We start from the raw sequence: 46,298 nt of genomic DNA, 5'->3' as shown, positions 1-46,298 counted from the left end.
CAACTTCGCGGTAAGAATAACGACCGGATAAATAGAGCAGAACAGCTTGATATTTTTCTTCTAAGCTAAATCGTTTTCTCATATTATGACATCCCATTCATGTGTCTAATAAATGGGGTGCAGTGCATAGCGGTGAAGGCTCATCGCTCACCCCACGGAAAGCGTCCACCCAGCAGCGGAAATCCCAGCGGACACTCATTTTCAACGCACTACCACGCAGTATCTCTATATTGCGCAAACTATTATTTACCGGAAGCCGCTGATAATAATATACACTTAATTGGCTTTCTATTTTTCATTGAAAATATTAAACTTAATATTTGTAATTGTTTCTTTAATCAGACATTATAGTATTGAGACTATTTTTTTATTTTAATAGTTTTGAAAGCGCATACGCGAATAGATGTCTGCATATATATTTGTGATGTGCAAAATGATACTTAGGGGAGGAATTACAAAATGGTTTACGCATTTCCGAATACAGAAGGTTCAAAGGTTTCGTTTAAGGACAAGTATGAAAACTATATTAACGGCGAATGGACACCCCCAGTAAAAGGACAATATTTTGATAACGTTACACCAGTAACAGGTCAAGTGTTTACACAAGTTGCCCGATCAACGGCAGAAGATATCGAACTTGCATTAGATGCGGCACATGCTGCAAAAGACGCATGGGGTAAAACTTCTGTTGCTGAAAGGTCTAATATATTAAATCAAATTGCAAATCGTATCGAAGAAAACTTAGAAACGCTCGCGGTAGCGGAAACATGGGATAACGGAAAGGCAGTTCGAGAAACATTAAATGCTGATTTACCACTTGCTATTGATCATTTCCGTTACTTTGCAGGGGCAATACGAGCACAAGAAGGCGGGTTAAGTCAAATTGATAATGATACAGTAGCGTATCATTTCCATGAACCGCTTGGCGTTGTGGGACAAATTATTCCTTGGAATTTCCCACTTTTAATGGCGGTTTGGAAGTTAGCACCGGCACTTGCAGCGGGTAACTGTGTCGTGTTAAAGCCGGCTGAACAAACACCGGCGTCCATTTTAGTACTAGCAGAGTTAATTGGAGATTTATTACCTCCTGGTGTTTTGAATATTGTAAATGGTTTTGGCTTAGAAGCTGGAAAACCACTAGCATCCAGTCCAAGAATTAGTAAAATTGCATTTACTGGGGAAACAACTACTGGTCGATTAATCATGCAGTATGCTTCTCAAAACTTAATCCCAGTAACGTTAGAGCTTGGAGGAAAATCACCAAATATTTTCTTCGAAGATATTATGGATGAAGACGATGCATTTTTAGATAAAGCGGTAGAAGGATTTGTTTTGTTTGCTCTAAACCAAGGGGAAGTATGTACATGTCCTTCACGTGCACTTATCCAAGAGTCTATTTATGATAAATTTATGGAACGTGTACTACAAAGAGTGGAAGCAATTAAAACGGGAAATCCGCTAGATCCAACTGTCATGATGGGGGCTCAAGCTTCTACAGAACAATTGGAAAAAATCTTGTCCTACTTGGACATTGGGAAACAAGAAGGCGCGGAATGCTTAATCGGTGGAGAGCGTAATACACTAGAAGGCGAACTTGCAGAAGGGTATTACATTAAGCCAACTGTGTTTAAAGGGAATAATAAAATGCGTATTTTCCAAGAGGAAATATTTGGACCAGTAGTATCTGTTACAACGTTCAAAACGAAAGAAGAAGCACTAGAGATTGCAAATGATACATTATACGGATTAGGATCTGGTATTTGGACACGTGATATGAATACAGCCTATCGTTTTGGACGTGATATTCAAGCAGGTCGTGTATGGACAAACTGTTATCACCAATATCCTGCACATGCTGCATTTGGTGGATACAAAATGTCCGGCGTAGGTCGTGAAAATCATTTAATGATGTTAAGCCACTATCAACAAACAAAGAATCTACTTGTAAGCTACAGCGAGAACAAATTAGGATTCTTTTGATTGAAGAAAGGGAGAGTGTAGATGGTTGAACGCGTAGTTGCAACAGACGCTGCACTGGAACTCATTGAATTATTGAGAAGTAAACATGGTCCTTTAATGTTTCACCAGTCAGGTGGTTGCTGTGATGGTTCTTCACCTATGTGTTATCCAGATGGCGACCTTATTATAGGCGATCAGGATGTATTATTAGGCTCCATTGGAAAAGTGCCGTTTTATATGCATAAAAACCAGTTCGATTACTGGAAGCATACGCAGTTAATCATTGATGTAGTGAGTGGTCGAGGCGGAATGTTTTCCCTTGAAGGAGTAGAAGGGAAACGTTTCCTCACAAGATCCCGTGCATTTACAGAGGAAGAAAATAAACAACTACAAGCATAGCTAAAGAGCGAATGGGAGGGGCCGTAAAAGACTTCCTCATTCGCTCTTTTGCATGAAAAAGGAATAAATCATTGTTCAATGAAAAAACATAAGTTTGAATATGTTTAGTTGGAAGGGAAGGTTATATATTAATCCCGTTCGTTCTTTTCTTTCGGTATACTATAGATAACTATTAAAATGAAAGAGGTTTTGCAAATGGTAGAAAAATTATTACGTTCCCATGCATCGGTTCGAAAGTATAAAGACTACACGCTTACGAAAGAAGAGGTCTCAGCGTTAGTTGAAACTGCTCAAAGTGCTGCAAGTTCTCACTTTGTGCAAGCGTATAGCGTCATTTGGGTAACAGACACAGCTAAAAAAGAGGAGCTAGGTAGGCTTTCACAAAACCCTAAACAATTTGAAACAGCGGGTGCAGCATTATTACTATGTGCTGATTTTCATCGACTTCAAGTTGCAGGTAGACTGCATGACACGGAGATTAAAATAGATACGATAGAAAATGCGTTAGTTGGGGCAGTAGATGTTGCTTTGTTTGCACAAAATTTAGTTATTGCTGCAGAATCGAAAGGATTTGGAATTTGCTTCATAGGAGGAGTGCGTAATGCACCAGCAGAGATTAGTCAATTAGTTGACTTGCCGGAAGGAGTATTTCCGTTGTTTGCGATAACGTTAGGGGTACCGGATCAGCAAAATGAAGTAAAACCTCGTCTTCCTGTTGCAGCAATATTACATGAAAATGGATATGATAGCGCAAAATACGAATCGCTATTAAAGGAATACGATCAAACGATGGAAGAATATTATGCAAGCCGTGGTTCCAACCAAAAAGTAGCGAATTGGACGGAACAAATGGCAGAATACCTGGAAAAACCACGTCGTCTACATATGGCAGAATTCCTTGCAAGTAAAGGATTCCACTTGAAATGATATGGTCAATAGAACTTGTAAAAAGCTATATGGAACCTCATCGAAAAGAGGAAAATGCATTGCCAATGGCTGCGTATATGAAAAATCATTTTCCGTTTTTAGGTATTAAAACACCAGAACGAAGAATGCTATTTCGTGCACTTATAAAGGAAAACGAACTTCCGAAAGTAGAATCTATACAAGAGGAAGTTTGGGCACTTTTTCAATTAGAAGAGCGAGAATATCATTACGTAGCAATTGAATTGCTTGCCAAATATCAAAAGCAATTAACAGTAGAAGATTTACCTTTTTGCTTAAAACTTATTGAAACTAACTCCTGGTGGGATAGTGTCGATGCAATTGCTCCCAAAATAGTTGGGGATATTGTAAAAAGGAATAGAGTAGAAGGGGAGGCAGTGATGATCGAATGGGCGAGGTCTTCTAATATGTGGACAAATCGTGCTTCCATTTTGCATCAGTTGAAGTATAAGGAAGAAACAAACGAAGAATTATTATTCGCAACTATTAAACGACATGCTGGTTCGAAAGAATTCTTTATCCAAAAAGCAATCGGTTGGGTACTTAGGGAATATGCAAAAACGAATTCAGAAGTCGTTCGTGCATTTGTCGAAAGTACACAGTTAGCACCATTAAGTAAAAGAGAAGCATTAAAACATATGAAATAATGAAAGGGGCTATCTTAAAAGGATAGCCCCAATTTGTTACTCTTAATCGATTTTTTCACTGTATTATTTCGAGAAAAAATTTTCGGTATAGTAAGGGGTAGCATCTTCGTTAAAAGCGGTTCCTACACCTAGATTTCGGTAATCAGTATTTAAAATATTTTTCCGGTGGCCCATAGAATTCATCAATCCTTCATGGGCAAAAATGCTACTAGTTTGTCCGTAAGCTAAGTTTTCTCCAGCGTGCGAAAAGGTTAAACCGTCATCTTCTAGTCGGTCAAAAGGGGATTTTCCTTTTAAATTTTCATGACTAAAGTAATTGTGAATCGCCATATCCTCGCTATGTTTACGAGCTGTGTTACTTACAGCTTCATCATAGGTAAGAATAGACAAACCTCTACTAACTCGGGCAGAATTTGTTAAGTCAAAAAGCTGAAATTCAAATCCGGTCTTTAGTTCTTCAGATGGTTCACCAAATGTCGTAGTATGATTTTTTTCCACGGATTCCTTCATAATTTGTATGGCGGTAATCGTGTTATTTTCATGTAAATCGTAAAAGAATGTCACATAGTTATGATCGATTAGGAAGAGATCATACTCCCCTGCATCGGGTAAGATGTAGATAATATTTCCCTTTTTTAATTTCTTAATAGGTTCACCTAACTTAGCAAGAACTTCTTCTCGTGTACTATCCATACTCAACCCTAAAAAAGACGAATCAGAAGGCTGATTTGTGAACATGGCATTTACTGTGTTTTTATTATCGTACGAAATCATCATAAAGTTTTGATAGTTTTCATGGTACGTATGCCACACTAAATTGTATTCATTTAAGCTTACCCGTTTTGCATTACCGTGAATTTTCTCAATATCACTTTTCTTCATCCCTATGGTGATTTGATCTAATTCAATTCCTTCTCCGGGAATTGTTTGTTGATTGGAAGAAATATCGGTGGCTGGTTCCTCTTTTATTTCTTTCCAGTATGCTTTTGCTTCATTTAAATAGTGCATGACCTCTATGGAATCGATCCATTCATCTACAGGTTCTAAAAAAGTAAGGTCTACATATTCTGTGGCATGTTCTTCCCATAAAGGTCTAGAGAAGAAAATGGCTAAAACTAAAAGTAGCAACCAGCCTATTGTTTTCATCCGATTCACCTTCCAACCTATTTCTTAATTTCCCCACAAACTATTCTATTTCCAGAATTGCCGGAAGGATCCGTTTTATAATCATCTGCATTTTCATGAATAATAATAGCGCTGCCGTCTGCGTCTAGTAAAGAGTTACTTTTTTCAGCGGTTAATACAACGGCTTGAGAAACAGTTTCCAATTCAACTGTGCCGTCTTTGTCTACTTCTATGTTTGGTAAATCTCCTGCATGATAGCCTTTTGGATTTTGAAAACCATGCTCTTTATGTGTAGGGTTAAAATGCGCTCCTGCAGTAGTGAACTCCGGTTTCTCACATATAGCTGTTTCATGGAAATGGATAGCTTTCACGCCCGGTGTTAGGTCCTTTGCTTGTAAAAGAATATGAACTCCTTTTGCGTGTTCTGTGAGAGTTGCTTGTCCTATTTCTTTCCCTTCTGTGTTTATCAATGAAACTTGTACTTGTTCATTTAAATCTGCGTCTGCTAACGGAAAACTACATCCGCTAAGCATGCTTATTATTAAAACGAATAAACCAATATATTGTTTCTTCATCGATTTCCCTCCTAAATATATGCTCCTTCAAGTCTCGCCAAATCGGGGGATAATATACATATATATACGAAAAAATGGAAAAGAAAAACCGTTCAGCGATTTACGCTAAACGGTCTTTTTTCTTTTGTAGTCCCATAAACAATATAAGGGCTACGATAACGAATACGCTAGAAAACAAGTATAAGTTTTGATAGCCAAAATGAGTAGCGATGATTCCTAGTATGAAAGATCCTACTGCTAATCCCGTATCAAATAGTGTAAAGAATGTAGCGGTTGCATACCCACTTCTTTCATGCGTAGTGGATTGAATGGCAATTGTTTGAAAGCTCGGTACAACTGCTCCGTAACCAAGACCGATAAATGCACCTGATAGTAAAAATAGGAAGGGTGAATGCATGAAAGCAAGGAAAATAAGACCGATAACGAAAGAAAGTAGACCAGGAATAATAATATATTTTGATCCCTTTTCATCAAAAATTCGTCCTGTAAATGGTCGAGTTACTAGCATTACTATAGCAAATACGGCAAAAAAGCTACTTGTTAAATGTAATACCCCTTTTTGTTGTGAATAAATAGACAAATAGGAGAGAACACTGGCATAGGAAAAAGCGAGTATACTAGCATTGAGTGCAATAGGCAGAGCCTTTTTCTCAAAAAGGTCATTCCAAGTCAATCTGTTTTTTGTAGGGGGAGTGGCTGGTTTCTTATCTGCTGGTATCATTAAGGCTGAAAGAGCACCAACAATTAGTAAGGAAGTCAATGTAAGAAACATTACATCATATGAGAAAGACTGAATAATGGTCAATGTAACGAAAGGACCTACAACAACTGCTAAGTTAGTGGACATAACGAAATATCCTAATCCTGCACCGCGTCTAGATACCGGAATATTATCGGCAGCCAAAGATCCACTTGCGGTCGTTGCAATACTAAAGAAAATTCCTTGCATAAGTCGTAAAACTAATAGTAGCTCATAAGGTTCAACAAAATAATAGAGTGCAGTACATATCAGATAGAGCACTAAAGCAGACCAAAGCACTTTCCGCTTCCCTATTAACTCTAATATCTTTCCAGAGAATGGTCGTACAATAATAGCAGAGATTAAAAAGATAGTCATTAATAAACCCGCATCTTCATCTGATCGAGACAAAATGTCCGTTGCATACAGGGGAAGTGCGGATACTAAACCATAAAATACAATAAATATAGAAAAGTTTGTTGCAAACAAACTGATAAATGATTTTGTCCATATAGGCTCTTTTTTTTCCAACGTATTACTCCTTACTTAATTTTGCGTAAAAGCTCGATGAATATAGCTTCTTCCTCTTTTGTAAGACCTGCTACCATTCTATTTTCAAATTCAAAGATAGAATCTTTAATGGTTTGGAAGTCTTGTGAAGCCTTTTCTGATAAATGTACGATTTTTTCGCGACGATCTTTTCCAGGACGGATGTCGACCCATCCAAGCTCCACTAAGCGATAAACTGTGCGAGTAATTGTTGGAGCTTCCACGTTTAAATACTTCCATATTTGTGTTAAAGACATCTCACCATGCTTTTGAATACAGTATAGTACTGTCCATTGCGAAGCGTATAGATTATGTTTTTTTAAAGTGAGATTTATTTCATTTGTTAAATAGCGGGATTTCTGAAAAAGTTCATGAAAAAGTGGGTTCATTGATCAAACGGCTCCTTTTTAAATACAGAAGAAATATATTTACTTAGCTAAATATATTTTACTATTGAAATTGCAATTTGTAAAGAAAAATAGAGGGAACTAGGTATTGACAAAAATTCTTGAATCGAATAATGAGGACTTGTCCAAACTAATTGGAAATGTGGTAGTGAGGAGGAAGGATGATATGACCAAGTTTCCTATAATACAAACAAATATTTGGGATTCTTTATGGGCGGCACCGATTATTATTGTTTTGACTGAAATTTTGAAAGTAATGTTACCTATTCGTTCGCAATACATATCGACTATTGCCACGGCAATTGGATTAATCATTTCTATTTTTATAAGCCATCCACATGATTTATCGGCAGGTATTTCTATGGGTTTTTTCTATAGTGGAGCTGCCATTGGATCCTATTCATCTATAAAAACGTCTCTTACGTCTTACCGTAATCGTGCATAAAAAAACCGAGCATCGTCGCCCGGTTTTACTTTAGAAGCATTGGAAAGATGAGATTCTATTTAAATCGGTTCCGTAATACGTCCACATACGTCCAGTCCATCTAAATCCAGCTACTGATCTTCTACCAACAAACGTTGGATAAAACCAGAAGGAATTTCCGTTTACAAGCCAGATGTACGTATTTCGGAATAAACACCCTCTTATAGCACCCGGATCAACCGCAAAAGTCCCTACAGACTGTTGCTGACGTTGGGGGGTGAATGACGGCGGTGGGCTTGTTGGTGGATTTCCTTCAGGATTTTGTTGTTGCCCTGGCGGTGGAAAACTAGGGGGTCCTGGCTGCCCCGGAAATTGACCAGGAAATTGACCAGGAAATTGCCCAGGGAAACGACCAGGGAACTGATCAATAGGTGGCATCATCGGCATCGTATTCCCCGGGAAATTTTGCCCGCCGGGTTGAAACTGATTTTGATCTTGGGAAAATGGAAATTGAAATTGATTGTTCAAAGTAAAAATCCTCCTTCCTTACATTGTCAAATTAGTATATGGAGGTAGGATTTTTATGGAACGGTGATTAACCTTATTGAATATAAAAAAGTGCTTTTTTTATTAATAGCTCACTAGATATCGTATTTTCCCCTCCGCCTTGAGCCATTTTTTCATTGCCTCCTCCTTTTCCATTTATGTAAGGAAGGACATTTGCGATTAATTCTTTCATGCTTCGTTCCACAGTTTCCCCTTTTGCAGCTACTATTTGAAGCTTGTTTTCATTTTCAGAAACGAGTAAACAAATTGTTTCAGACGATTCTGCTACTACCGCTTTTGCTAATTGTTGCAACTCCTGGATCGAACGGTTTTGAAAGGTGACGGTAATGACAGCTGTTTCTGTTTTCGATAATAATTCTTTCGCCTCATAGTGTATTAGCTTGTCTTTTAAATCGGTTATTTGTTTTTCAACTGATTTTCCATTGTCTAACAATGTCTTTGCTGCATCTATTAGCTTTTCTTCAGGCGCGTTTAGTGTGCTGATTAAATGTAAAAGGACTTGTTGTTTGCGATGTAAATGGGTAATGACTCTTTCTCCACATACAAATTCTAGTCGGGTATGTCTTTTTTGTTTTTCTGTCTGTAGTATTTTGATGAGTCCAACTTGTCCCGTTGCTTTCGGATGTGTGCCGCCACATGCGTTGTAGTCAAAATCGGGGATGATAACGAGTCGAATATTTTCTTTTAGAGTTGTTGCTTTTCGTAAGTTGTACTGGGCAAGCTCTTCTAATGTGACCCATTTCGTGTCGATTGGTCGATTTTCCAATATGATTTGATTGGCAAGTGCTTCTGCTTCTTTTAATTGCTCCTCGGAAATAGTAGTCGTGTCTAAATCGATGGTGGCGCTTTCCTTTCCTAAGTGAAAACTAATCGTTTGGAATTCAAATAAGCTTTCAAAAGCAGCAGATAAAATATGTTGTCCGGCGTGTTGCTGCATATGGTCAAACCGTCTATCCCAGTCAATCGAGCCTTCCACTACTTTTGTATTTATGGGTAGTGACTCTGCGAGGAAATGTCTTATTTCTCCGTCAATTGTTTCCACATTCGCAACAGGAATGCCGTTTAATGTACCGGTATCATGTGGTTGCCCACCGCCAGTAGGGTAGAATGCAGTTTCTGAAAGAACGACAAAGTCTTGTTCTTGTTTTAAAATATTTGCGGAAAACGTTTGTATGTAGGGGTTTTCATAATAAAGCTTTTTAGTCATTTGCAATCACTCCTTTACAAAAATATAGCATGATAAAGAAAAGACCGCATTATTAAGCGATCTCCTCTGGGCTAGATGATTTCTCGCATTCTTTAGTGGCAGAATGCTGACATCCAATACAATCTGGATGGTTAATCGTTTGTAAAGCATATTGGATTGCATCGTCTTTACTCGTGAAGAAATGATCCGAACCAATCAGGTCATAGGTACTTCCCCGTTTTAATCCATTTATAATCTTTTGGGGCGCTTCAGCAACGAATAGAATCCCATTATTTTTTTGCACGTATTTTATTACATTCAGTAAATTATCTTCTGCAGTAATATCGATGAAAGGAACGCTTTTCATATGAAGTATAAGTACGATTGCCTCTGAATGCATCGTTTCGATTACTCGTTGTTCAAATAGCGCGGCCGTTCCAAAAAACAAAGGACCATTAATCGTGAATATATCGATTTGTGGGCCACTATGGTCAGGTAATACTTTCGTAACGATTTGGATAGTGGTCATTTTTCGAATAAAAAGCACAACAGATAATAGTAATCCAACTAATACAGCAGTTGTAATACTAGTGAAAACGGTAAAGAAAAAAGTTGTCAATAAAACAAGAGACTCGCCATTTTTAAGTGTCAAAACTCGACTAAATGCTCTCCGTTCACTCATATTCCATGCTACCATCATAAGCACTGGTGCAATGCTTGCAAGCGGAATTTTGGATGCGAATGGAGCAAAAAGTAATAAAGTCATTAAAACGATTAATCCATGAATAACTCCCGACATTCTAGAAACAGCACCGGATTTAATATTGGTAGCAGTTCTAGCAATCGCTCCAGTAGCAGGGATACCACCGAAAAGGGGAGTGACGATATTAGCAATTCCTTGCCCGATTAATTCTTTATTACTATTATGTTTTGTACCAGATATTGTATCGGCAACAACTGCAGATAGGAGTGATTCTATCCCTCCAAGCACAGCAATTGCAAAGGCAGGAACGATTAATCGTTGTATCCTCTCCCAACTTAGCTCGGGAAGATGAAATGCTGGAAGTGAATTAGGAATACCTCCATATGCAGAACCAATTGTCGCTATTTGGTCCGTAAAAAAGAAGTAACCAATTAATGTAGATATGAAAAGACCAATAATGGGGCTAGGAACTTTAGGAAAGATTTTTGGTGTAACAAGTATGAAAAAGAAACAAATAGCGCTGATGGCAATACTATAAGCATTGAATGCAGGAAAATGAATGACAATTTCCTGCATATTTGCAATAAAGCTTTCATGTTTTTCAATGCCTTCCAGACCAAAAAAGTTTGCGATCTGTCCAGTAAAAATAATAATAGCGATACCTGCAGTAAAGCCAATCGTAACGGGTCGTGGGATAAACTTGATAAGCGAGCCAATTTTGAATATCCCCATGATGACTAAAATTATTCCTGCTAACAATCCAGCAAGAAGAAGGTCTTCGTAACCATATGCTATAACAATACCAAGCAGAATAGGTACGAAGGCACCCGTCGGACCGCCAATTTGAAACTTAGAGCCACCGAATATCGCAATAATGATCCCTGCAATAATTGTTGTGTAAATTCCATATTCCGGTTTAACTCCAGACGCAATAGCAAAAGCCATTGCTAGTGGAATAGCAATGACACCAACGATCAATCCAGAAAGTAAATCTTTCTGAAGATGATGTAAGGAATAATTTCCTTTATTTAACTGAAATGGCCCTTTCACATATACCCCTTCTTTTTCTCCCTATTTTTACTGCTCTTCTAATTCTTCATACATCGATAAAGTATCGATTAAATGATTGTTAAAAAGTTCTTTTGCTACGTTTAGCAAATCTACAATTGCTGGGTCGCGCAATGAATAGACAACCCGTTTTCCGTCTTTGATACCAAGGACGATGTTTTTTGCTCGAAGTACGCTTAATTGTTGAGAAACGGTAGAGCCCGAGCTTCCTATAATTTCTTGTATTTCATTGACACTTTTTTCTCCAGTCGAAAGAATTTCTAAAATTCGAATTCGCAATGGATGAGAAAGTGCTTTGAAGAAATCAGCTTTAAATTGTTGTAAATCACTCCACATAAAAACGCTCCTAAATTATACATATTTAAATATTTGAATATGTTGATATTATTATCATAAGATGAACTCAAGGAATTTGCAATAGTATTTAGACAATTGTTTTAATATACTAATAGTAAAGCAAGGAAGAATCGAGGAAAGCATCATGAATGAAAGAGCGCAAGAGTATTGGAAGACATTTTGGGCTGGAAAAGACGAACCCAAATCAGTTAGTGCATGGCAATTCGGAGCAAGTCCAGATGAATTAGCGCAGCTTGTAGTAGATGGAGTGAAATCTGCAACATGCTCGGGGCATCTATTTTATGAGATAGAAAAAGAACCACTGCCAAAGGTTGATGACTACAGTATTGTATTAAATAGTAAAGATGAACCTGTTTGCATCATTCGAACTTCTGAAGTGAACATCATGCCTATGAATGAAGTACCGGAAGAATTTGCGTATGCAGAAGGAGAGGGAGATCGTTCCTACAAGTATTGGAAAGATGTGCATATTGAATTTTTTACAAGTGCATTAAATGAAGTAGGATTAGAGTTTTCTGAGGATATGCTTTTAGTTTGTGAGCGTTTTGAATTGATAGACGTCAAATAATGGGGTGAGAAAATGTTTCAAGCAGTAAAGCTATATACAGATAAACTAAAGCAACTGAAGGGCTTCTACGGAAATGTATTAGGGCTTACTATTGTCGAGTCCGGCAATGAGTATTTCAAATTATCTATCGGTATGTCCACATTAACTTTTCAGCAATCGACTAAAAAGGCTTTATATCATTTCGCTATTAATATTCCTGGAAATCAATTTACACTTGCAAAACATTGGGCAAAAGAAAGAGTTACGCTAAATAGGGAAGACGCAGTAGATGAAACTTATTATTCTCGTTTTAATGCAGATGCATTTTACTTTGAAGATCCAGCGGGTAATGTTATTGAACTAATTGCAAGGAGGAATGTAGATAAGTGGAGTGGTTTCAGTATAGACTCACTATTAAATTTAAGTGAAGTTAGTATAACGACTCCTTTTGTCCAAGAAGTAGGAGAGCAAATACAAAATATTGGCGTGCATGTTTCAGGTCATGTGGATATAGAGCGGGATGAGCTTAACTTTCTAGGAAGTAAGGATACATTTATTTTATTAGTCCCACCTAACAGGAGATGGTACTTTTCAAAAAGAATGAGTGTAACATCACCTATTGAAATAGAACTTAATGATGGGCAAACGATTATAGTGTCGGAAGATGGAAAAATAGTAACAACATAATGAAAAGTGACTAAGCAACCTTTTAGAGAGGTTACATAGTCACTTTTTCTTATTAAGAGTTCTCCTTCAATGCTTGCATTAAGCTCGAATACGTTTTAATGCTCGTAAAATCGATATCGAGGGAAATAACCGATTGCGCTAGTTCGGGGCGAATACCTGAATAAATCGCTTCCACACCGATAAGATTAAGCGCTACTAGTAGTTGATATAAATGATTTACAACCATTGAATCTAATACATTAACTGCGGAGAAATCAATAAAAATAGTAGTAAGATTTTTGGTTGAGCATTGCGCTAAAGTAGATTCAAAAATTACTTTTGCTCGCTCTGGATCAATACTTCCAACAAGAGGTAGCACACCGATACCTTCTTTAATAGGAATGACAGGGCTACTAAGTTCTGTAATTAATGCTTGTTTAGCAATTAGAATTTTTTGTGAGTATTCGTGATGGTGTTTAGCAAAAATCTCAAGGATATAATCAATCGCTGTATTCATCAGATCGGACCAAATAGCCACTTCAATACCTGTAACTTTTTCATCTGTCTGTTCGATAAATTTTTCGACAAAATTCCAAAATATTTTCCGGACTTTGTTGAAGCCATGAATACTTTCGTAAAGAGGAAAAGACTCTTCCACTCGCATCTCTGCCACTTGGAATGCCCGATTTTCGATATATAATCGGTAGTCTTTTTTATCTTGGATGTAGACGGAGGAAATCGCCTCTAATAGCGAACTGTTTTCATTTCTCAGGAATCCTTCCGTGTCGGGTGTAGCATAGGATGGATTGTCCAAAAGTTTAGCTGCTAGCCACTCATCGGTTATATTGGATTTGTTTTCCATGAGAAAGTTATATAACTCCTTGTTCAAATCACTCATTCTTTATTCTCCTTCACCGTTCGTTCTAGTAAGTATATTGTAGAATACTACTGACTTATATTCTAGTCATGACTATGCGAAGACTATGAATAATAGTGTACAATGGAAGAAACAATAGACTTTGCAAAATGATAAAGCGGGTGATACGAATGAGAAATGGGTTAAGGGAGCATATTGAATATATTCAAACAGAAATTGGTTTTTCAGGATCTATCCTTGTAAATCAAAGAGGGCAAGTAATTGCTAATGGCAGTTATGGTTATGCCAACCGAGCAGATAAAATAGAAAATGAAACAAGAACCCGTTTTGGTATAGCTTCCGGATGCAAAATATTTACGGCAGTTGCTATTTGCCAACTTGTTGAGGAAGGTAAGCTTTCTTTCGATGCCAAGTTAAAGGAATGCTTAGATACCCCTTTCCCTAAATTTGATGAAAATATTACGGTCCATCATCTCTTAACTCATACTTCAGGCATTCCTGATTATTTCGATGAAGAGATAATGGATGATTTTGAGGAACTATGGATACAAAAGCCAATGTACCATATGAGACGACTTCAAGACTTTTTACCATTATTTCACCAGGCCGAAATGAAATTTAGCCCTGGTGAGAAGTTCCATTACAATAATGCTGGTTTTATCGTGCTTGGTTTAATCATTGAGAAAGTAAGTGGTCTCGAATTTAAGGATTATGTACAAAAACATATATTTGAAAAAGCAGAGATGACAGACTCGGGTTATTTCGCATTAGACTCTCTCCCTGAAAGAACAGCAATTGGCTATATAGAGCAGGAAGGTGGTACTTGGAAAACCAATATGTACTCTCTCCCTATTCAAGGTGGTTCAGATGGAGGAGCTTTTGTCACAGTGGAAGATATGCTAAAATTTTGGGATGCTCTTGTGAATCATGTTTTATTGAGTAAATCATTGACGAAAGAGTTATTGACACCCCATGTACAGGAAGAAGCGGATGATTTTTATGGGTACGGCGTCTGGATAAAGAAAAAAGGGGATACTATTTATAAGTACCATCTGATGGGTTATGATCCAGGGGTAAGCTTTCATTCGGCCTATTATCCAGAAATGGACGCTCAACTTGCAGTATGTGCAAATATTTCTAGTGGTGCATATAAAATAATGAATGAAATTGAGAAAAAATTTAGTTGATTTTTTCGGTCCTTGTTTTGTTTTCTGAAAAGTAGGATGTCTAAAAAGAACGTCGTAATACTAAGTACGATAGAAAGTATGGAGATATAATCTGTATTATTTTCTTTTCAAAACATGATAAACTGTATAGACGGAGGTGGACTTTGTGAAAATAACATCCTATGAGGTTGAAAAAATTAAAGATCCTACAGGTATCATTGCGGGCGATCGCTATGAGTTTTTATTGGGAATAGAAGTGCCGGAAGATGACGAACTATTTGATGAAGATAATTCTTTAGATTTACGCGTCATTTTAGCGGTAGTAGAAACAGAAGAACGTATCGTACAATACCATTTCTTAAATCGAAGTAATGGGAACGTGCTAGACTTCGCTTTGGAAGAGGAAGAAGAAGCAGAAGTTCTTGCTTTTTGTAAAGAACATTATAAAGAAGCAATTTAAAACCGAGAAGGGACTTCCTTCTCGGTTTTCTTCTTTTGTAATTTCGGGTAAACTGTAATATACAATGATTTCACAAAAAGGTGGCCACATTAATGGAAATAACTAAATTAATGGAATATGTCAACGTAATAGAAGTTAAAAATGCAAAACAAATAGATATAACTGGGCTTGCTTATAACTCACGAAAAATGGAACAAGGACAAGTCTTCGTTTGTGTAAAAGGATTTAAAGTAGATGGACATCAGTTCGCTGGACAAGCAGTCGAAAACGGAGCAGTAGCACTTGTTGTAGAGGACTTTATAGAAGATTTAGAAGTTCCTCAGTACAAAGTAGAAAACGGACGTATTGCACTTGCCACACTTGCAGATGCTTTCTATGATCACCCAACCCGAAAATTAAAAACGATTGGCATTACTGCGACGAATGGGAAAACATCTACATCGTTTATGACGAATGCTATATTAGAAAATCATGGGTTGAAAACTGGATTAATGGGCACGGTTGTCGTGAAAATTGGTGATTATGCAGAACCATCTGAACTGACGACGCCAGAATCACTGGATTTACAACGTTTTTATGCACAAATGGTGGATGAAGATGTGACACATGCAACGATGGAAGTCTCTTCGTCTGCGCTTGAATTGAACCGAGTAGGCTGCGTGGATTTTGACATTGTTACGTTGAATAATATTAGCCGAGAACATATTGACCTACATTCGTCGTTTGAAAACTATTTTGAACATAAGTCTAGTCTTATTCGTAATGCTGGAGAAGATAAAGTAGCAATCTTAAATTTAGATGATTCGTATTCGGCTTCACTTGTAGAACAAACAAAAGCAAAAGTCATTACTTACGGCGTAGAAGAGCAGTCCGCAGATGTTACTTGTAAAAACCTAGACTTATCAACAGGTCGTGCAAAATTTACAGTAGTAATTTCTAAAGATATAGTTACGAAAGATATCGTTATTCCGAAGCAGCAATTCCAAATTGAACTTTCTACACCAGGTTTCCATTCTGTTTATAATTCGATGGTTAGTATCGTTATTGGATTATTATGCGAAGTACCTGTTACAACGATTCAAAAAAGCTTGCGAGAATTTGTTGGCGTAGAACGTCGTTTTGAAATTATTTTTGAAGAAGACTTTAAAATTATCGATGATCACTTTGCAAATAGCGGAAACATTGATATTACGTTAGGTACATTAGAAAAAATGGATTTTAATCGTATTTCCCTAGTGTATGCTATACGAGGGGACAGAGGGGTAACGGTGAATAGAGAAAATGCCGAAACAATTGCTAAATGGGCGCCAAGATTAGGTATTCATGAAGTTATTGCTACATTAAGCCGCTCCCATGTAACGCAAAAGGACGTTGTTTCAGATAGCGAGCTTGCCGTATTTGAAGAAGTAATGGAAGAAGCGGGCATTAGCGTTCGTTTATACGAAGAACTACCAAGTGCAATTGAACAAGGCTTACATGACGTAGAAGAAGGCGATCTTGTATTACTTGCTGGTTGCCAAGGGATGGACTACGGTGCAAAAATAGCATTAGAGCGACTAGAAACAATTCGACCGAACGTAGATAAAAAGAAGTTATTCCAAGCACTTGAAAAGCGTGTAGCTGGAAATTCATGATATTGAAAAAAGACCGATGATATTTAATCGGTCTTTTTGTTATTTAAACTATCTTCGTCTTCATTTTCGACTACATGCTTCAATATAGACAATTTGTTATTCCAAAATTGTTCGTAGTAAGAAAGCCAATCTTTTAACTCTTGAAATGTTTCTGGTTGTAGACGGTATCTTTTTTCTCTACCGACTTTTTGTCCGCTCACTAAATTGGCTTCTGAAAGTATATGAAGATGCTTTGCGATTGCAGTTCGACTCATTGGAAAATGAGCAGTAATTTCGGCTATTGGCAGTTCCTGATGGGCAAGCAATTTTAAAACCTCTCTACGAGTTGGGTCAGCTATTGCTTGAAACACATCATACTTTTGTGCAGAAGAGGACAATTAGTTTTCAACAGCCTTTCGCAAGCCTTTTTGTACAATGCCCACCCAACCTTGAGACATTTTTTCATGAATATCAGCGCTTTTTTGATTTGCTTTTGAGATGATTGCATCTGGTTGTTTCCAGCCACCATGAATAAGTGTGAATTCTGTTTGATCCCCTAATTCTTTTAAAATAAAAGAAACGACCCAACCATCTGTATCCCATATAAATGAAAGCTTATTGGGAGGGTTTACTTCTGTTACTTTGCAAGGAGAAGGTCCAAAAGGTGATTGAATATGAAATTCATAACCTACTTCCAGTTTAAAGTCATTTGGCATAAACCATGATGCAATACCCTCGGATGTAGCAACAGTATCCCATACTTTTTGAATTGGAGCGTTTAAAATGACTGTTTGTGTAATATCTTGTAATGTATTTTCCATCGGATTCCCTACTTTCATTCATAAATACGAAACCTTTTAGTTTCACTTTATTTATTATATGAAACCATTTGGTGTTATGTCAAATGGATATAAAACAGTATGCTATGTTTGCACAATTATCGTTTTGGGGAATAGTTAAGTGTCGTGAATAGTTCTTTTTTCTCGATTTCTGTCAACTCTCTCCATTCTCCGATAGGGAGGCCTTCAATTGTAATATTCATGATTCGAATGCGTTGCAATCGTTTAACAGTAAAGCCAAGTGCAGAGCACATTCTTCTAATTTGTCTATTTAATCCTTGTGTTAATGTAATGTTGAACATATTTGGACCTAACTTTTTTACTTTACAAGGAAGTGTAGTTGTACCGAGTATGTTAACTCCGGCAGCCATTTTCGTTAAAAATGTATCCGTAATTTTTTCATTGACTGTGACGATATATTCTTTCTCATGCCCTTTTTCAGCACGGAGAATTTCATTGACGATATCGCCATCATTCGTTAATAGAATGAGACCATCTGAGTCTTTATCTAATCGACCGATATGGAAAATGCGAAGTGGATGATTCACATAGTCGACAATGTTTCCTTTAATGTGGCGTTCCGTGGTACTTGTGATGCCAACAGGCTTATTTAAGACGAGGTATACTAGCGGTTGTTCCACAACAATTGGTTTTCCGTCTACTTGTACATCATCGCCAGCTTCTACTTGGCTACCTAACTCCGCTTGCTTTCCATTTATCATAACTCTTCCATCTGTAATCCACTTGTCTGCACCTCGGCGAGAAACAATACCGGCTTCACTTAAAAATTTATTTATACGTATGATTGCCACCTACTTTTATTAGTTAAAATAATTATATCAAAGCGTGAAACCATTATAGTGCAAATTCCGTAAAAAAGAAAAGGAGTGAGCGAAGATGACGGTAAATGAAAAAATCGAACGAACGTATAATGCACTTAAAAAGGTTTTAGGGTGGACAGTAGATAAAAGAGTAGCATTATCACTTGCAGGGTATTATGTAACGTTAGAGAGAGAATTTAATGAAAAAAGATATAATGAAATTTCAACGCATATTAAAAACAGTGCTGGCATGTTTAGTCCATTGCGTTCTCACTTACATCCACTTTTCGTATCCACATTAGATGTAAGTGATTTGGGAGCGGAAGAAGCGGTAGAATTGCTTATAGAAAAAGCAGAAGCGTTAAAGGCAGCTTCTTTTAAGATGAATAGCTACACGTATTTAGCTGCGTTAATGATGGCTGATGACAAAGAGACATGGCCAGGGGAAATGAAGCGTGCAGAGCAATTGATGGCAGATATGAAAAAACATCACCGTTTTTTAACATCTACAGATGACTATCCTTATGCAATGTTTTTAGGAAAACTAGACGGTGACAGTGCTCTCCGTGCGGAAACGATGAACAAGTATTACAAAGAATTGAAGGATTATAAGTTTTACGGGGGAAATGAGTTACAATGGATGTCCCAAGTATTAACGTATACGAGTCCCAACTACGAAGATAGCTTAGTACAAAGAGCAGTTATTATTCGGGACGGGTTAAAAACCGTCAAAATAAAAACGACGGCGCCGCAATATCCGATTATTGGATTTATGGCTGCACTAAAATTAGGGGAAGATCAGTTAAGTGAAATCGTGACTACTTACGAATCAATCGCAAGTATGAAGTTGTTTTCTTGGTATAAAGAATCAGCATTGCCAATAGCGTTCGGACTTTCTTTAAGATCATCAAAAGACATATATGCAACTGCAGCAATTTCGATGGCAACTTCCCTGGAACTTATTTTGCAAGCGCAACAAGCGATGATGATTTCTACCATTGCAGCAACGAGCGTAGCAGCATCTTCCGGAACCAATTAAACATCATGGTATACTAACAAAGTATAGAAACAGACGATTAAAAGGAGCAATTAAATATGAAAACAAACCCGATGAGCCAATCTAGAACGATCCAGTCCCATTTAGTCCTCCCACCAGACACAAATCACCATCAAACGATTTTTGGTGGAAAAGTACTTGCTTATATCGACGAGATTGCAGCAATTACTGCAATGAAGCATGCAAAAGGTGCGGTTGTGACAGCATCAATCGATTCGGTGGATTTTGTTTCTTCTGCAAGGGTCGGGGATGTCATTGAACTAGATGCAATTGTTTCTTCAACTGGTCGTTCTTCGATGGAAGTATATGTACGCGTAACATCGATGAATGTTCTGACTGGAGAAGAAAAGCTAACAACCGAGTCTTTTGTAACAATGGTTGCAGTGGACGAAAATAATAAACCGATTCCTGTAAAAGGTATTCATCCGGAAACGAAAGATGAAATTCGCTTATTTGAAACGGGACCTGCAAGACGGTTACATCGTAAACAACGCATGGAGATGAGATACTAGAAGAGTAGGGAGTGATCGTATGCTCAAGCAAATCGACGAACTTTACAAATATGTCATGATTGTATTGCTCGTCGTTTATTTGATCAACTCAATTTATTTAAAGGAACTGTCGCTCACATTTACTATAATAGGACTTGTACTTGTATTGGAAGTTGTAAAACATCGACATCGCATAAAGCAGCTTACTTTCCCACAACTAGCTATTATCGGTGTCGTGTTGCTCGCAGGCGGTGCTGGAACCATTTATCTACTCGTGTTGTTTCAGATTTTCTTAGAGCCTTTTTCTTTACCCTCCACTTTGGAAACAATGTTATTAGTCCTTTTTGTACTTATTTGCTTATACGGATTAGGGCACTTTTTGAAAAGAATATTTGGGCGAGCACTCGAGAATCGATAAAATTCCCTTTAGAAGTTATGGAAACATAGCTTCTAAAGGTTTTTTTGTGAAACTATACGGAATGTTCAATCGTATGTATTTGTAGAGGTGTTGTAAATGAAGCATATATATGAACGGACAGCAAAGTATGCGAAGTTAGGTTCCTTATTAACGTTAGTTATTTATATTGCATTAGTTATTATTTTTCAAGATGTCATGTGGAAAGATTTCGAAACGCATATTACGATAGGATTTACAGTATTCATGCTGTTTGGTACTTCTTACTTTTTTCAACATGCAGCAGAAAAGCTACCAAATGAGAAGAAAATAGATAGCGATTATTATTCTATCGATTTTCCTGTTAATGAGCTTAACTTTCAAAATGATATATCGCTCATACCTCAAAGTAACTTAGTTTCCCATACAGGAGAACGGCTTTACACAATTACACCGACAGAAAAGGAACCACTCAAGCGTAAGTTAACTTCCTTTGCTATTTTTAAAAGCGGCTTGTTTTTTCCAATCACATATGATTTGAAGACGATGGATGGAAGGGTCGTTAGTCAATTTTCAATTAGGAACAAATTGAAATTTATGCAAATGAGCGTTTATGACCAAACGAAAACACTTATTACTACTATCGTTATGCCAATTGCTTCTGTGAAAAATAGAGCGATTATTTTCGATGCGAATAATGAAAAAATGCACGAAATGAAAGCCAAAAGTGCATACGGAGATATAGATGTAAATAACTTTGAGGGAAAACGCTTGGCAACGTACCGTTTTGGTATGTTTCCATATGCAACTCACCCAGCATTTGAAGCACAAGCGATGAACACGCACGTATCACTAGCTTCTAATTTATCACATATAGAAAGACTAACTTTTACCGCATTGTTTTACTACTGGACTGCTAATCAATAAGGAGCTGACATTGTATTGTCAGCTCCTTCATTAATGTGCTTTATAGTTGTAAATTGGTTTAATCACTTCCAACACATCTACAGTATCCTCAATATGTGCGAGTATGTCTTGCATATCTTTATAGGCAAAAGGCGATTCATCCACCGTACCCGCTACAACAGAAGTACTCCATACATCTTTCATAGAATCCTGAAAGTCTTCCAATGTAACTAGCTTTCTTGCCTGGGAGCGGCTCATAATACGGCCGGCACCATGTGGACCAGAATAATTCCAATCAGGATTTCCTTTTCCACGACAAATTAATGAACCATCTCGCATATTCATCGGAATAATGACAATTTCTCCATCTTGTGCAGAAATAGCACCTTTACGTAGAATCATATTATCTAAATCAATATAGTTATGAATCGTGTCGAACGCTGATTCTATCTTCCAGTTCATACCTCTACAAATGACATCGACCATCGTTTTTCGATTAAGTGCTGCGTACTTTTGTGCAATAGAAAGATCCCATAAATAATCTTTCATATTTTGACCTTCTACATACGCTAAATCTTTCGGAACAGCACTCCCTAGAGATTGGTGGGCAACTTGCTGATAATGTTCTGCAATTTGTTTTCCTAAATTTCTGCTACCTGAGTGGATAACTAAATAGATACTGCCATCATTTCCTTCATTCAGCTCAATAAAATGATTGCCGCCGCCAAGTGTTCCTAAGCTTAAGCGAGAGCGGCTTTCATTAATCGGAGCAGCTACTTCTGCAAATGGTATTTCTATCGTATGACGATGTTCTTTGTTTCTAACTCTTGTTCCGCTAGGGACGTTTTTCTTAATCGTTTTATCTAATTTTTCGAAGTTAACATCTTCTTTTTTAATGTCTAGTTTTGCACAAATCATACCGCACCCTAAATCGACACCAACAAAGTTAGGTACAACTTTGTCGGAAATTGTCATCGTCGTTCCCACAGTGCATCCTTTTCCCGCATGAAGATCTGGCATCATACGTATTTTCGAATCTTGTAGAAAGGAGAGACTACAAAGCTCCTCTACTTGATGCTTTGCTGTTTCCTCTATTGTATCCGTAAAAACAACTGCATGATTAAATATTCCTTTTATTTCTATCAAAATTTCACCTCAATAAGTTAGTTTTTAAATAAGTTAAACCAGCCTTTATATTTAAACCAAGCAAGCATCGATATGGCAATAAATAGCATAATACCGAGCACAATAAAGTAACTGTAGCGCCATTCAAGTTCCGGCATAAACGTGAAATTCATTCCGTACACACCTGCGATAAACGTTAAAGGGATGAAAACGGTAGAAACAATCGTTAAGATCATCATGATTCTATTCATATGGCTCGAGTTAATGGACATTTGACTATCTCGAATATCCGCAGTTAACTCTCTATTCGATTCCACCATATCTGCAAGTTTTAATAAATGATCGTAAATGTCACCAAAATACGCTTTTTCTGTTTGTTGCAGATTAACGCGTTCAGAATTCATCACTCGATACAATAAATCCCGCATTGGAAGAATTGTTCGACGTAGTCTGAGTAAATCACTTCGAAGATCAAAGACTTGATCTAGGGATAAGTGGTATACATCGGATGATAGCTTATCTTCTATATCGTTTAAATAATCTTCAATTTTATAGACAATGGGAAAATACGCATCCACCACTTTATCGACAATATGATACGTTGCATGCATCACCCCGCGGTCCCAACCTTTTGGATTTTGCACAATACGTTCGCGTGCCTGATCTAATTCGTGCATAGGAGGAAAGTGGAAAGACACGACAAAGTTTTGTCCAACAAATAAGTTCAGTTCCTCTGCTTCAAGCGTCTCTTCATTAATTGTATGTATCACAAAAAAAGAATGTCCTTCATAATGGTCCACTTTTGGACGTTGAAGTCGAAACAAACAGTCTTCAATTGCTAGTGGATGAAAATGAAAGAAAGAACTAAGTAATACCTCCTCTTCTTTTGTAGGTTCACCAATATCTACCCAATACCATTCAAATTTGTTTTCTGTAATATCCTCTAGTTGGAAATTACTTATTATTTCTTCGTTAATTGTTTTTCCAATTGTTTGAATCATACTAAAACCCCCCTGCAGCCTTTATTATCTCATAATCGGCTCTATGTATTCAAAAGCACGCTATTTTTTAGTGGGAAAATGTAAAACGCCAAGGAAACGTGGATAATCCTTGGCATTTTAACGTATTTATTTTTTGGTTTTCATCAGTTTTACTTCTTTTTTTAATCCCATTAGTAAAGACGCAATCATGAAAAGCATCACGAAAGAAAAAGGTAAAGCTGCAATAATAATAGTATTCTGCAAAGCATCGAGTCCGTTAACGGCTAACAAAATAATTGCAATGACTGACAACGTAATTCCCCAAGCAAGTTTCACTTTATTTGGCGGAGTCAATGAACCATTTGTGGATAGCATACCGAGAACAAAAGTTGCGGAATCGGCTGATGTGATAAAAAAGCATGCTATAAGTACCACGGCAAAAACTGATATAATCGTCGCCATCGGCATTGCATGGAACATTTCAAATATAGTCAATTCAGTAGACGCTTTCGCTAAATCGGCAATACCATCTTTTTGCATATTGATAGCAGTGGAACCGAAAGCAGAAAACCAAATTGCACCAAGTATTGTAGGTGCAACCAATACGGCAGAAACGAACTCTTTAATCGTTCTCCCTTTCGATACACGAGCAATAAACATACTGACAAATGGTGCCCATGAAATCCACCAAGCCCAGTAAAAGATTGTCCAATCTTCCAACCAATCGCGATCAGTTACACTGAGTGGTGCTGTACGTAAGCTCATCTGAACGATATTGGCTAAATATCCTCCGAAAGAGTCCGTGAACATATCAAAAATGAGTAATGTTGGACCAAGAAGAATAACAAAAACAAGTATTGCAAGCGCTAATACTAAGTTTGTATTCGATAAATATTTAATCCCTTTACTTAAACCGGACCATGCAGAAGCAATAAATAGAACCGTTACGATAGCAACAATAATAATTTGAGAAACGATTCCAATCTTCATGCCGAAAAGATAATTTAAACCTGCATTAATTTGAACAGCGCCGAAACCGAGTGAAGTAGCTACACCAAATGCGGTAGCAAAGATAGCAAGAACATCGATAAGAATACCCCATGGTCCTTCCATCTTTTTACCGAAAATCGGCTTCAATGTTGCCGATATTAACCCTGGTTCGTCCTTACGAAACTGGAAGAAAGCAAGGGATAACCCAACAACTCCGTACATAGCCCACACGTGAAATCCCCAGTGGAAAAAAGACTGACGGAGAGCTTCTTTAAAGGCGGAAGCTGTGTTTGGTTCTGCTGTTGCAGGATTGATTGCATAATGCGATAAAGGTTCGGCAGCGCCATAAAACACGAGACCAATGCCCATACCAGCAGAAAATAACATAGAAATCCATGTTATTGTTGAAAATTGTGGGCGATCGGTATCTTTTCCTAACCGGATTTTACCGTAAGGACTAAAGATAAAAAATATACTTAATGCTAACATGAATGTCATCAGTAGCATGTAGTACCAACCAAATGAAGATGCGACAAAGCTTTTAATAGTTGTGGTAATTGCTTCAAAACTATCGGGTCGGAGCGCTCCGTATCCCACTGCTAAAATGATTAAGGCCATTGTAATATAAAATGTTATAGATAGTTTCTTCATACTTCCCCCTCGTAGAATGAATAATTTAAAGGTTTAACCATACTAATAAAATAAAGCGAAATTAAATGATATCAAGGGTTCTGTTTCTTCAGAATCATTCCCGAAATTGGATGTTTTAAAACAACTAGAAGTAACTAAAATTGAATATATAAAATTCAGTATTGACAGAATAAACAAATATATGTAATCTAGTAATTAATCAAATAAAACAACTTTCTTATCAAGAGAGGTGGAGGGACTGGCCCTACGATACCTCAGCAACAGGCTTTTTGTACTGTGCTAATTCCAGAAGCGTTTCATGCTTGAAGATAAGAAGAGAATAATCACTCATGCCGTGTAAACCTCTTCTTTTCTAAGAAGGGGTTTTATTTGATTTCCAATTCAAATTTAGGGAGGAAGAAATCATCATGACAACAAAAACGGCAATCGAAGCACCATTCAGAGCGGATCACGTAGGAAGTTTACTAAGACCAGAAAGTTTACTAAAAGCAAGAAAAGACTTTAAAGAGGGAACAATTACAAAAGAACAACTAAAAGAAGTGGAAACAAAAGAAATTAAACGAATTGTGGACAAGCAAATCGAAGTTGGATTGGAACTTGTAACGGACGGTGAATTTAGACGTGACTGGTGGCATTTAGACTTTTTAGAACATCTAAATGGATTTGAAGGGTATGTACCGGAAAAAGGATATCAATTCGAAGGACTAGAAACAGACAAATACGAAGTTCGTAACATTGGTAAAATTTCTTTTAACTCGGATCATCCATTTATCCAAGACTTTATCGAGTTCAATAAAATTGTAGATGGACGTGCTGTTGCTAAACAAACGATTCCAAGTCCAAACCAATTATTCCATCCTGGTATACGTGACGAGAGTATTTACCCAGACGTAGAAGACTTTGCAAAAGATATTATTAAAGCATACCAAGATGCCATTCAAGCATTTTATGATGCGGGAGTAAGGTATTTACAAATAGATGATGTATACATTGCAGGTTTATCTTCACCAGATATTCCTTTTAAAGAAGGAGAAAGAGAGTTTTTAATTGACCTTGCACTTCGTGTCATGAATGGAGCATTGGAAAATAAGCCGGCAGATTTAGTCGTGACGACTCATTTATGCCGTGGAAATTACCAATCGACTTGGGCATTTGGGGGAAGTTATGCACTAATCGCTCCAACGTTTTTCGCGAAAGAAAATGTAGATGGCTTCTTTTTAGAGTATGATGATGATCGTTCTGGTGATTTCAAGCCACTTGAACACATTCCAAACGGCGGTGCAAAAGTAGTTTTAGGTGTTTTCACATCGAAAAATGGAGAATTAGAAGATAAAGAAAATATTATTGCACGTGTCAAAGAAGCATCTGAATATGTACCACTTGATCAACTAAGCATTAGTCCACAATGTGGATTTGCTTCTACCCATCACGGTAATAAGTTGACAGAAGAGCAACAATGGGAAAAACTAAAATACATCGTCGATATCTCGAAAGAAATTTGGAGTTAATGAACGGCAACATCTCGTTATAAGCCAATTACCCATTCGTAAGGTTAGAACGAGTAAATATAAAATGCTTTCTTTCCTAAAGGTCCCATTTGATCGATTGGGAAAGAAAGTTGAAAATTGCAAGACAACACCACACACATGAACATAGGAAGTATGAAAAGAACGCACTCTTATGAGGCGTTTTTTTACATTGAGCGTAATATGGGGATAATGCGTCGTACGGAATCCGCTGTGATTTTCACTGCAGTCGAACGCTTTCCGCCGGGTGAGCGATGAGCCACCCCCGCCGCTTAGGCGTACGTTGGGGTGTCTCATTAGCACCTAGAGGAACAAAGGCTAAGAGCGCCACATCGTGTGGCAACGCCTTCGTGACCAACGTCCTGTTGGCCTCCGGCAGGAGTCGTCGCCTGCAGTGAAAATCAAAAGAAATTGTTTGTTTATTTAGTATCGACTCACTAAAAAAATTTATACAGTTTTTCAACTGTGTGAAACCAATAAATGGAATAGGGCGAAAAATCGCTCATTTAAAACCAATAAATCAGTGTGAGAGCAACCAAAACCCCGGTCAAAGAAACTAATTCTTAAAATAGTATGTTTACTTCATGTGAAAAGACTATGACTACTACCTATTTTGGGAACAATATGTCTTAAAGCCATTAACTCGCCAACTAGCATCTTCCTTTTGTAGTGTTCGAGATGTATTTTGTCACATTAATAGTGGATATTGTATCGTTAAACAGTTTTGTTGATATTTAATTTAAATAAGTTAGTATTTTTCCATTGGATTTTTGTTGCAGGGAGGCGACTCCAGTGGGATCAAGTGAGTAAAATGAGACTTCACAACGTACGCGCGCAGGCGCGGCGGTGAAGGCTCATCGCTCACCCCACGGAAAGCGTCCGCCCTGCAGCGAAAATCCCTGCGGACACTTCTTTTTCAGGTCACTACGACGCATTATCCCTATATTGTGCAAACTACTTAAAAAAGGAAATTTTTTTATTTATAGTGAACTGAGATGTTTGTCTAGTTTATCGGCCGGTCTTTTGCATCTACTAGTATAAGTGCAAGAAGGAGGTGATTTAATCATGAACCAAAATCGTCATTCATGTAGTTCATGCGGGCAAATGCCACAATGGGGACAACAGCAATGTGGGTGTGGGCAAGTATCCCCTTGGCAGCAACCACCAGCTCAACCAATAGTATGTCCTCCACAATATCGGATGCGGGATTCATTTTTACCAAGAATGCAACCGGTGATCCATCCAATTGTGAATGTTAACAGAGAACATATTGTCAACGTGCCTCAACATTTCTGGACCGAAACAAATCGAAATGTAGTAGTTAATCCACCTCAGCAAGCTTTTCCGATGCAACAAGGAGGATTCCAGCAGCCTTTCGGTCAACAGTTCGGTCAACCATTTGGCCAACAACAGTTCGGTCAACAACAGTTTTTCCCAGGTCAACCAAGATAACAGAACTAAAGACTTTTAGTTTAGAAGAGCAAATGCCTTTACATTAAAGTGCATTTGCTTTTTAGATTGTATAAATTCTATTTTATTTCGAATATTAAAATATATTGTAATATTCTATATCTTTTGATAAAGTAGAAATTATTCTATATGGGAAGTTGTATGAAAAAAGTAAAAGTATGGAGGATGGAGATATGAAACTTTTTCTGTCGATTGATATGGAAGGAATTACAGGTTTGCCAGACCATACATTTGTAGACTCGGGAAAGCATAATTATGAACGGGCGCGACGTATAATGACGCAAGAAGCGAATGCGATTGTGGAAGGAGCTTTATCAAGCGGAGTAAAAGAAGTTCTAGTAAATGATAGTCATTCGAAGATGAATAATATTTTGATAGAGGAGTTGCATCCAGAAGCGTCTTTAATAACAGGTGATGTGAAACCTTTTTCAATGGTGCAATCGTTAGATGAATCATACATAGGCGCAGTATTTGCAGGTTATCATTCTAGGGCAGGACAACCAGGGGTGATGAGTCATTCGATGATATTTGGCGTAAGAAATATGTATATAAACGATGTAGAAGTTGGTGAACTGGGATTAAATGCATATGTAGCAGGTCATTTTGGTGTACCGGTTATCATGGTTGCGGGAGATGATGGAGCGTGTAGAGAAGCAGAGGCACTGATTCCTGGGGTTATTACTGCAGTTGTGAAAGAATCTATCTCTAGATCCGCGGTTAAGACATTGCATCCACAAAAAGCACATGCATTACTAAGAGAAAAGATTACACAAGCCATTAGTGAAAGAAATCAAATCAAACCGCTAACTCCTCCTAAAAATCCAACGTTACGTATTGAGTTTGTCAATTATGGTCAAGCAGAGTGGGCGGCACTTATGCCAGGTTGCGAAATCATAGAGGGAACAACAATCGTTAAGTTCGAGGCGAAAGATATATTAGAAGCATATCGAGCGATGCTTGTAATGGTAGAGCTAGCAATGCAAACGAAATTTTGTTAAGGGGGGAGTTTGCTCATGGCGAAGTATATTCTTAAACGTTTTATCATGATGATAGCAACAATTCTTATCATTTCCACTTTAACTTTCGTATTGATGCACTCCATCCCGGGTTCTCCATTCGATGAGGAGCGTACTTCTAATCCTACTATTCAAGCAAACTTAGAGAAGTTTTATAAACTAGATGAACCAATGCATGTTCAATATTTATATTATTTAAAGTCGATTGTGACTTTTGATTTTGGTCCTTCCATCAAAAAACCAAACGAATCCGTAAATGAACTACTTGCAAGAGGGTTTCCTATTTCATTCGAGCTCGGTATGGTCACCATACTAGTCGCATTATTGTCTGGAACTATTTTAGGGACTCTTGCAGCTCTCCGGCACAACGGTATTATAGATTACTTAGCGATGACCTTTGCGGTAGTTGGTATTTCCGTGCCTAACTTCGTATTAGCGACATTGCTCATCCAACAAGTTGCAGTAACTTGGGAGTTACTCCCGGCAGCTACATGGAGTAGTCCTTTGCATATGATTTTACCTATCCTTGCTCTTGCTACTGGACCTACTGCAATTATTGCCCGTTTAACAAGGTCTAGCATGCTAGAAGTACTCACACAGGATTATATTAAAATGGCTAATGCAAAAGGTCTTTCACCGATTCGAATTGTCATCCGGCACGCATTAAGGAATGCGCTTATGCCTGTCGTGACGATTATGGGAACAATGCTCGCGGGTATATTAACTGGAACTTTTGTTATCGAGAAGATTTTTGCGATTCCTGGAATGGGTAAATACTTTGTAGAAAGCATTAATAATCGTGATTACCCAGTAATAATGGGATCCACGGTATTTTATAGTGCCTTTCTCGTATTTATGCTTTTCTTAGTGGATATTGTGTACGGATTTTTAGATCCACGCATAAAATTACATCGAAAAGAGGGGGATGCATAATGACGAACACACAAAATCTAGTATCCCCACAGGCTATTAAAGATGAATGGTTCCGACCAAAACAGAAAGAACAAGGAAGGGCAGAGTCTGTCGTAAGACCCTCTTTATCTTATTGGAAAGATGCCTGGAGAAGACTCCGCAAAAATAAGCTTGCTATGGGTGGACTAGTATTCCTAGTGTTGCTTATGTTATTTGCAATATTTGGTCCGATTTTTTCTCCTTACTCAGTAACTGCAACAGATTATCCAAGTCAAAATCAGGCACCGTCTGCAACCCATTGGTTCGGTACTGATGAGGCAGGAAGAGATGTATTTACTAGAACATGGTATGGTGCACGAATTTCCTTATTTGTTGGAATTATGGCAGCACTCATTGATTTTTTTATCGGCATTATTTACGGCGGGGTTAGTGGTTATAAAGGTGGACGTACAGATACAGTAATGATGCGTGTAGTGGAAGTACTTTACGGATTGCCACATTTGTTAGTTGTTATTTTACTTATGGTCGTCATGGGAGCCAGTTTAACTACTATTATAGTAGCTCTCACAGTAACCGGATGGGTAGGTATGGCTCGTATTGTTCGAGGACAGGTACTGCAGATTAAAACGTATGAATTCGTGACTGCGTCCAAATCGTTTGGGGCAAAGACTTCTCGAATTATTCGGAAAAATCTACTGCCGAATACGATGGGGCCAATTATTGTTCAAATGACACTTACTGTTCCGAGTGCTATTTTTGCAGAAGCATTTTTAAGTTTCCTAGGTTTGGGCGTTGCAGCTCCTTTTGCAAGTTGGGGGGTAATGGCGAATGACGCATTACCAGTTATTTTATCTGGTCATTGGTGGCGTTTATTCTTTCCAGCACTTTTTATTTCCTTAACAATGTTTGCTTTTAACGTACTAGGAGATGGTTTACAAGATGCACTCGATCCGAAGCTTAGGAGGTAAGAAATGGTGAATGAACGGAAGAAAAAAGAAAAGAAAATGATGTCTAGCGAAAAAGTATTACAAGTGAATAACTTAAAAATTTCTTTTCGAACATACGGCGGCGAGGTAGAGGCTGTTAGAGGTGTCGACTTTGACTTGTATAAAGGCGAAACACTCGCAATTGTTGGGGAATCTGGCTGTGGGAAAAGTGTTACGTCTAATGCAATTATGGGTTTAATCCCACAACCACCTGGCATTATTAAAAACGGAAGCATTTTGTTTAAAGAAAAAGATTTAACGAAATTGTCTAAGACACAGTTGAGGAAAATTCAAGGTGTCGACATTTCAATGATATTCCAAGATCCAATGACTGCGTTAAACCCAACGTTAACAATTGGGGAGCAACTAACAGAAGGGCTCCGTACGCATAAGAAAATAGGGAAAAAAGAAGCAAAGGAAAAGGCAATTGACATGTTGAAGTTGGTAGGAATTCCGAACCCGGAAGAGCGATTAAAGCAATTTCCTCATCAATTTTCAGGCGGCATGCGCCAACGGATCGTTATAGCTATTGCACTCATTTGTGAGCCGCAAGTTTTAATAGCGGATGAACCAACTACTGCACTAGACGTTACGATACAAGCACAAATTTTAGAATTGTTCGAAGAAATTCAACTGAAAAAGGGAATTTCGATTATATTAATCACGCATGATCTTGGAGTTGTAGCAAAAATAGCGGACCGTATTGCGGTTATGTATGCTGGGAAAATTGTAGAGATTGGCGATAAAAGAGAGATTTTTTATACGCCTGAACACCCGTATACGAAGGGGTTACTTAACTCTGTGCCCCGACTAGACTTAATGGAAGAAGAATTGCAACCAATCGACGGGACACCGCCGGATTTATTTTCACCTCCGAAAGGATGTCCATTTACGGCGCGATGCGACTATGCAATGGAAGTTTGTGACTATGCATATCCGTTCTCAACTAAAATATCCGAAACGCATGAGGTAGATTGTTGGCTCCAAGACGAACGAGCTAATGTATTGCAAGCACAAAATAAAATTGGATGAGCGCGCGCAAGTGCATTCACATATACAATACAAGAGGGGGAACTAGGATGAAGAAGTGGTTATCGTTATTTGTAGTAGCATTATTTGTTCTTGTGTTAAGTGCTTGTACAGCTACGAAAGATGCTGGGGAAAAACCAAGTACAGAAACAGGAGGAGACAAAGAGGAAGCTGGAACAGAAACAGAGTCACTACCAACAGAAAAAGTACTCCATTTGAATAATGGAAATGAACCAACCTCTTTCGATCCATCTGTAGGGTTTGATGCAGTATCTTGGAATTCTTTAAATAATCTAATGGAAGGGTTAGTAAGACTTTCAAAGGACCATCTAGCAGAGCCTGCAACAGCCGAAAAAGTGGACGTGTCTGATGACGGTTTAACGTATACATTTACGATTCATGATGATGCAAAATGGTCTAATGGTGATCCAGTTTTAGCGAGTGATTTCGTGTATGGCTGGCTTCATATGCTTAATCCGGAAACTGCATCTCCAGCAGCATTTCTTGCATACTTCATCGAAGGAGCAGAAGCTTACAATAGCGGAACTGGGACTGCAGATGCAGTAGCAATCAAAGCAGTAGAAGATAAAGTATTGGAAGTAAAACTAAATACACCAACAGAAGCATTTTTAAATATCGTGACAAACCCAAGCTTCTTCCCAGTGAATGAAAAAGTAGCAACAGAAAATCCTACATGGTTTGCAGAAGCCGACTCATTTGTAGGGAATGGTCCATTTAAACTAGCGGCATGGGAGCATGATGTAAGCCTTACTTTCGAGAAAAATGAGCATTATTGGGATGCGGATACAGTTAAGCTAGATAAAGTTGAATGGGCAATGGTAGATGATACTAATACAGAATATCAAATGTATAAAACTGGGGAATTAGACGTTTCTGATGTTCCAGCAGAACTTGCAGATCAACTAATGAACGATCCAGAGCTTAAAAATGTGGATCAAGCAGGTTTATATTTTTATCGTTTCAACGTATCGCAAGAGCCTTTTACAAACAAAAAAATACGCCAAGCATTTGGCTTAGCGGTTAACCAACAAGAAATTGTTGAATTTGTGACGAAAAATGGTGAAAAACCTGCAGAAGGATTTGTACCTTATGGTTTTATCGGGCCTGATGGAAAAGAGTTTAGAGAAACTGCAGGTAAATTGACTGGATTTGATGCAGAAAAAGCTAAAACATTATTAGCTGAAGGTATGACCGAGGAAGGATACACGGAATTACCTGAAGTAGTCCTAACTTACTCTACAAATGAAGCTCATAAAAAAATTGCAGAAGCACTTCAAAGTAAGTTTAAAGAAGTATTAGGGGTAGATGTGGCACTACAAAATGTCGAGGCGAGTGTGTTCGGAGCAGAACAAAAAGAATTCAAATACCAATTATCTCGCTCTTCGTTCTTATTTGACTATGCTGATCCGGTGAATGCACTGGAAAGCTTCATTACAGGTTCATCGATGAACCGTACAACTTGGTCTAATCCGGACTTTGATAAATTAATTTCCGATATTAAAAATGAAACAGATGAAGCGAAACGCTGGGCTATGTTAATAGAAGCAGATGCATTACTGATGGAAGAAATGCCGATTTTCCCAATTTATTATTATAACCAAGTGACGCTTGAAAAGCCGTCGGTATCAGGTATAGTTAGACATCCAGTAGGCTATTTAGACTTAAAATGGGCTGACAAAAACTAGAAAGACGCGGCACTTTTCTTAGTGCCGCCCTTTTGTATTAAAAAGGAGAAAATAGAGATGAAAATTCGTCCAAAACGATTACAACAAGGAGATACGATTGGTATTATTGCACCTTCCAGTCCTCCAAACCTAGAACAACTAAAGCGTTCTTTAACATTTTTAGATGAGCTAGGCTTGACTTATAAAATAGGGAAACATGTAGAAAACGTATACGGTTACTTAGGTGGAACCGATGAAGAACGTTTAGAAGATTTACATGAAATGTTCGCAGATCCTAGTATCGCCGGAATTATTTGTGCAGGTGGGGGATACGGTTCTGCCCGATATGCCGATAAAATCGATTTTCAATTAATGCATGAACACCCAAAAATTTTCTGGGGCTACTCAGATATTACATTTTTACATACTGGTATGAATTTGTACTCCGATATCGTAACTTTTCACGGTCCGATGCTAGCTTCGGACGTAGGGAAAGATACATTTTCCGATTTATCGAAGAAATTGTTCGGACAGCTATTTGAACCGATGGAACTTCACTACACAGAAGCCATATCTCCCCTCGAAAGACTTTCAGGAGGAGTAGTGAGAGGTGAATTGACAGGAGGGAATTTATCGCTCCTTGCGAGTGGTATCGGAACAAAGTACGAAGTCGATACGAGAGGTAAGTTATTGTTAATAGAAGACATTGGGGAAGAACCATACCGAGTGGATGGAATGCTCAATCAGCTTAGACAAGCAGGTATATTGGAGGCTGCAGCAGGTTTTGTAATTGGAGATTTTAAAGACGCAGAACCAAAAAAACGTAAAGTTTCTCTATCATTAGATGAAGTACTACATCATTATTTAGGAAGTCTAGGGAAACCGGCTGTCAAAGGGTTCAAAATAGGGCACTGTGAACCGCATTTTGCCGTTCCACTTGGAGCAGATGCTGAGTTGGATGCGAATAACTTGTCCCTAGCTATTTTACCAGGAGTTGAATAAAGGAGGGGCAACCGAGTGATTATCCAATCCATTGAAACGTTTGATGTAGCTATTCCACTGACTAAACCGTTCAAAACTGCATTACGAACAGTCACTACCGCTTACTCAGTCTATGTGAAAGTTACAAGTAGCAACGGGGCTAAAGGATACGGGGAAGCCCCTCCGACTCATGTGATTACGGGAGAGTCAATGGCTAGTATTCGATATGCGATTAATGAAATAATTGCTCCGCAGCTTATAGGGTTAAATCTTTTAGAGAGTGAACGTGTCTTTCAAAAACTAAATGGTTCACTCGTGAGAAATACGAGTGCTAAAGCAGCGATTGATATGGCACTTTATGATTTACTTGCTCGTCAATCAAACCTACCTTTGTTTCAATTTCTTGGTGGGTATAGAGAGACACTTGACACCGATTTTACGGTTAGTGTAAATGATCCACAGGAAATGGCGGATGATGCAGAAACGTATATAAAAGACGGATTTACTATGCTGAAAGTGAAAGTCGGTATAGGGGATGTGAAGGAAGATATTGCCCGAATCTATGCAATTCGAAAACGGATAGGATATCAGCCAAAGCTTAGATTGGATGCGAACCAAGGTTGGCATGCGAAAGAAGCTGTGCGAGCTATTCGGACGATGGAGGATGCAGGGCTTGAAATTGAATTAGTCGAGCAACCTGTCCCGGCGCGCGACCTAGAAGGATTGAAGTATGTTACTGACCATACAGATACGCCAATTATGGCAGATGAAAGTGTATTTTCCGTTTATGATGCAAAGAAGGTTTTAGAAATGCGGGCTGCAGACTTGATCAATATTAAATTGATGAAATCGGGCGGTATATATAATGCAAATAAGATTAATGCACTCGCTGAAGCAAATGGAGTTGCATGTATGGTGGGAAGTATGATTGAAACGAAAATAGGAATTACAGCTGCAGCACATTTTGCTGCTAGTCAACCAAATATTCAATACTTCGATTTTGATGCACCACTGATGCTTGCAAAAGACCTTGTTTCTGGTGGAGTCGTCTATGAAGGAAGTAAGATGACGTTTTCAAAAGAACACGGTCTTGGTATTTCAAATTTTGAAATCATATAGGGGGTTTTTGGATGGAAACAGGAGCGAGTAAGTGGGTTTGTTCTGTAAAAGTAGCAACGGTTTGGACGGAGCCATCTTCAGCAAGAGAACTGGATTCCCCTGGAACATCGAACCCGGTTTTATTGGCAGAGTGGTTGGAAGCCTTGACGTATAAAGAGCGACTCGCACTTTGTGATGAAAACTGTATCCAAACCCAACTCCTTTACGGAGAACCTGTGCTTGTAGAAAAGATAGAAGGTGAATGGGCGAAAATCATAGCTGTGTGGCAACCATCTAAAAAAGATGCTCGTGGATATCCCGGATGGGTTCCAGTAGAACAATTACACCAAATGGGACACGCAGATTCTATTGGTGTTGCACGTGTATCTAACGTGAAAGTGCAACTATGGGATACAGAAAAAAAACCTTTACTTGTCGTTCCGTTTAATACAATATTGCCAGTTAGTTCAGAGGATGCAATCTATTTTACCGTTCAAACACCTCACGGGGAGGCATTTTTGCAAAAAGAGCATGCTGATTTCTCTGTATCGATCGAACAATATCCAAAACGTTCTGCAGAAAATGCAATAGCCTTAGGAGAACAGTACTTAGATTTGCCTTATTTATGGGGTGGAATGTCTCCATATGGCTATGACTGTTCTGGCTTTACGTACAATATGCTGAAGGCATGCGGATACTTAATCCCGCGCGATGCAAGTGATCAAGCAGTGAGCGGGGAAGAAGTGTCCCTACATGATCCATCCGCTTGGAAAAAAGGAGACTTGTTGTTTTTTGCAAATGATGAGGGAACTGGTAGGGTTCGTCATGTAGGGTTTTATTATGGAAATGGACTATTACTTCATTCACATTCAACAGGAAAAACAGTTGAAATTTTAGTGTTAGAAGGATCTAAGCTAGAGAAGGAAGTTTGTGCAGTGAGAAGATATGCCGTTTAGGGGGGATTTACATGGCAGAAAAAGTTCTTTTATCCGTACAAGATTTAAAGCGACATTTTGAACTCGGGCGCGGCGAAACGTTAAAAGCCGTAGATGGCATTAGCTTCGATATTGTCAAAGGGGAGACGTTTGGCCTTGTGGGAGAGTCCGGATGCGGAAAGTCTACTGCAGGTCGGACGATTTTGGGATTGTACAACAAAACGGAAGGTAATGTTCTGTTTGAAAATAAAAATGTACATGAAATGAACGATAAAGAACGAAAAAAATACCTTAAAAAGATGCAAATGATCTTCCAAGATCCGTATGCTTCACTAAACCCAAGATCAACCGTACTAGAAATTATTGCAGAACCAATGGAAGTACATAAGTTGTATAAAACGAAAGAAGCGTTAAAAAGTAGAGTTTATGAGTTACTAGAAGACGTAGGGCTTAATAGAGATCACGCTAATCGCTATCCCCATGAATTTTCTGGTGGACAAAGACAACGTATAGGAATTGCACGTGCACTTGCATTAGACCCAGAATTCATCATTGCAGATGAACCGATCTCAGCTTTAGACGTTTCCGTTCAAGCGCAAGTTGTGAAGCTATTGCAACGGTTGCAAAAAGAAAAGGGTCTAACGTACTTATTTATTGCGCATGATTTATCTATGGTAAAATACATTTCCGATCGGATTGGCGTAATGTATTTAGGGCATATGGTGGAACTAACAACGAGCAATCAGTTATACGATGATCCATTGCATCCATATACACAGGCATTATTATCGGCTATTCCAATTCCAGACCCAGATATCGAGGAATCTCGTGAACGTATTTTGTTGCATGGCGAGCTGCCGAGTCCAATCAATCCTCCATCGGGTTGTGTTTTTAGAACGCGCTGTGCACATGCCATGTCTATTTGTGCAGAAAAAAAACCTGCTTGGAAAGAGCAAGAAACAGGACATTTTGTTGCTTGTCATTTATATAATTGACAAGTCGCTGAATTTGTTGTATTCTGAAAACAACTTAAAGAAAAAGGAGTGAGGCATTATGGCAAATTTAATTTTAAATACACAAATCAGTAAGTTCATGATGTCCCACTCTCAATATATCTAAGACTGCGTAGTTTTATATGCTTTTCTTTTGATATGCTTCTTTTCTAATGACCGGGGAAACCATGATTGCTGATTTGTGCAATCATGGTTTTTTATTGTCTAAAATTAGGAGGAAGTAAATTTGAAATTAATCGAACAATATGGTTGGAATAATAAATGGGAAGAACAAATGCAAGGTAGTGGAATAGCAGGTCGCGTCCTGTTAGAGCATAAACATTTATATCGCGTTATAACAAATGAAGGAGAATGGCTATGCTCCCTTTCCGGAAAGTTTAAATTTGATCATGGTCGTGAAGCATTTCCTGCGGTTGGAGATTGGGTTGTGCTTGAGCAAATGCCTGGTGAAGAAAAAGGAATTATTAAAGAAGTATTGCCTCGTAGCTCTCAGTTTTCAAGAAAAGTGGCTGGTTCGACGGTTGAAATTCAGTTAATTGCCGTGAATGTTGACTATGTATTTCTTGTGATGTCCCTCAATGACGACTTCAATGTACGCAGATTAGAGAGATATTTATTAGCGGCATGGGATTCTGGAGCAACGCCTGTAGTTGTTCTAACAAAAAAAGATGCATGTGAGGACTTGGCGTATTATATAAGTGAAGTAGAATCGGTTGCTTTTGGTGTCGATATATTTGCGGTCAGCAGTGTAACAGGGGAAGGGATCGATAGCCTGGCGAGTCTTTTGTCTGCAGGTAAAACAGGTGCACTTTTAGGGTCTTCGGGAGTAGGGAAGTCTTCCTTGATCAATGCATTGTCTGGTGAAGAGGTAATGGCTGTTAATGATATTCGAGAAGATGACAGCAAAGGTCGCCATACAACGACACATAGAGAGCTTACATTATTGCCGGGCGGAGGTTTATTAATAGATACGCCGGGGATGCGAGAATTTCAACTTTGGGATACAAGTGAGGGAGTAAGTGCAAGCTTCAAAGATATTGAGGAACTTGCCGAAGGGTGTCGTTTCCGAGACTGTATGCATGAAAAAGAACCAGGGTGTGCCATACAAGAAGCTATATACACGGGCACGCTTAAAGAAGAGCGGTATAGAAGCTATGTAAAACTAATGAGAGAACTCGCACATATCGAACGAAAAAATGATGTTGCTGCTCGAAAAGTAGAACGTGATAAGTGGAAACAAATAACGAAAACGCAAAGAAGTAATTACAAAAAGAAAAGCTAAATATTGTAACAAAACAAAAGAAGATTTCTTAACTACTAATCCGTGTGATTAGTAGTTTTTTTATCGTTTGGAAATTATAAAGTAGATTGTGTTCAAGGAAAGTGCGTCCTACGGCAATTATATCTGCTCCATTTATCTGGAGATGATTGTTCATTATAAATGCGCAACGTTACTAGTTGTTACTCGCAACATTCCCCTTCAAACGCGCAATGTTTATGAATAATGCGTCATCGTCATCTCAATCTAAGTGAACTTTTTATTTTGAGGAATGGTTGCTTTCATCAGCAATTTGGTTGCCTTCATGCTGATTTGGTTGCTTTCGGAAAAGAATTAGTTGCTTTCAATGACCGATTGGTTGCCCTAATCCATTTATTGGATTCACACAGTTGAAAAACTGCAAAATAAATTTGTTTTTAGCAAGACGTTGCTTAGTAAGTTAGCAATTCCGACCGAGGCCAACAGGATGTTGGTCATTAAAGCGTCCCATGCAGCGAAAATCACAGCGGTCACCTGATCAGCTTTTTACGACGCTTTATCCCTATACTGTATATCTTCCTGAGGCTTTGAAAAATAAGATATTTATAAAGACTATTCATGTTTTTTTATTCGAAAATTCGGGAACACTGAAAGAAAATCGTATCAATTGCACATCCATAATTTTCTCGTTATAATATAGTCAAAGTTAGTCAAAGTCAGTTTGCGAGAAGAGGTGAGAAGGTGAAAAATATATCTGACATTATTGAAGGGTATTTGAAGTCAATTATCGAAGAAGAGAGTAGGGGACAAATTGAAATAAAAAGAAGTGAAATTGCAGAGAAGTTTCAGTGTGTCCCATCACAGATAAATTATGTGATTAATACTCGATTTACCCAAGATCGTGGATACTTAGTGGAAAGTAAACGCGGTGGCGGTGGATATATTCGAATCCTCCGCGTTCGGGCGCATACGAAAGCTGATTTGATTGAGCATATAATACAAAGTCTAGAAAATGGCGCATCTGAATCCGTAACGGAGGATATTGTTTTCCGATTAATCGATGAAGATGTTGTTTCTAACCGAGAGGCCAAACTCATTTTAGCGGCGCTTAATCGGACGACACTTGCTATTCCACTACCAGCAAGAGACGAATTGCGGGCACGTATACTATGCGCGATGTTACTGACATTAAAATATGAAAAAAAGTGATAACGAACGGGGTGTTGAAAAGTGATTTGTGAAAATTGTAAGCAAAGACCAGCAAAAGTAACGGTTACGCAAGTGCATAACGGTGAACACTTTGAAAGACATTATTGTGAGGTCTGTGCAAATAGTCTTCACCCGTTTTATGTTGAATACAAACAAGATCCATTATCGCTCCATCAACTATTATCGAATTGGTTCAATCATACAGATCAGCAACCAATGCAGCAAGTACAGAAGAAACCTCCGTTAGAATGCGAAGCGTGTGGTTGGTCTATTCAACGATTTTTAGATGAAGGAAAATTTGGTTGTGCATCTTGTTACAATAGTTTTCGCGGGCAACTGCCTACCGTGTTTAAACGTTTACATAACGGGAATGTGGCACATGTAGGGAAAGCCCCTGGTGCATTCGGCGAAAAGTTAGCGTTGAAAAAGCGCATTGAAACAATTCGATTGCAAATGAAAGAAGCGATTGAAACAGAACAATTCGAACAAGCTGCAACGTTAAGAGATGAGGCAAGAGAACTCGAAGATAAGCTTGCTACTGGAGGTGAAGAAACGCATGTCGATTGAACGCTTTTTAGATAACTCTATTTCCAGTTGGATGGCAGGAGATGGAGAACATTCTGATATTGTCATGAGTACAAGAATTCGACTAGCAAGAAACTTAAATGGTTATCGTTTTCCACTTGCATTTACAGAAGACGAAGCGCATAAAATTGACCAATCCGTTTCGGCTACACTATTAGATGCCAATGAGGATCTACAGATGAACTTTTCCTCCATTCAAATAAAGGACTTGTCTGAGTTGAGTCGCCAAGTGCTTGTAGAAAAACACTTAATCAGTCCTAAATTAGCAAATTCACCTATGACTGGTTCCTCTCTAATCTCCGATGATGAGGCTGTCAGTGTAATGGTAAATGAAGAAGATCATATTCGTATTCAATGCTTATTTCCCGGCCTTCAAATTCAAGAAGCATATATGCAGGCCGACGCGATTGATCGAGTTTTAGAAAAAGAGCTATCTTATGCGTTTGATGAACAATTCGGTTATTTAACAAGTTGTCCTACTAACACCGGGACCGGTTTACGTGCATCTGTCATGATGCATTTACCCGCTTTAACAATCACGAAACAAATGAACCGTATCATCACCATTATCTCTAGATTAGGGATGGTTGTAAGAGGGATTTACGGGGAAGGTAGTGAAGCGCTCGGGAATGTGTACCAAGTATCCAATCAAACAACGCTTGGGAAATCAGAGGAAGATATAATTGCCGATCTTCAAAGTATTACCGAACAAATTATTCAAAAAGAAAGAGAAGCAAGGGATGCACTCTTAAAGCATTCAGCCAATACACTAGAGGATCGGTTGTATCGTTCTTTAGGAACATTGTCATACGCACGTATTATGACGACGGAAGAGGCAGCGAAGTGTCTGTCCGATGTACGTTTAGGGATAGATATGGGACTCATTGAAGATGTAGATGTAACTATTTTGAATGAATGTATGGTCTTTATGCAGCCAGGTTTTTTACAGCAATATGCTGGAACTACTTTAAATACTTCGGAGCGAGATTTGTTTCGAGCAAAGTTACTAAGAGAACGGTTGCAAAAGGGAGAAAAAATGAAAACAAAAGGAGAGAACTCGTATGATGTTTAATCGTTTCACACAAAGATCACAAAAAGTTTTACAATTAGCACAAGAAGAAGCAATTCGTTTGAAGCACGAATCTATCGGCACAGAACATATATTGCTTGGTTTAATCCGTGAAGGCAGTGGAATAGCTGCAAAAGCATTAGAAGCAATTGAAGTAGATACGAAAGTGATTGAAGTGGGAATTGAAGAGTTGGTAGGAACTGGAGCAGAAGAAGTTGGACCAATCGTCAATTATACACCACGTGCGAAAAAAGTGATTGAACTTTCCGTAGACGAATCTCGCAAACTAGGGCATTCCTATATAGGTACGGAGCACTTATTACTAGCATTAATCCGTGAAGGAGAAGGGGTAGCGGCAAGAGTTTTAAATAATGCTGGTGTTAGTCTAAATAAGGCTCGCCAACAAGTACTTCAATTACTAGGAAGTAATGACCAATCGCATGGCAATGCTAATAATAGTGCAGCTCCAGCGAGTACCCCTACGCTCGATGGGTTAGCTCGTGATTTAACTCAAATTGCTAGAGAAGGTACACTAGATCCAGTAGTTGGGCGTAGTAAAGAAATTACACGTGTCATTGAGATTTTAGCGCGCCGGACAAAAAATAATCCTGTTCTAATAGGAGAGCCGGGTGTTGGTAAAACAGCTATTGCAGAAGGTCTTGCACAGCAAATTATACAAAATGAAGTACCAGAAATATTGCGTGATAAACGAGTAATGACGCTTGATATGGGTACAGTAGTTGCTGGTACTAAATATCGTGGAGAATTTGAAGATCGTTTGAAAAAGGTAATGGATGAAATTCGCCAAGCTGGAAACGTTATTTTATTCATCGACGAGCTTCATACATTGATAGGAGCAGGTGGAGCGGAAGGTGCAATTGATGCATCGAACATTCTAAAACCAGCTCTTGCAAGAGGAGAAATTCAGTGTATTGGTGCGACAACATTAGATGAATATCGAAAATACATTGAAAAAGATGCAGCATTAGAGCGTCGTTTCCAACCGATCCAAGTAGATGAACCTTCAGTCGCTGAAGCAATTCAAATTATATATGGTTTACGCGATCGTTATGAAGCACATCACCGTGTGAAAATTACAGATGAAGCCGTAGAAGCGGCAGTTAAAATGTCCGATCGCTATATTTCCGATCGTTTTTTACCGGATAAAGCAATAGATTTAATCGATGAAGCAGGTTCAAAAGTAAGACTACGTTCTTATACAACACCTCCTAATTTAAAAGAATTAGAGGCAAAGCTAGAAGCGATTCGTTCGGAGAAAAATGCTTCCGTTCAAAGTCAAGAATTTGAAAAAGCTGCATCTTTCCGTGACAAAGAACAGAAGCTTAAAGACGAACTTGAAAAAATGAAGAATGACTGGAAAGAGAAACAAGGAAAAGAAGAGTCAGAAGTTACGGTAGAAGATATTGCAGCGGTTGTTTCCATGTGGACGGGAGTACCGGTATCTAAACTAGCACAAACTGAATCTGAAAAGTTATTAAAACTAGAAGAAAAACTGCATGAACGTGTAATTGGTCAAGCAGAAGCTGTGGATGCAATCTCTCGCGCAATTCGTCGTGCCCGTGCAGGGTTAAAAGATCCTAAACGTCCGATTGGTTCCTTTATTTTCCTTGGGCCAACAGGTGTTGGTAAAACAGAACTTGCTCGTGCGCTTGCAGAAGTAATGTTTGGCGACGAAGATGCAATGATAAGAGTAGATATGTCTGAGTATATGGAAAAACACTCAACATCACGCCTTGTAGGTTCTCCTCCAGGTTACGTTGGATTTGAAGATGGCGGACAGTTAACGGAAAAAGTACGTCGTAAACCATACTCTGTTATTTTGTTAGATGAAATTGAGAAAGCACATCCAGATGTGTTTAATATTCTTCTTCAAGTTTTAGAAGATGGTCGACTAACAGATTCGAAAGGACGTACAGTCGACTTCCGCAATACGGTTGTTATTATGACATCTAACGTAGGAGCAGATGCACTTAGATACAACAAACATGTTGGATTTAATCTACATGAAGGTGGAAAAACGGATTATAAAGACATGAAAGGTAAAATGCTAGAAGAATTGAAAAAAGCATTCCGTCCTGAATTTTTAAACCGTTTAGATGAAATGATCGTGTTCCACTCGCTTGAAAGAGAACATTTAAAACAAATTGTTTCACTTATGACAGAACAACTGGCTAAACGTTTGAAAGAACAAGGTATTGATCTTGAACTAACAGAAGCGGCTCAAGAGAAAATTACGACAGAAGGATACGATCCTGCATATGGTGCACGTCCATTGCGTCGAGCATTACAAAAACATGTGGAAGATCGATTATCGGAAGAATTACTTAAAGGTGAAGTTTTGGCTGGCCAACATGTAGTATTTGATGTGGAGAACGGTGAATTTATTGTTCGCACAACTGCTGCGGTAGCAGCGGAAAGCTAATATTGCGGGCATTCCGAACCTTATGGACGGAATGCCCTTTTTACATAGGGAGGCACCATGGCAAAGAGAAAAACGAAATTTATGTGTAATTCTTGCGGATACGAGGCCGCTAAATGGATGGGAAGATGTCCAGGGTGCGGAGAATGGAATACGATGGTGGAAGAGGTAGAAATCGTATCGAAAGGGCCAAAACGTTCTTTTCAGCATTCTACAGGAGTGGCGCAAAAAGCAACACCCATTATTGCAATAGAGACGAAAGAAGAACCGCGAGTTGAAACTGATTTTGGAGAGTTAAATCGTGTTCTTGGGGGCGGAATAGTACCGGGTTCACTTGTGTTAATAGGAGGAGATCCGGGTATTGGAAAGTCTACGCTTCTTTTACAAGTTTCAGCATTACTTGCGAATAAGGGAGAGCGGGTTTTATATATTTCTGGGGAAGAATCTATCCGCCAAACAAAGCTTCGTGCGGAGCGTTTAGGTGTTACCTCTGCGGAATTGTATATTTATTCGGAAACAAATTTAGAATTGATTAATGAAACAATTGATAGTGTTGAACCGAAATTTGTCATTGTGGATTCTATTCAAACAGTACACCATCCAGAAGTAACGAGTGCTCCAGGGAGTGTGTCTCAAGTACGGGAATGTACAGCTGAACTAATGCGTATCGCTAAGACGAAAAATGTGGCTATCTTTTTAGTAGGACATGTAACGAAAGAAGGGCAAATTGCGGGTCCCCGTATACTAGAACATATGGTGGATACCGTTTTATACTTTGAAGGAGAACGTCATCATACGTATCGGATTTTGAGATCTCAAAAGAATCGATTTGGTTCAACAAATGAAATTGCCATTTTTGAAATGGTGCAACAAGGATTAAAAGAAGTGTTAAATCCTTCCGAACTATTTTTACAAGAACGTTCTCATGGTGCAGCTGGTTCCGCGATCGTTGCTTCTATGGAAGGTACAAGACCCATCTTGGTTGAAATTCAAGCACTTGTTACGCAATCCAGTTTTAACTATCCGAAACGAATGGCTACGGGAATCGATCAAAATCGCGTGTCTTTGCTCATGGCAGTGTTAGAAAAGCGTATGGGATTACTTCTTCAGACACAAGATGCATATATAAAAGTTGCGGGTGGAGTGAAGCTAGACGAACCTGCGATCGATTTAGCCGTCCTAGTAAGTATCGTATCTAGTTTTCGCGATACAGGTGCAGCTCCTAGCGATTGTTTTATAGGAGAAGTTGGGCTAACTGGAGAAGTGCGAAGAGTCTCTAGAATAGAACAACGTGTGCAGGAAGCGGCAAAGTTAGGTTTCAAACGTGTGATCGTTCCAGCTTCTAATATTGGAGGATGGGATTATCCAAAAGGAATTCAAGTTATCGGTGTAGAATCTGTAAACGAAGTAATGAAAGAAGCTTTTTCTTAAGGAAAAGCATAAAAGACTTACTGCTTGTGGTCTGAATAGACGTATGAAGGCTACAAGCAGTATAATTAATAATTAAGTGGAGGTGGCATTTTGTTGAAATGGATTATACAAATCGCATTTGTTTTAATTGGTGGTACGTTGGGTTTACTATTATTACCGCATTTATACGAACTCATTAATTTATCTAATAACCCATGGATTCACAATCCTTACGTATCAATTTTAATCGGAGCGGTTTTTCTTTATGTAGTAGCCTTGTTTTTAACCGATTACTTAATCAATTTTATTAAGTGGATGGAGGAACGTCTGTTAAAGGCACCGATTGGAGATTTACTTTTTGGTACGCTTGGGTTAGTCATTGGATTAATCGTCGCATTTTTACTTGGATCTGCTATTAATAATATTGCCATTCTAGGCATTGA

47 protein-coding genes and 1 riboswitch (1 of these 48 only partly in view) are annotated in these 46,298 nt (G+C 38.4%); of the genes, 32 read left to right on the top strand and 15 right to left on the bottom strand.

Going from position 1 to position 46,298, the window contains the following annotated elements; translation table 11 throughout:
* The first annotated feature begins 459 nt into the window (after positions 1-459).
* The 4 genes from adh (at position 460) to FG383_RS05955 (ending at position 3,950) form a co-directional block, all read left to right on the top strand.
* Entirely contained in the window at positions 460-1,980 is a 1,521-nt protein-coding gene (gene adh, locus FG383_RS05970; RefSeq protein WP_142605929.1) for an aldehyde dehydrogenase, read from the top strand.
* A 21-nt stretch (positions 1,981-2,001) separates the two neighbouring features.
* Positions 2,002-2,358 (top strand): DUF779 domain-containing protein, encoded by a 357-nt coding sequence (locus FG383_RS05965; RefSeq protein WP_142605927.1) that lies wholly within the window; start codon positions 2,002-2,004, stop codon positions 2,356-2,358.
* Positions 2,359-2,553: 195 nt separating this feature from the next.
* Positions 2,554-3,285: an oxygen-insensitive NADPH nitroreductase gene (nfsA, locus tag FG383_RS05960; protein WP_142605925.1), complete on the top strand. Its 732-nt coding sequence runs from the start codon at positions 2,554-2,556 to the stop codon at positions 3,283-3,285.
* Positions 3,282-3,950, top strand: coding sequence for a DNA alkylation repair protein (locus FG383_RS05955; protein ID WP_142605923.1), 669 nt, complete (start codon positions 3,282-3,284; stop codon positions 3,948-3,950). The genes nfsA and FG383_RS05955 overlap by 4 nt, the downstream gene beginning before the upstream one ends.
* A gap of 63 nt (positions 3,951-4,013) precedes the next feature.
* Here FG383_RS05955 and FG383_RS05950 read toward each other — a convergent pair whose 3' ends face one another.
* From FG383_RS05950 to FG383_RS05935, 4 genes are all read right to left on the bottom strand, one after another.
* On the bottom strand, positions 4,014-5,096 hold the full coding sequence (locus tag FG383_RS05950; RefSeq protein WP_142605921.1) for a CAP domain-containing protein: 1,083 nt from the start codon (positions 5,094-5,096) through the stop codon (positions 4,014-4,016).
* Between the two features lie 17 nt (positions 5,097-5,113).
* Positions 5,114-5,650: a superoxide dismutase family protein gene (locus FG383_RS05945; RefSeq protein WP_142605919.1), complete on the bottom strand. Its 537-nt coding sequence runs from the start codon at positions 5,648-5,650 to the stop codon at positions 5,114-5,116.
* 100 nt (positions 5,651-5,750) lie between these two features.
* Positions 5,751-6,920 carry an MFS transporter gene (locus tag FG383_RS05940; RefSeq protein ID WP_142605917.1) on the bottom strand — a complete coding sequence of 390 codons (1,170 nt, stop codon included), beginning with the start codon at positions 6,918-6,920 and terminating at the stop codon, positions 5,751-5,753.
* Positions 6,921-6,931: 11 nt separating this feature from the next.
* Positions 6,932-7,327: a MarR family winged helix-turn-helix transcriptional regulator gene (locus tag FG383_RS05935; RefSeq protein WP_142605915.1), complete on the bottom strand. Its 396-nt coding sequence runs from the start codon at positions 7,325-7,327 to the stop codon at positions 6,932-6,934.
* A 184-nt stretch (positions 7,328-7,511) separates the two neighbouring features.
* Between FG383_RS05935 and FG383_RS05930 the strand changes: the two genes are divergently transcribed.
* Entirely contained in the window at positions 7,512-7,790 is a 279-nt protein-coding gene (locus FG383_RS05930) for a hypothetical protein (RefSeq protein ID WP_142605913.1), read from the top strand.
* A gap of 30 nt (positions 7,791-7,820) precedes the next feature.
* Here the strand turns inward: FG383_RS05930 and FG383_RS05925 are convergent, their stop codons facing one another.
* From FG383_RS05925 to FG383_RS05910, 4 genes are all read right to left on the bottom strand, one after another.
* Positions 7,821-8,297 carry a transporter gene (locus FG383_RS05925; protein WP_425467630.1) on the bottom strand — a complete coding sequence of 159 codons (477 nt, stop codon included), beginning with the start codon at positions 8,295-8,297 and terminating at the stop codon, positions 7,821-7,823.
* Between the two features lie 73 nt (positions 8,298-8,370).
* Positions 8,371-9,543, bottom strand: coding sequence for an alanyl-tRNA editing protein (locus FG383_RS05920; RefSeq protein WP_142605911.1), 1,173 nt, complete (start codon positions 9,541-9,543; stop codon positions 8,371-8,373).
* Positions 9,544-9,595: 52 nt separating this feature from the next.
* A complete protein-coding gene (locus tag FG383_RS05915; protein WP_246096873.1) occupies positions 9,596-11,275 on the bottom strand; it encodes a SulP family inorganic anion transporter in 1,680 nt (559 codons plus the stop codon).
* 27 nt (positions 11,276-11,302) lie between these two features.
* Positions 11,303-11,629, bottom strand: a complete 327-nt coding sequence (locus FG383_RS05910) for an ArsR/SmtB family transcription factor (protein WP_142605909.1) — start codon at positions 11,627-11,629, stop codon at positions 11,303-11,305.
* Between the two features lie 145 nt (positions 11,630-11,774).
* On the opposite strand from FG383_RS05910, the gene FG383_RS05905 reads away from it, so the two are divergent.
* Both FG383_RS05905 and FG383_RS05900 read left to right on the top strand, forming a co-directional pair.
* Positions 11,775-12,218 (top strand): ASCH domain-containing protein, encoded by a 444-nt coding sequence (locus FG383_RS05905; protein ID WP_142605907.1) that lies wholly within the window; start codon positions 11,775-11,777, stop codon positions 12,216-12,218.
* Between the two features lie 12 nt (positions 12,219-12,230).
* The gene (locus tag FG383_RS05900; RefSeq protein WP_142605906.1) at positions 12,231-12,884 is read left to right on the top strand and encodes a hypothetical protein; all 654 of its coding nucleotides are present in this window, start codon (positions 12,231-12,233) and stop codon (positions 12,882-12,884) included.
* A gap of 52 nt (positions 12,885-12,936) precedes the next feature.
* Here FG383_RS05900 and FG383_RS05895 read toward each other — a convergent pair whose 3' ends face one another.
* Positions 12,937-13,761 (bottom strand): STAS domain-containing protein, encoded by an 825-nt coding sequence (locus FG383_RS05895; protein WP_142605905.1) that lies wholly within the window; start codon positions 13,759-13,761, stop codon positions 12,937-12,939.
* A gap of 149 nt (positions 13,762-13,910) precedes the next feature.
* Between FG383_RS05895 and FG383_RS05890 the strand changes: the two genes are divergently transcribed.
* From FG383_RS05890 to FG383_RS05880, 3 genes are all read left to right on the top strand, one after another.
* A complete protein-coding gene (locus FG383_RS05890) occupies positions 13,911-14,927 on the top strand; it encodes a serine hydrolase domain-containing protein (RefSeq protein ID WP_142605904.1) in 1,017 nt (338 codons plus the stop codon).
* 145 nt (positions 14,928-15,072) lie between these two features.
* Complete coding sequence (locus tag FG383_RS05885) at positions 15,073-15,366, top strand: DUF6509 family protein (protein WP_142605903.1); 294 nt, start codon at positions 15,073-15,075, stop codon at positions 15,364-15,366.
* A gap of 92 nt (positions 15,367-15,458) precedes the next feature.
* Entirely contained in the window at positions 15,459-17,000 is a 1,542-nt protein-coding gene (locus FG383_RS05880; protein ID WP_142605902.1) for a Mur ligase family protein, read from the top strand.
* A gap of 23 nt (positions 17,001-17,023) precedes the next feature.
* Here FG383_RS05880 and FG383_RS05875 read toward each other — a convergent pair whose 3' ends face one another.
* The 3 genes from FG383_RS05875 to rluF all read right to left on the bottom strand — a co-directional run bounded on the left by FG383_RS05875 (position 17,024) and on the right by rluF (position 18,621).
* Positions 17,024-17,377, bottom strand: a complete 354-nt coding sequence (locus FG383_RS05875) for an ArsR/SmtB family transcription factor (protein WP_142605901.1) — start codon at positions 17,375-17,377, stop codon at positions 17,024-17,026.
* Positions 17,378-17,800 carry an SRPBCC family protein gene (locus tag FG383_RS05870; RefSeq protein WP_142605900.1) on the bottom strand — a complete coding sequence of 141 codons (423 nt, stop codon included), beginning with the start codon at positions 17,798-17,800 and terminating at the stop codon, positions 17,378-17,380. It abuts the gene before it with no gap.
* A gap of 116 nt (positions 17,801-17,916) precedes the next feature.
* Positions 17,917-18,621, bottom strand: a complete 705-nt coding sequence (rluF, locus tag FG383_RS05865; RefSeq protein ID WP_142605941.1) for a 23S rRNA pseudouridine(2604) synthase RluF — start codon at positions 18,619-18,621, stop codon at positions 17,917-17,919.
* 94 nt (positions 18,622-18,715) lie between these two features.
* On the opposite strand from rluF, the gene FG383_RS05860 reads away from it, so the two are divergent.
* From FG383_RS05860 to FG383_RS05845, 4 genes are all read left to right on the top strand, one after another.
* Positions 18,716-19,678 carry a DUF4003 family protein gene (locus FG383_RS05860; protein ID WP_142605899.1) on the top strand — a complete coding sequence of 321 codons (963 nt, stop codon included), beginning with the start codon at positions 18,716-18,718 and terminating at the stop codon, positions 19,676-19,678.
* Positions 19,679-19,734: 56 nt separating this feature from the next.
* Positions 19,735-20,208, top strand: a complete 474-nt coding sequence (locus FG383_RS05855) for an acyl-CoA thioesterase (RefSeq protein ID WP_142605898.1) — start codon at positions 19,735-19,737, stop codon at positions 20,206-20,208.
* Between the two features lie 19 nt (positions 20,209-20,227).
* Positions 20,228-20,605 carry a hypothetical protein gene (locus tag FG383_RS05850; RefSeq protein ID WP_142605897.1) on the top strand — a complete coding sequence of 126 codons (378 nt, stop codon included), beginning with the start codon at positions 20,228-20,230 and terminating at the stop codon, positions 20,603-20,605.
* Positions 20,606-20,701: 96 nt separating this feature from the next.
* Complete coding sequence (locus FG383_RS05845) at positions 20,702-21,508, top strand: hypothetical protein (RefSeq protein ID WP_142605896.1); 807 nt, start codon at positions 20,702-20,704, stop codon at positions 21,506-21,508.
* Between the two features lie 30 nt (positions 21,509-21,538).
* Here the strand turns inward: FG383_RS05845 and FG383_RS05840 are convergent, their stop codons facing one another.
* From FG383_RS05840 to FG383_RS05830, 3 genes are all read right to left on the bottom strand, one after another.
* A complete protein-coding gene (locus FG383_RS05840) occupies positions 21,539-22,633 on the bottom strand; it encodes an RtcB family protein (protein ID WP_185907860.1) in 1,095 nt (364 codons plus the stop codon).
* Between the two features lie 17 nt (positions 22,634-22,650).
* The gene (gene corA / locus FG383_RS05835; protein WP_142605895.1) at positions 22,651-23,613 is read right to left on the bottom strand and encodes a magnesium/cobalt transporter CorA; all 963 of its coding nucleotides are present in this window, start codon (positions 23,611-23,613) and stop codon (positions 22,651-22,653) included.
* Positions 23,614-23,739: 126 nt separating this feature from the next.
* A complete protein-coding gene (locus tag FG383_RS05830; protein ID WP_142605894.1) occupies positions 23,740-25,233 on the bottom strand; it encodes a BCCT family transporter in 1,494 nt (497 codons plus the stop codon).
* A gap of 214 nt (positions 25,234-25,447) precedes the next feature.
* Positions 25,448-25,548: riboswitch (SAM riboswitch) on the top strand.
* A gap of 92 nt (positions 25,549-25,640) precedes the next feature.
* On the opposite strand from FG383_RS05830, the gene FG383_RS05825 reads away from it, so the two are divergent.
* The 18 genes from FG383_RS05825 to FG383_RS05740 all read left to right on the top strand — a co-directional run.
* Positions 25,641-26,741 (top strand): 5-methyltetrahydropteroyltriglutamate--homocysteine S-methyltransferase, encoded by a 1,101-nt coding sequence (locus FG383_RS05825; protein WP_142605893.1) that lies wholly within the window; start codon positions 25,641-25,643, stop codon positions 26,739-26,741.
* Between the two features lie 1,083 nt (positions 26,742-27,824).
* Positions 27,825-28,211 (top strand): hypothetical protein, encoded by a 387-nt coding sequence (locus tag FG383_RS05820; RefSeq protein ID WP_142605892.1) that lies wholly within the window; start codon positions 27,825-27,827, stop codon positions 28,209-28,211.
* Positions 28,212-28,402: 191 nt separating this feature from the next.
* Entirely contained in the window at positions 28,403-29,227 is an 825-nt protein-coding gene (locus FG383_RS05815) for a M55 family metallopeptidase (protein ID WP_142605891.1), read from the top strand.
* A gap of 15 nt (positions 29,228-29,242) precedes the next feature.
* Entirely contained in the window at positions 29,243-30,178 is a 936-nt protein-coding gene (locus FG383_RS05810; protein WP_142605890.1) for an ABC transporter permease, read from the top strand.
* On the top strand, positions 30,178-31,125 hold the full coding sequence (locus tag FG383_RS05805) for an ABC transporter permease (protein ID WP_142605889.1): 948 nt from the start codon (positions 30,178-30,180) through the stop codon (positions 31,123-31,125). The genes FG383_RS05810 and FG383_RS05805 overlap by 1 nt, the downstream gene beginning before the upstream one ends.
* Before the next feature lie 3 nt (positions 31,126-31,128).
* Positions 31,129-32,175, top strand: coding sequence for an ABC transporter ATP-binding protein (locus tag FG383_RS05800; RefSeq protein WP_281285286.1), 1,047 nt, complete (start codon positions 31,129-31,131; stop codon positions 32,173-32,175).
* A 47-nt stretch (positions 32,176-32,222) separates the two neighbouring features.
* The gene (locus FG383_RS05795) at positions 32,223-33,878 is read left to right on the top strand and encodes a peptide ABC transporter substrate-binding protein (protein WP_142605888.1); all 1,656 of its coding nucleotides are present in this window, start codon (positions 32,223-32,225) and stop codon (positions 33,876-33,878) included.
* 57 nt (positions 33,879-33,935) lie between these two features.
* The gene (locus tag FG383_RS05790) at positions 33,936-34,859 is read left to right on the top strand and encodes a S66 peptidase family protein (protein WP_142605887.1); all 924 of its coding nucleotides are present in this window, start codon (positions 33,936-33,938) and stop codon (positions 34,857-34,859) included.
* A 15-nt stretch (positions 34,860-34,874) separates the two neighbouring features.
* On the top strand, positions 34,875-35,957 hold the full coding sequence (locus tag FG383_RS05785; RefSeq protein WP_142605886.1) for a mandelate racemase/muconate lactonizing enzyme family protein: 1,083 nt from the start codon (positions 34,875-34,877) through the stop codon (positions 35,955-35,957).
* A gap of 11 nt (positions 35,958-35,968) precedes the next feature.
* Positions 35,969-36,892: a C40 family peptidase gene (locus FG383_RS05780; RefSeq protein ID WP_142605885.1), complete on the top strand. Its 924-nt coding sequence runs from the start codon at positions 35,969-35,971 to the stop codon at positions 36,890-36,892.
* 11 nt (positions 36,893-36,903) lie between these two features.
* A complete protein-coding gene (locus FG383_RS05775) occupies positions 36,904-37,866 on the top strand; it encodes an ABC transporter ATP-binding protein (protein ID WP_142605884.1) in 963 nt (320 codons plus the stop codon).
* 244 nt (positions 37,867-38,110) lie between these two features.
* The gene (gene rsgA / locus FG383_RS05770; protein ID WP_246096871.1) at positions 38,111-39,166 is read left to right on the top strand and encodes a ribosome small subunit-dependent GTPase A; all 1,056 of its coding nucleotides are present in this window, start codon (positions 38,111-38,113) and stop codon (positions 39,164-39,166) included.
* 717 nt (positions 39,167-39,883) lie between these two features.
* On the top strand, positions 39,884-40,351 hold the full coding sequence (locus FG383_RS05765) for a CtsR family transcriptional regulator (RefSeq protein WP_142605883.1): 468 nt from the start codon (positions 39,884-39,886) through the stop codon (positions 40,349-40,351).
* A gap of 21 nt (positions 40,352-40,372) precedes the next feature.
* Positions 40,373-40,918, top strand: coding sequence for a UvrB/UvrC motif-containing protein (locus FG383_RS05760; RefSeq protein WP_142605882.1), 546 nt, complete (start codon positions 40,373-40,375; stop codon positions 40,916-40,918).
* The gene (gene mcsB, locus FG383_RS05755) at positions 40,908-42,008 is read left to right on the top strand and encodes a protein-arginine kinase McsB (protein ID WP_142605881.1); all 1,101 of its coding nucleotides are present in this window, start codon (positions 40,908-40,910) and stop codon (positions 42,006-42,008) included. The genes FG383_RS05760 and mcsB overlap by 11 nt, the downstream gene beginning before the upstream one ends.
* Complete coding sequence (locus FG383_RS05750) at positions 41,998-44,448, top strand: ATP-dependent Clp protease ATP-binding subunit (RefSeq protein WP_142605880.1); 2,451 nt, start codon at positions 41,998-42,000, stop codon at positions 44,446-44,448. Before mcsB ends, FG383_RS05750 begins: the two co-directional genes overlap by 11 nt.
* Before the next feature lie 57 nt (positions 44,449-44,505).
* Positions 44,506-45,876, top strand: coding sequence for a DNA repair protein RadA (gene radA / locus FG383_RS05745; RefSeq protein ID WP_142605879.1), 1,371 nt, complete (start codon positions 44,506-44,508; stop codon positions 45,874-45,876).
* A gap of 90 nt (positions 45,877-45,966) precedes the next feature.
* On the top strand, positions 45,967-46,298 hold the beginning of the coding sequence (locus tag FG383_RS05740; protein ID WP_142605878.1) for a PIN/TRAM domain-containing protein. The gene runs 760 nt beyond the window's last position; 332 of the gene's 1,092 nt are visible here — the first part of the coding sequence; its start codon is at positions 45,967-45,969; the stop codon falls past the right edge of the window.

The organism is Psychrobacillus soli (assembly GCF_006861775.1).
GTDB classification, from domain to species: domain Bacteria; phylum Bacillota; class Bacilli; order Bacillales_A; family Planococcaceae; genus Psychrobacillus; species Psychrobacillus soli.
Note: the sequence above shows the minus strand (reverse complement) of the source record. Positions and strands in the feature narration are given on the sequence as shown.

Coding starts and splice junctions, on each gene's coding strand:
- adh (WP_142605929.1), top strand. CDS start 460: ATGGTTTACGCATTTCCGAATACAGAAGGTTCAAAGGTTTCGTTTAAG.
- FG383_RS05965 (WP_142605927.1), top strand. CDS start 2,002: ATGGTTGAACGCGTAGTTGCAACAGACGCTGCACTGGAACTCATTGAA.
- nfsA (WP_142605925.1), top strand. CDS start 2,554: ATGGTAGAAAAATTATTACGTTCCCATGCATCGGTTCGAAAGTATAAA.
- FG383_RS05955 (WP_142605923.1), top strand. CDS start 3,282: ATGATATGGTCAATAGAACTTGTAAAAAGCTATATGGAACCTCATCGA.
- FG383_RS05950 (WP_142605921.1), bottom strand. CDS start 5,096: ATGAAAACAATAGGCTGGTTGCTACTTTTAGTTTTAGCCATTTTCTTC.
- FG383_RS05945 (WP_142605919.1), bottom strand. CDS start 5,650: ATGAAGAAACAATATATTGGTTTATTCGTTTTAATAATAAGCATGCTT.
- FG383_RS05935 (WP_142605915.1), bottom strand. CDS start 7,327: ATGAACCCACTTTTTCATGAACTTTTTCAGAAATCCCGCTATTTAACA.
- FG383_RS05930 (WP_142605913.1), top strand. CDS start 7,512: ATGACCAAGTTTCCTATAATACAAACAAATATTTGGGATTCTTTATGG.
- FG383_RS05920 (WP_142605911.1), bottom strand. CDS start 9,543: ATGACTAAAAAGCTTTATTATGAAAACCCCTACATACAAACGTTTTCC.
- FG383_RS05910 (WP_142605909.1), bottom strand. CDS start 11,629: ATGTGGAGTGATTTACAACAATTTAAAGCTGATTTCTTCAAAGCACTT.
- FG383_RS05905 (WP_142605907.1), top strand. CDS start 11,775: ATGAATGAAAGAGCGCAAGAGTATTGGAAGACATTTTGGGCTGGAAAA.
- FG383_RS05900 (WP_142605906.1), top strand. CDS start 12,231: ATGTTTCAAGCAGTAAAGCTATATACAGATAAACTAAAGCAACTGAAG.
- FG383_RS05895 (WP_142605905.1), bottom strand. CDS start 13,761: ATGAGTGATTTGAACAAGGAGTTATATAACTTTCTCATGGAAAACAAA.
- FG383_RS05890 (WP_142605904.1), top strand. CDS start 13,911: ATGAGAAATGGGTTAAGGGAGCATATTGAATATATTCAAACAGAAATT.
- FG383_RS05880 (WP_142605902.1), top strand. CDS start 15,459: ATGGAAATAACTAAATTAATGGAATATGTCAACGTAATAGAAGTTAAA.
- FG383_RS05870 (WP_142605900.1), bottom strand. CDS start 17,800: ATGGAAAATACATTACAAGATATTACACAAACAGTCATTTTAAACGCT.
- FG383_RS05860 (WP_142605899.1), top strand. CDS start 18,716: ATGACGGTAAATGAAAAAATCGAACGAACGTATAATGCACTTAAAAAG.
- FG383_RS05855 (WP_142605898.1), top strand. CDS start 19,735: ATGAAAACAAACCCGATGAGCCAATCTAGAACGATCCAGTCCCATTTA.
- FG383_RS05850 (WP_142605897.1), top strand. CDS start 20,228: ATGCTCAAGCAAATCGACGAACTTTACAAATATGTCATGATTGTATTG.
- FG383_RS05845 (WP_142605896.1), top strand. CDS start 20,702: ATGAAGCATATATATGAACGGACAGCAAAGTATGCGAAGTTAGGTTCC.
- corA (WP_142605895.1), bottom strand. CDS start 23,613: ATGATTCAAACAATTGGAAAAACAATTAACGAAGAAATAATAAGTAAT.
- FG383_RS05830 (WP_142605894.1), bottom strand. CDS start 25,233: ATGAAGAAACTATCTATAACATTTTATATTACAATGGCCTTAATCATT.
- FG383_RS05825 (WP_142605893.1), top strand. CDS start 25,641: ATGACAACAAAAACGGCAATCGAAGCACCATTCAGAGCGGATCACGTA.
- FG383_RS05820 (WP_142605892.1), top strand. CDS start 27,825: ATGAACCAAAATCGTCATTCATGTAGTTCATGCGGGCAAATGCCACAA.
- FG383_RS05815 (WP_142605891.1), top strand. CDS start 28,403: ATGAAACTTTTTCTGTCGATTGATATGGAAGGAATTACAGGTTTGCCA.
- FG383_RS05810 (WP_142605890.1), top strand. CDS start 29,243: ATGGCGAAGTATATTCTTAAACGTTTTATCATGATGATAGCAACAATT.
- FG383_RS05805 (WP_142605889.1), top strand. CDS start 30,178: ATGACGAACACACAAAATCTAGTATCCCCACAGGCTATTAAAGATGAA.
- FG383_RS05800 (WP_281285286.1), top strand. CDS start 31,129: ATGGTGAATGAACGGAAGAAAAAAGAAAAGAAAATGATGTCTAGCGAA.
- FG383_RS05795 (WP_142605888.1), top strand. CDS start 32,223: ATGAAGAAGTGGTTATCGTTATTTGTAGTAGCATTATTTGTTCTTGTG.
- FG383_RS05790 (WP_142605887.1), top strand. CDS start 33,936: ATGAAAATTCGTCCAAAACGATTACAACAAGGAGATACGATTGGTATT.
- FG383_RS05780 (WP_142605885.1), top strand. CDS start 35,969: ATGGAAACAGGAGCGAGTAAGTGGGTTTGTTCTGTAAAAGTAGCAACG.
- FG383_RS05775 (WP_142605884.1), top strand. CDS start 36,904: ATGGCAGAAAAAGTTCTTTTATCCGTACAAGATTTAAAGCGACATTTT.
- mcsB (WP_142605881.1), top strand. CDS start 40,908: ATGTCGATTGAACGCTTTTTAGATAACTCTATTTCCAGTTGGATGGCA.
- FG383_RS05750 (WP_142605880.1), top strand. CDS start 41,998: ATGATGTTTAATCGTTTCACACAAAGATCACAAAAAGTTTTACAATTA.
- radA (WP_142605879.1), top strand. CDS start 44,506: ATGGCAAAGAGAAAAACGAAATTTATGTGTAATTCTTGCGGATACGAG.